The organism is Streptomyces sp. NBC_00386 (assembly GCF_036063235.1).
Lineage (GTDB): Bacteria > Actinomycetota > Actinomycetes > Streptomycetales > Streptomycetaceae > Streptomyces.
The window spans coordinates 9317071-9374741 of the sequence record NZ_CP107950.1 but is presented as its reverse complement, the minus strand read 5'-3'; the positions used below and the strand labels follow the sequence as shown (position 1 = coordinate 9374741).

Here is a 57671-nt window from a genome sequence, read left to right as displayed (position 1 = left end):
GCGGCCGCCCTCCACCCAGCTCTTGCGCCACTCAATGGCCGTACGGATCTCCGCGGCCCACAGAAGGTAGTTGGGGCTGAACCCGTCGAGGGTGGCGTGGCTGGTGCCGCCCGCCCACATGTGCAGGCGCTCCTCGTCGAGGAGGACGACCGCGGCGGCCAGAGTCTGCTCGCCTCGGTCGACGCGGACCACACGGGCGTTGTCGCCCAGGGCCAGGACGAAGTCGGTGAAGGCGCTCTCGGGATACATGCCCGCGCTGCCGTACTTGGCTGCCGTGCGCCGGGTGAGGTCGCCCACCGTGCGGAGGAAGTCGGGGCGCGGTGCCTCGACGGCGGTGGTGACGCCCGCGTCCGCCGCGCGCCGCAGATACTGGCGGATCGTGCGCCGGGTGCGGGCTCCGAGGGTCGCGAGATAGGAGTCGTACGAGTCGAAGGCGCCCCCCGCCCCACTGTGCAGCGGGAGTTGGAACCGGGTGACGATCGGTGCCACCTGCCACCCCTTGTCCCGCGCGACGTCGAGGACCGGGTCCCGCTCGGGGACACTCACGAGTCCCGCGGTCCGGGCACCGTCGGCGACCGCCAGGTCCCGTAGAACGTCCAGCACGGTTCCGAGAACGCGCGCCCGTTGTCCGGGGCCGGTCGCGCGTACGGGTACGCGGGTGTCGTAGCAGTACCAGTTGTGCCCGAGGAGCGCCGGGCCGTCCGCCCCCTCGATGCCGACGGCGCGCAGGAAGCCGTACGGGTCACCCTGCTTCTGGAGATAGCACGGCAGCACGGCAAGCATGCGTCCCGCTTCGGTCACCGTCACATAGCGGGCCGCGAGGAACGGGCTCAACGGGCTTGTCTGATAGGCGCGCAGATACGCGGGGATGTAGTGGACGGACGCGATGCTCTCCGTGGCCACCTGTTCCCACTGGACGATGTCGACGTCATCGATGCGGTCGGTGACATCGACCGTGATCCGCCGCGTGCTCAACTCGGTTCCCCTCCCTCTGACGCGTCTCCGTCCTTCTCCTTCACCCAGCCCGCTCCGGCCATCGCGGCCAGGAATCGTTCTCCGAAGCCCGGCTCCCACCGGATTCCCGCGTCGAGCTGGGCGGTCCGGACCACATCCGCCGTGCCGGACACTCCGTCGACGCTCTGCGCCAGGGCCATCGCGGAGGCGTAGAACCGGCCCCGGTCGTCGGCGAGCCGACGCTGGAACCACTGCCGGTCGGTCTCGTCCACGGCTCCCGTCAGGGCACGGAGGTTGAAGGGGCCCGGCCATGACCTGTGCAGGCTCGGGCCACCACGGGCTGCCGCAGGAACCTCGCCCCAGGCTTTCGACAGGGTGTGGTGCAGATCGGCCAGGAGGTCCGCCTGCCGTTCGAGGACGCCTCGGCCGGCGCCCAGCGGCCGCAGGGTGTCCAGTGCGTCCCGCCCGTACCGCCAACGGCGGCTCAGCAGATCGGGGGCGAGCGGGTCGTCGTCGGGCGGCAGGCAGGCGGTCATCCGACGTGCCGTCCAGCGGGTGAGGAGGTGGGCGAGCCGGTCGGCTTCCTGGGCACCGGCTGTCGCGACGACGGCGGCGGCGGACGCGGCGATCGCGGCGGATCGGCGCAGTTCCTGCGGGTCGACCTTGTCGAGGGTGTCGGCGCCGGAGTGGTTGAACCGGTCGGGCCAGTGGCCCAGTTGGACGGCTGGACAGCCGATGGCGCGGTCGGCGAGGACCGCGTGGTCGGAGGCTCCGACGAACGGGGTCGTACGCCACGCCCACACGTCACAGCCGACGGCCCCGCTGTAGGAGTGCGCGGCCGGTGGCAGGGCCCGGACACAGGCCTCGACCAGGGCGCTCGCGAAGTGGGGCAGGTACTCCGGGCTGTGTTCGACGATCAGCGGGCCCCCGCAGCGCCGCTGGTCCTGGCCGACCATGTCGAGATCGACCGCCATCGTGGGCAGCGGTCCCCGGCCCTCCTCCACGAGCCGGTGGACGTAGGCGGCGAGCCCCACGAACTCGGGTGCCCAGAGGAACCGGACGGGACGGCGCAGGCGCCGGGCCGCCAGGACCCGCCCGGCCGCGAGGGCGGCCGCGACTCCGGAGGCGTTGTCGTTGGCGCCGGGTGCGGGGTGACACAGGTGGGCGGTGATCAGGCAGGCGTCGGGCGACGACGGCGCGGCGCCGGATCCCACCGGGGTGCGGGCGACGACCACCGGCATCCGCGCGGGGGCGGTGTCGACGTCGACGTCCACACGGGCATGTTCGCCCCGGCGGTAGGCACGCAGGAGTGCGTCCATCTGACCGGGCACCACGCTGAACCCGAACAGGGCGCTGCCGCCCGGCAGTTCGACGCGGCCCGCCCCGTCCGACCGGTCGGAGCCGGTCCTCACGCAGAAACCGCTCGCCCGCTCGACCCGCATCCGGGCGAACAGCTTCCCGTCGAGGCCCGCCACCGACGGAACCAGGACCACCGCGCCCGGCGGCCACCGGTGGTCCTGCGCGTGCACGAGTGGGGCTTCACCGTGCGTGGCGGCCGAGTGGGCGGCGAGGGTGTACGGCTGGGCCGGATAGTCGACCAGTGCGGTCAGGCCGGGAAGCGACAGTCGCGCGGAGCTAGGGGTCCATGAGGAGGGCGCGGTGAATGTCCACCACGAGGTACGGCCGTCGGCGGGGAAGCTCAGGATCTCCACCCCGGCAAGCCCGGCGCGTTCGGCCTCGCCCGCCACGAAGTCGGCCGCGGCGGCGATGCCCCTCGACCCCTGGTAGCGGTCCCATTCGGTGAGCCGGGCGACCCAGCACATCGCCTCGTCGGCGTCGATGCCGTGATGGATCCCGGCGACGAGGTCGGTGAGACTACCCGGCATCGGCGAACGCGTCGTGGAAGGCGGTCAGACGGGCTCCGGAGAGAGGTACGGCGATCTTGTACAGCGAGCTGTCACGACGGCCGAAGCCGGCGACCTCACCCGGCCTCCCGCCGAACCCGGCCTCGCCCGCACCGATCTCCTTCACCCGTACCCCGTGCCTCTCCCACACCGGGTTCGCGTCCCGCTCCCCCTCGACCGTCACCCACGGCAGACAGTCGGCCCCTTCGGTGACCTTGAGGCCTGTCCGCCGCAGCGTCCTGGCCACGACCGGCTTCACCTCGGCGATCCTGGTCCGCAGCGCGCCGAAGACGTCACCCTGCGCAAGGAGACGGAGAGCGACGGCCAGACCCGCGCCCCCGGCTCCGAGGGGCGGTGCGATCTCCCGCAGCCGCTGTGTCGACTCGGGTGCGGCGAAGGCGAATCCGACCCGGAGCCCGCCGCAGCAGTACCCCTTCGACATGCTGCGCAGGACGATCAGGTTGGGGTACTCGGCGACCGCCGGGACACAGCTCGCGCCGGGCCCGGCGTAGACGGCGTACGCCTCGTCGAGGACGACGGTCGTGCCGCACGCGCGGGCGGCCTCGGCGATCTCCGCCAGCCGCTCCCTTCCGAAGAGGTCTCCGGTGATCGTGGGCCGGTCCAGTACGAGGACCGAGGGGGTGTGCCGGTCGAGGTCGGCGGTCAGGTCCTCGAACCGGGTGGTGATCGTCCTGGCGCCGAGGCGGGCGGCCCAGCGCGGCAGGTCCGGGTGGCCACCGGCCAGATGCAGTACGGGTCCGGGCAGGGCCAGCGCCGCACACGCGTGCAGCAGACCGGTGGCACCCGCCCCGGCGGTCACCGTGCCGGGTGCGAGGTCCAGCCCGAAGTGCCCGGACAGCACGGGTGCGGCCAGGTCCGCGGAGTAGGGGTCGGACAGGGGGTAGGCGCGCGAGAGTTCGGCGAGGCCGCCGTCGTCGTCGTACGCGCTCCGGAAGGCGGCGTCGACCCACGGTCGTACGAACTCGATCTCGTCCGGCGACCAGCGCAGGTCCAGCGTGGACGGGCGGGTCTCCTCCCGCGTCTCCTCCCGCTTTCCCTTCCACGCGGTGATCGCCGCCGCGGCAGTCGCCCGACTCCGGGCGACGAACTGGACGTAGCGCGTCGTCGGGGCGGGCTCCCGGCCGACGGCGAAGTCCGCGTCGACGCGCTCGACGGTGAAGCCGGCGCGGGTCAGCAGGTCGTGCACCTCGGCCGGCTGGTACATCCGGACGTCGTCGTGGATGACCACCGGCTCCGCGTCGCCCCGCCGTACCTCGATCTCGCCGGTGCTGCGGCCGGAGGCCACACGGTAGGCACGGCGGAAGTAGGCGCGCAGTCCCTCGGTCTCGAAGGTGGCTTCCGGCACGTAGTTTCCGGCGATGGCCAGCACGTTGGAGTGGTCGAGGATCAGCAGTCCGCCCGGGACGAGCACCCGGCGGACTTCCTGGAGCAGTCTCAGTTGCTGGGCGTCACTCCCCCAGCCGAACGACTGGACGCAGACGACGGCGTCGAACTCACCCATGGGCCAGGGCAGTTCGCGCAGCAGATCGAGCCGCAGCCAGTCGGCCCGGACGCCCGCCGCCTTCGCGGCGGCCTCGGCACGCTCCAGCGCCCAGCCCCCGGCGTCGGCCCCGGTGACGCTGAACTCCCTTGCGGCGAGGGCGACGGCGTGGCGGCCGGTGCCGCAGCCCAGGTCGAGGACGCGGCGGCCGGGGGCCGAGGCGTCGAGGACGGCGGCGAGGTAGTCGGTCTCCGCCGCCGTGCGTTCGGGCGTGTACTCGTGGTCCGCGACGGCCCAGAAGTCCTCCCCGAAGAAGGTGAGATACCAGGGAGGACCGTTCCGGCGGCGGGCATCGCTCATACCGCGTCCGCCCGCAACGCCTCCTGCCGGTGCAGGAATCCGCACACGTCGCACAGACCCGCGGGGTTGGCCACGCCCTCCTGAAGCACATACCGTCCGCCGCAGACGCGGCACAGGTCGTCGATCAGGGGCAGCAGTGTGCGCTGGACGTTCTCGAAGGCGTTGAAGAGGTAGTAGTCGATGCCCGGCCACAGGTCGTAGAGGTGGTCGGCCACGGCGTAGGCGAGGGAGCGTTCGTCGGAGCCGGTGGTGAACCGGCCCGGTGCCCCCTGCCGGTTGAGGCCGGGTGCGACGAGCTCCAGGTAGAGGGTGAGCTCCTTCTTGGTGATGCGGTACAGCGGGAACACGTAGCGCAGGGAGCCGAGTTCACGGACCGGGATGCCACCCATGCGGTAGCCGGTGGTGAACCAGGTGACCATGCTGGCCACCAGGTCGTCGGCGTTGAAGCCGAACGCGACGACCGGGGCACCTCTGCGTTCGGCTTCCTGTTCGAGCATGCGGCGCAGTACCTGGTGGCCTATGACCATGTTCATGTTGCGGTGTTCGCCGGCGACGACCTTGTTCATGACGTCGACGAAGGGTTCGCGCAGCTTGAACAGTTCGGCCACGTCGTCGGCGGTGACGATCACATGGTCCAGGCCGAGTCCCGCGCAGGCGTCCAGGGCGGTGCGGAAGGTGGCGGGCTCGTCCCAGTCGGGCAGCCCGGTGATGGTCACCGCGGTCATGTCGACCTCGGGCCACCGGCCGCGGGTGCGTTCGAGGAGCTTGAGGTAGGCGACGCTGTCACGTCCGCCGGACAGCCCGATGACGACCCGGTCCCCCGCCCGCATGGTGGCACCGGCGGCGACGCTCTGGACGAACGTCTCCTCCACGTACATCACGAAGGTCTCCGCGGTGAACTGTTCGGTGCGCCGCTCCAGAGTGCCGCCGTGGTCGAAGAGAACGGATTTGGTGTAGACGGGGTCCGGCGCGGCGTAGACGTACTCCTTGGGCCGGCGCAGCACGTCGAGGTCGTAGTGGCGCACCTGGCGCACCTCGATGACGTCGTCGGTGCCGACGACGGCCGTCGACTCGGGGATCACCTCCCCGTCGCGATGGGCGAGCACGGCGTTCGCCGGGATTCCGTGGAGGCGCAGCACGTCCAGGAGACGCTGTCCCGGTGTCGCGTGCAGGGTCTCCGAACCACCGGTCTTGTTGCGGAACACGACCGTGCTCACGGGTTCTCCCATCGTGTCGTGAGGTTCCGGGTGATCAGGGCAGGGCGGGTTGTGGTGCGGGGTTCCAGGCGGCCAGCGGTACCAGCGTCTCGCCGTCGGAGAGGGATCCGTGCTCCCAGGCGGCACTGGGGTCGGGGACGGGAAAGTGCGGGGAGGTGGCCAGCGCGACCACCTCGCCGATGCGCGCGCGGACGACGGGTGTGACGGACAGCAGTCCCCGTGCGTGGAGCTCGTCCGGGGTGAGGACGAGGGCATGGTCCCCCAGGGTGTCGCGCAGCGCGGCGGCCACGGTTTCCTCGCGCCCGGGGAGCGGATGGAGCCAGCGGACGCGGCCGGCGCCGCCGCCGGGCATGCGGCAGTGGGCGGGGGCGTCGAGGCGCGCCCATGCTTCGGCGAGACTCTGGCTGGGGGTCACCTCCACCTGGCCGTGGTCGGCGTGGGCGAGGACGCTCCAGTCGGCGTCGGCCCAGCGGGCGGCCGCCGTGTCGAGCAGGAGCAGTGCCTCGCGCAGCCGGGTGTCGTAGCCGGACCGGTGGATGTGGTCGTCGAGGTTCACGTACGCCCATATCAGGGGCGGGGTGTCGAAGGCGTGCGCGAGGACGGCCTCGACCTCGCGGACGGTCCGTTCGGCCACGCTCACGGGATCGGTGGTCAGGGGCGCGACGGCGGCCGGTGAGGGCACGATCCGGGCGCCGTGCAGCAACGCGTTCACCCACGGACCGGTCAGCCGCTCCAGTTCCGCGCCGATCGCGAGGGCGGGCCGGCCCGACTCGGCCGCGCGGTCGAAGAGGGTCGGTCCCGGGTGCGGCAGCGCGTTTCCGGGCGTGCGGGGCGAGCCGAAGGCGTAGGTCTCCCCGGTGACGAGATGGGTGACGCAGTCGGCTCCGGGCGCGCGGTGGACCATGCCGACGGCGCCGTGGACACCGGGGCCGGTGCCGGTGACCGCGGTGAGCCAGGCCGTCGTCGACGTGCTCGGGAAGGTGGAGCGCAGTGGCCGGATGTTCGCGTGGCGGAACGCGGACTCGGCCACTTCGAGCGACAGGCCGTCGACCGCCAGGACACACAGCCCCTTGGCTGCGGCGCTCAGGTTGCGCGCGACGACTTCGGTGACCACGCGCAGGTCGGCGGACGCTGTCGACTGTCCGCCGACGCGCGACTGGGTGCTCAGAAGTTCGGCACGCAGTCGGTGCAGGTGGTGCGGAACTTGACGATGTGCGCGGCCTGCCGGTCCGTGATCATGCGCTCGACCAGGCGGGGCAGCAGCATCACGGGCGCCGGGGTCGACGTCCGCGTCACCTCGGTGGGGAATTTCGCGATGGGAAGTGGAGCTGTTTGCATGGATTCCTCCTGCCGGGAACGGTGCCAGAGAAACGTGCCAAACAACTTGCCAATTTTGCATGCACAGGTCAGCACATCGCGGCCGCGAATGTCAACGTCGCGCCGTAAATCAACCCTCAACTCATATATTGTTTCCCGTATTTGACGGAACAATAAATTCCGTCGACCGCGGTCACCGATTCCCCCCGGCGATCAAGACACACCGTCAATTGACGAAGATCAGCTTCTCCGCCTCCACGACGATCTTTTCCGGATCGGGCGCGTTCGACAGGGTGTCCGCGTAGCGGTCCGCGTCCGGGTCGGCGACGCGGCGGGCACGTGCGACGGCGTCCTCCACGTCGTAGCGAGTGGTCCTGAGCCGGACATCGGGGCCCAGCAGCGCCCAGTAGGCGGTGCCCGGGGCACCCGTGTGGTACGGCAGCCCGACGCTGCCCGGGTTCACGCTGCGCAGACCCGCCACGGCGCGGTCGAACTGGAGGTGCGAGTGTCCGGTGACCAGAACCCGCGCGTCGATGGCCGCGGACAGTTCCGCGAACCGCTCCGGCGGTGTCCCCGGCGTGACCAGCTCGTGGTCACTGCGCGGTGAACCGTGACAGAAGTGCACGGGTCCGAGTCCGTCGATCTCGACGACGGCCCCGAACGGGAGACGGTCGAGAAAGGCGATGGCCTCGGGCGAGTGCTGTGCGGCGATCCACGCCTGACGCGGGGTGTCGGCGGTCCGCGCGGCGGTGCCGATCTGTGCGGCGTAGCGGTCGGCGTTGCCGCGTACGCACAGGGCGCGTTCGCCCAGCGCGACGATCCGTTCGTACGTCTCCTGTGGCTGCGGCCCCCACGTCAGATCGCCGCACAGGACGACGAAGTCGGCCGTGGCGACGTCCGGTTCGGCGAGCACCGCCTCGAAGGCGGGGATGTTGGCGTGCACATCGGAGAGCACGGCGACCCGGGCGGCCGGCCCGTACCGGCGTGGCGGTCCCTCCCCGTTCGCGGGACCGTGCAGTTCGACGTCGACGTCGGCCATGGGTGCCTTCCTCCTGGTGAGTGGGGGCTTCCCCGGTCGGGCGGGACCGGTGCCTTCAGCGGTCCGCCGCGGCGGCGGCCGGGGGTCCGGCGGTGCGGACCGTACGGGGATGGGTGGGGCGCGTGCCCGGAGGCGGCCCGATCAGCGGCCGGCCTTCGGATGGCAGGCCCTCCACCATCTCCGCGGCGATCACGATCCGGTCCCACAGCGGAAACCCGTCCTCGTCCGCGGCGAGCTCCTCCACCCGCGCCAGCAGCGACCGGGGGTCGGCCGGGCGGTCCGACATGCCCGAAGGCGCGGGACGGAAGGAGGCACCTGAGGACGCGGGCCGGGTGAGGGTGTGGGCCGGATGGGCTGCGTACAACTCGCGGGCCACGGCTGCCGGTTCGGCTGCGCCGCGCGGCGACACCTCGGCGGCCAGCAGGGACAGCGCCTCCGCCCGCCGTCCGGGCAGCAGGACGCCCACCTCGCGGATCAGGTCGGCCGGATCGTCGGGAGCGTGCACGAAGTTGAGGCACATCAGCTCGCAACCGAGCGCCCCGCGCAGTGAACCGCCGTCCGCCGAGCGGTTCTTGGACGACCCCTTCAGCTCGGCGAGCCGTTCCGCCGCGGTCGTCCCGGTGCGCCCGGGTCCCCGGGTGTCGCGGAGCGCGACGAAGACACAGGGCGGTCCGGACTCGAGAATCATGTCCACGGCCCGGATGACCGCCAGCGGCGCCGCGTTGATCTGGTAGCGCCACAGTTCCCGGCACACCCGCGCGTCGACCCGCACGGTCAGGGCACCGAGGGGCTCGAATCCGTGTCCGGCCAGGAAGGCGAGCGCGGGTTCGACACGGCGGCCGACGACGGCGTCCGGCTTGAACATCACGAACGTCGACAGCAACAGTGCCCGGTCGGCCCTGTCCGGTTCCCAGCCGTCCAGCAAAGCCGCCATTTCCCGGAAATAGACGTCGTCGGGATAGGTGCGGCGCCTTTCCGGATCATGCGTGAGGGGAGCCATCAACCACGCGTGGACCGTCATGCTCCTCCGGAATTCCCTTCGTCCGCCGGGCTCGATCGAGCACCCGCGCGGCACACCAAGTCAGCTGTATGCAAAGCAAGTTGCATCATTGTCATGCACCATTCGAGGGCAATACGCTGAGGCTACTTTCCATGACCGACCACATCAAGGAGGGTCCCATGAGTGTCGCCTTCAAGCAGGTCAAGGTCCGCCCGAAGCCGGGCAAGTAGTCAACCGTCGAATGCGATCGGGATCCGGATCCGGGCCTGTTCGCCCTCCAGCGGTCCTGATCGCATTCTTCCTCGGCCACCACGGAGTCCCCCGGACCAGGGGCCCCGTCCACCTTCGCGCACCGGGGCGGAGCCGGCGTTGACAGACGCACCGACCGAAACGGCGACGGACGTGACGGTGTCCGCCGCGACCGTCCTCGCCCTCCTCGACGCGGGGCCCATGGCGACGCGAGAGGCCGTGTTACGAACCGCCCGCGACAGCCGCCACAAACTCGCCGCGACGCTGCTGAGCCTGTGGGCCGAGGACGGCCGGACGCTCACCGAGGCGGAGAGGGCCGAACTGCGCCTGCACCGGGAACGCGTCGACCACTACCGCCGGATCTGGTCACGGTTGCGGACTGCGGCACCCGGCGCCTCCCTGCTCAAGGGAATGACGATCGCCGGCCTCTACCCGCCGGGAGTGCTCCGCGCCGCCGGCGATCTCGACGTCGTCTGCCCCGGCCACGAGGACCTGTGGAACTGCGCCCGGCACCTGACCGCGAACGGCTGGGACCTGGCCGCCTTCACCGTCAGCCCCGCGAGAACCGGCGACGGTGTGCCCCTGCATCTGGGAGCCGAGTTCCGCAGCCCGGCACCCGAACCGTCCCCCGACCTCTACGCCGTCGGCCTGTTCACCGCGGAGATCGTGACCGAGGTGCACGCCCCGGCCTGGCAGCTGACCCGCCCCTCCCGCTCCGCCCTGGCCGCCTGTGCTGTCGCGCTGGTGGCGGAGCGCTGGGAGCGCCCCTTCCGCAGCCGTGACCTGCTCGACCTGGCGCTGCTGCTCCAGCACCTCGACGACACGGGCGTACGGCAGTTGCGTACCGACCTCGCCAGGACCGGTCTGTGGCCGGAGTGGCGGGAAGCCCTGCGCGCCATGGCCCGGCTGGGCTGGCGGCCCGCCGTGACGCTGCCGCACACCCGGAGGGCCGCGGTACGCGCCCGGCTGCTGCGGGCGGCCCGCGCGACGGCACGCTGGAGCAGCCCGGTCCGCGCGCCCGCGCTGGTCGCCCAGTCGGGCATCGAGGGCGAGGGCGGCCGTATCGCGGAACTCGCCTCCGACCTCGCCCACCGCGGCATCGGCGCCCGGCGGCTGCTCGGCGCGGGGCTGCCGCTGTTCGGCGTATTTGTGGACGCCGAGCGGACCGACCGGCTGCGCCTGCACGACGTGGGGCGTCATCTCGTCGCACGGACCCCGCTGGGCTCGTTCCTGCTGGTGTCCGGCGCCGCCCGGCGGGAGTGGCTCGACGAGGCGGCCGCCGGTGGGCGGGCCGCCGCGGAGCCCGGCACGTGATCCTCCTGTGCCCCTCGGCGGACACAGGTCCGACGACCCCGACGCGAACGGGAGCGCGATGACGGACAGCGGAAACGGCGGGAGAAGCGGTGCCCGTCCGGGCAACGGCGAACCGGCCGTCGAGACAAGCGGGTTGCGGCGGGAGTACCGCACACGGCGCGGCCCGGCGGTCGTCGCGCTCGACGACGTGTCGGTCAGCGTGGAGCAGGGCGAGGTGCACGGACTGCTCGGGCCGAACGGCGCGGGCAAGAGCACCCTGATGAAGATCCTGTCCACGGTACTGCTGCCGACCTCGGGAACCGGCCGGGTGCTCGGCCACGACCTGGCGACCGAACACCGTCGGATCCGGCCCCTGCTCGGCATCGTCTTCGGCGGCGAGCGCGGACTCTACCCCCGCCTGACCGCACGTCAGAACCTGCGTTACTGGGCCGCTTTGTACGGTCTGACCAGCCGGGACGGCATCGCTCGTACCGACGCCCTGCTCGACGAGCTCGGGCTCGCCGACCGCGCCGACGACCGGGTGGAGACCTTCTCCGTGGGCATGCGCCAGCGTCTGCACCTCGCTCGCGGCATCATCGGCGACCCCCGCGTCCTGCTGCTCGACGAGCCGACCAACGGCCTGGACCCGCTGGCCGCACGGCAGTTGCGCGAACTGATCCGGCGGCTGGCCGGCGAGGGGCGCACCGTGCTGCTCGCCACGCACGACCTGGCCGAGGCCGAAGTGCTCTGCGACCGCGTCACCATGATCAACCACGGACGGGTGGTCGCCGCGGAGGCACCCAGGACCCTCGCCCGGCTCGTCTCACGCCGAGAACGTGTCCGTGTCCGCGCCGAGGAACCCCTGCTGGACCTGGTGCGCGCACTCCCGGGGGTCCTCGGCACGGAACCCGCCGACGACGGGACCACGCTCGTCACGGTGGAGGACAAGGAAGCCGTGGGCCGCGTGCTCGCCTTCGTCGTCGAGCGGGGTGTGACCGAGGTCCGCACCGAACTGCCCGGCCTCGAGGAGGTCTACCTGCACCTCGTGCACCGTGGCGAGACGCGCAGCGTGGTGAACCGGTGAGCCTGCTCGCGGCCGCCGGCCGGTTCCAGGGACGCCTGGTGCTCACCCACCGCGACTACCTCATCGACCTGGTGCGTACGCCGCTGCTCGCCGCGGTCTTCCTGCTCCTGATCCGGCACAACGAGCGCCCCGACCTCCTCGCCAACGGCCTCCTCGCCCCCGTACTGATGGGGGTGTGGAGCATGGCCATGCTGATCTCCGGGGAGGTCGTGGACAACGACCGCTGGCTCGGCACGCTGGAGCTCCAGATCGCCGCACCGGTCGACTTCGCCCGAGTGGTCCTCAGCCGGGTCTGGGTGACCACCGCGATCAGCCTGCTGACGGTGGGGGAGGTCGCCGCTGTCGCGATCCTCGGCTTCGGCGCCGTTCCCCGCGTACCGCATCCCGGCGTCTTCGCCGTGGGGCTCCTGGCCACCGCCGTCGCCACCGCGGGCACCGCCACGCTGATGGCGGCCCTGTTCGTCGCGACCCGGACGGCCCGCACCTTCCAGAACTCCCTGAGTTACCCCGTTCTGTTGCTCGGCGGGGTGTTCACCCCCCTCGACCGGCTGCCGGAGTGGACGCACCCCGTCGGCCGCCTCATCTATCTGTCCTGGAGCTCCGACCTGCTGCGCGACGCACTCGCCCCGGCCGCGGTCACCTCCGTCCCGTGGCGCACCGGCGCCATCCTCGGTCTCGGCCTCCTGACCGGGGCCGGCGGACGGCTCCTGCTCGGCAGGGTCGTACGGCTCGTCCGCGAGAACGGGACGGTGGGACTGCGTTGAGCCGCACCGCCGACGACACCCGGACGGGCCGCCGCACGCGGGTCCTGGGCTGGGCGGCACGCGCCGGGGCCGCCGACTACGGCACCGTGTTCACCTGGAAGACCTGGCTGCTCGGCTGGTTCGTCCGCATGCTCGCCCAGGTCCTCTTCTTCGCCACCATCGGCAACCTGCTCGGGCCGGGGCAGGCCCGCTATCTCCTGATCGGCAACGCGGTGGCACTCGTCGCGCTGCACGGCGTGTTCGCGACCGCCTCCACCACCTGGGAGCTCCAGAACGGCACCCTTCCCCTGCTGGTCGCCTCACCCAGCAGCCCCGCACTGGTCCTGGTCGGGCGGAGCCTCTTCTGGCTGCCGGACGGGGTGGCCTGCGGGCTGGGCGCCGTGCTCATCCTCGGCCCGGTGGCCGGACTGCGTCCGAGCGTGGCGTCGGTGGCTCTGCTCGCCGCCCTGCTGGTCCTCGTCGCGGTGACGAGTTACTGCCTCGGCCTCTTCCTCGGGTCCCTGGTGCTGACCGCCGTCGACCTGCGCAACGTCGTGTCCAACGCGGCGTTCACGGTGATGCTGATCGTCTGCGGGCCGGAGGTACCGGCGGACGCCGTCGGCCCCGTCCTCGCCGGGTTCGGCCACGTGCTGCCCCTCACCCACGGACTGCTGGCGGTCCGGGAGGTGCTGGCGGGCGCGGCGAGCGCGCACACCGCCGGACTGGCCGGATGGGAGACGCTGATCGGTGCGTGCTGGCTGGCCGCGGCGCTCGCCGTGCTCGCTCTGCGGGCCCGGAGAAGCAGGCGGGACGGGGCGGCCCTCTTCCTGACGTGACGGATGTTACGGATGTGACGGACGTGGCGCTCCCATGACCGGAAGCACTCGGTCCTCGCACGTGCTCCGATAGCGTGCCCGGCCATGGGTGAACTGATAGTGATCAGACACGGTCAGACCGAGTGGAGCCTGTCGGGCAGGCACGCCGGCCGCACCGACGTTCCGCTGACCGACGTGGGCGAGACCACGGCGAAGGCACTCGCCCCGAGGCTGGCCCGGCACCCTCTGGCCGCCGTCTTCAGCAGCCCGCTGAGCCGCGCCACGCGGACCGCCGAACTGGCGGGCCTGACGGGCGTCCGGTCCGATCCCGATCTCCTGGAGTGGGACTACGGCGGCTACGAAGGCCTGACCGCGGCGCAGATCCGGGAGAGGAGGCCGGGTTGGGACCTGTGGCGGGACGGCGTCGTTCCCGGCGACGGCGACCATCCCGGTGAGCGGATCCAGCAGGTGGCCGCGCGTACGGACGCGGTGCTCGACCGGATCCGGCCGCTGCTGTACGACGGCGACGTGGCCGTCGTAGCCCACGGTCATCTGGCCCGCGTGCTCGCCGTGCGCTGGCTCGGCCTCGACGCATCCGCCGGCCGCCTGCTCGGCCATCCGCACCCAGGCACGCTCAGCTTCCTGGCCGGCGAGGACGAACAGCCGTTCATCGCCGCCTGGAACGTCCCGTAGCGGCGGCCCGCCGCCCTCACACCTGACGTGAGAGGCGCCGGAAGCGCGTGAGCGCCGCGGCACTCACGGCGAGGGGCGGGAGAAGTATCCGCTTCGGGGGCGGTACGGCGTGCAGGGCGTGCAGGGCGTGCAGGGCGTGCAGGGCGTGCAGGGCGACGGTACGGGGTGCGGCGCGGAGTGTCTCGTACCGGCCCCGGCGGCCACGACGCGCGCGGAAGGGCTCCTTCCCTGCGTTGGGCGGGGCGGCTGCTTAGCGTGACCCCATGACCACCCTCCAAGCCCCGCCCACCCCCGACCACCGGCGGTGGAAGGCGCTCGCCGTCTGTCTGACGGCGGGCTTCATCTCGCTCCTCGACACCTCGATCGTGAACGTGGCACTGCCCTCGATGGAGCACGGGCTGGCCGCCTCGGAGGCCGCCCAGTCCTGGGTGGTCTCCGGGTACGCCCTGACCTTCGGGCTGGTGCTCGTCCCGGCGGGCCGGCTGGGCGACATGCGGGGGCGGCGCCAGTCCTTCCTGGTGGGGCTGGCCCTGTTCACGCTCGCCTCGGGGGCGTGCGGCCTGGCTCCCAGTGCCTCCTGGCTCGTGCTGTTCCGGCTGATCCAGGGCGCGGCGGCAGGCATGGTCGCCCCGCAGACCTCAGGCCTGATCCAGCAGATGTTCCAGGGCGCCGAGCGGGCCAAGGCGTTCGGGCTGCTGGGCAGTGTCATCGGGATCTCGACGGCGGCCGGCCCACTGGTGGGCGGTGTGCTGATCGACTCCGTGGGCACCGACGACGGGTGGCGCTGGGTGTTCTTCGTCAACCTGCCCATCGGTGTGGCCGCGTTGGCCGCGGGACTGCGGCTGCTGCCGCGCTTCCCGGCGTCGACGGGCAAGCGGGAGGAGTTCGACCCGTTCGGCGTGCTGCTCCTCGGCGCCGCCGTGCTCGCGCTCATGCTGCCGCTGGTTCAGGAGCAGCAGTGGACCGGGCGGCTGAAGTGGGCCCTGCTGCCGGTGGCCGCGCTGCTGCTGCTCGCGTTCTGGGAGTGGGAACGGCGCCAGAAGCGTCGGGGGCGGGCTCCGCTGGTCGATCTGGACCTGTTCTCCTTGCGTTCCTTCACACTCGGCTCCCTGATCAGCCTGACCTACTTCGCGGGTTTCACCACCGTCTTCTTCGTCTACTCCCTGTTCCTGCAGAACACGGCCGGATACAGCGCGCTGGCGGCGGGCGTCTCGGTGCTGCCCTTCGCGGCCGCGTCCGCGGTCGGCGCGGCCATCGGGGGCCGGCTGGTGATGCGGCACGGGCGCAAGCTGGTCGTCTTCGGCCTTCTCGCCGTGGTGGTGGGGCTGCTCGGGGTGGTCGTGGCGGTGCAGTTGGTGCCGTTGCAGAGTGTCGGATGGGCCACGGCCCTGCCCATGGTCGTCGGCGGGATCGGTTCGGGCCTCACGGTCTCCCCCAACACGACACTCACCCTCACCCGCGTCCCCGTTCAGCGTGCCGGCGCGGCCGGCGGGGTGCTCCAGACGGGGCAGCGCATCGGCTCGGCGGCCGGGATCGCCGTGGTGGGGGCGGTGTACTTCGCGCATCAGGTCGACCACGGCCGCTCCGTGACGGCCATCCAGCTCGGGCTGCTCACCGCCGTCGGGATGAGCGTGATCGCGCTGCTGCTGGCCGTCGCCGACCTGCGTGTGCGCCAGGCGCACCCCGAGCCGGAACGGGCCGCGCCGACCGCGCCGCGTGGATTCGAGGAGGGCGACGCGGAGGAAGTGGTCCGGCGCGGCTGAACGGTCTTCCCGGGGCTTCTCGGGTGTGCCTTCGGCGCGGGTGCGTTGTTGGGCGGATGCACGGGACAGCCGCCGCACGGGCGTCCGCGCGGTGGCCCTTCGCCGAGTCCCGGGAAACCGACTGGCTGCGGGATCTGACCGCCGACGACGGACTCACCGGGTTCATGCCGCCGGCGTCGCCCGACGCGGCCTGGGTGCTCCACTCCATGTATGAGCACGAGCTCGGGCCGAGCGGCATGTCGCTCGGCGAGGACCACCGGGCCACGCCGGCGGGCGAGCGCGACATCGTCCCGGGTCCCGACCCCGCCGACGTGCTCGACGGCTTCCCACTCGTCGAGGCGCTCCTCGGCGACACGGAGACCGGGGCCGTACCACTGCCCTGGGCCAACTGACCACCACCCGGCCACGCCGCCAACCGGTGACGCCGACGGCCGACGGCTCGTGGCGACCGCTCACAGCTTCCCGGCCGTCGCCCGTCTCGCGCCGGCCCGGCCCAGCAGCCAGGTGCCGAGCGCGGCCAGGACAGCGGCGGCCAGGGCGTACACCGGCAGCCAGAGCGTCGTCGTGGATGCCAGGCAGTCGTCCACGACGTGCCGGCTCCGGTCGTCCTGGGTATAGGCCAGCGCGGCCCCGTCCTGACCGGCCAGGTCGTGCAGGGCGGCCTGGGCCCGCAGTGCCGCGTAATCGCCCAGGTGGGCACACTTCGTGCGGGTGCCCGGCATCGGGAAGAACCACTTCCAGCGCTGCATGGCGGGCGCCGCCGCGAGGGCCACGCACAGGCCGACGACCAGGGAGTAGGCGGTCAGGCTACGCGCGTACGCGGACCGCGCGCCGGGTGTGGGAACCGGCGGCCGGGTGCAGGCGAGGATCAGCGCGAGCAGGGTGGCGCCGAGATAGGTGGAGAACCACTGCCAGGAGCCGGAGGAGAGCGCGAAGGCCAGTACACCGGCGAGGGCGGTGCTCAGCACCCCGGCCCGGTTGGCGACTCCCCCGTCCGTGACGGCGGTCACCGATCCCTGGGAACCCGCGCTGCTGCGGTCGTCCATGCGCTCTCCTGCTCAAACCTGACACCGGGCCACCAGTCTCCGGCCGCCGTCCTGTTCAGGCCCTCGCACCATGCCATTCCGCCCGCCGCCTCGCCCGGTTGGCGGGCGGGCGCGGGGCCGAGATCCGGCGCGGCGTGGGATCCGGGACCGTGAAGCACCCGTGGAAACTCGGTGGCAACGGTGTCAGTAGGTCCGTTTATGCTGCACCGAACGATCATGAGGGACCAGGGGAGGGCGCAGCATGTGGGGCAGGCTGTTCGGCAGGGAGGCGGAGCGACCGGCGGCGGATCCGTACGCGCTCCCGGTGGTGCGCAGGGGCAAGAACGGGACGCACACGCTGCTCGCGCTCGGGGACGTACGGGTGCTCGCGCTGGTCCAGGCGGCCGAGGCGGGTGAATGGGAGGCCGTCAGGGCCAGGCTGGCGCCGTTCGATCTCGGCCGCGACCACCGCGTCCTCGCCGAACTGGCCGAGCTGGACGGTGTTCAGGACTGGATCGGGCGGGCCGTCGAGGAGGACAAGGAACACCGGGCGACGGCCCTGCTGATATCCGGGACGCGTCACATCAGCTGGGGCTGGGAGGCGCGCACCAGCGCGCTCGCCGTGGACGTCAAGCAGGAGCAGTGGCGTGTCTTCCGCGAGCGGCTGCTCATCGGCGAGGAACACCTGCTGGAGGCCGCCGAGCTGCGGCCGGAGTGGATCACCCCGTGGCGCCGCCTGCTCACCTCCGCCCGGGGTATGTCGCTGGCCTCGTCCGTGAAGGAGGCCCGGCTCGACGCCGCTCTGCGCCGTGACCCGCTGGATCTGGAGACCCACATCGAGTGGGTGTCGCAGTTGCAGCCCCGTTGGGGCGGCGATCCCGGCCAGGCACTGGCGTTCGCCCGCGAGGCGATCGGCCGGGCCCCGCAGGGGCACCGGCTCGGCTGCGCGATCGCCATGGCGCACATCGAGGACTGGGTCGAGTCGGAACGGGCGGACTGTCTCGAAACCCCGGAGATCCAGGCCGAGTTGCGCAAGGTGGCCGACCATAGCATCCTGCACCCCGACTACGTGCGGCACCCGGGCTGGCAGCACGACTTCAACATCTTCGCCATGGCGCTGTCGCTGGCCGGTGAGGGTCACACGGTCCGGCGTGTCTTCCAGGCACTCGACGGCGCGTACACGAGCTGGCCCTGGACGTACTTCTCGGAGCCCCAGAAGCAGTTCGCCCGCCACCACCGCCGCGCCTGAGCGCACGCCGATCCCGCCACCCGTCTCCTCTCCCCTCCGGACGTCCCGATGACACTGCCCGACACCGCCGCGATCCCGGCGGGCGACGACCGCACCTTCCAAGTGGATCTGCGTGGCCTCGTCGACCTCCTGTCCCACCACCTCTACTCCAGCCCCCGCGTCTATCTGCGTGAACTCCTGCAGAACGCGGTGGACGCGCTGACCGCCCGGCACTCCCTCGAACCGGGCGCCTCGACCGACGCGTTCGGCATCCGCCTGTACGCCGACGGTTCGGTGGTACGCGTCGAGGACGACGGTGTCGGTCTCACCGAGGCCGACGTGCACACCTTCCTCGCCACGATCGGCCGCAGCAGCAAGCGCGCGGAACGCATCGCCGAGCAACGCGCCGACTTCATCGGCCAGTTCGGCATCGGGCTGCTGTCCTGCTTCCTGGTCGCGGACGAGATCCACGTCCTGAGCCGCTCCGCCCGCACCCCCGACGCGCCCACCGTGGAGTGGCGGGGGCGCGGCGACGGCAGCTACACCGTCCGCACCCTGCCCGCGTCCGCCCGCCCCCGGCCCGGCACCACCGTCACCCTGACACCGCGCGCCGACGCCGGTGAGTGGACCCGGCCGGTCCAGGTCCAAGCGCTGGCCCGGCACTTCGGCTCCCTGCTGCGCCACCCGGTGACCTTCGCCGACGGTACGGGCGGCACGCCCGCGCCGGTCAACCCCGAGCCCGCGCCCTGGACGGGTACGTACCCCACGCCCGGAGCCCGTTCGCGCGCCCTGGCCGCGTACGGCGAGGAGGTCCTCGGGTTCAAGCCGCTGGACACGATCGAGCTGGACCTGCCGGCCGTGGGCCTCAAGGGCATCGCCTGCGTGCTGCCCGAGACGGTGCCGGCCGGGCGCCGCCACGGCCACCGCGTGCACGTCAAGGGCATGCTGCTGTCCGAGCAGGCCGAGGAGATCCTGCCGGAGTGGGCGTTCTTCGTCCGCTGCGTCATCGACGCCGAGAGCCTTCGCCCGACGGCGTCCCGCGAGTCCCTGTACGAGGACGACACTCTCGCAGCCGTCCGCGACGCCCTCGCCGAACGGCTGCGGGAGTGGATCGCCCGAGCCGCCGCCAGCGACCCCGACCTGCTCGCGCGCTTCCTCCAGGCGCACCATCTGGCCGTCAAGTCGCTCGCGGTGCACGACGACGAGATCCTGCGGATGCTGCTGCCCTGGCTGCCGTTCGAGACGACCGACGGGCACGCGACGCTCGACGAGTTCGCGCGCACCCACCGCACGGTACTCGTGACATCGAGCGTGGAGGAGTTCCGCCAGGTCGCCGCGATCGCCTCGGCCGCCGGGCTCGGCGTCGTCAACGGCGGGTACACGTACGACCGTGAACTCGTCCACCGGCTGCCGGAGATCAGGCCCGAGGCAAGCGTCGCGGACCTCGACCCGGCGACCCTGACCGCCCACCTCGACCCCGTCGACCGGGAGACGGAACTGGCCGCCGCGGCGTACCTGGCGCAGGCCCGCGACGCCCTGGCCGTCTTCGACTGCGATGTCGCCCTGCGTGCCTTCCAGCCCGCCTCCGCCCCCGCCCTCCTCGTCGACAGCCGCGAGGCACGGCACGAGCGCACCCGCTCCCAGCTCGCCCGTGAGCAGGAAGGCGGCATGTGGGGCGACATTCTCGGTGCCCTGCGCCAAGAGGCTCCGCGGGCGCAGCTGATCCTCAACCAGCTCAATCCGCTGGTCCGTACGGCCGTCACCATCACCGAGCCCGAGCTGGCCCGCACCAGCGCCGAAGCCCTCTACGGTCAGGCCGCGATGCTGTCACGGCGTCCGCTCAGGCCCGCCGAGTCGAGCCTCATCAACCGGTCCTTCCTCGACCTTCTCGCCCACGCCCTCCGCAAGGACAGCTGACGATGCCGATCGCACCCCAGACCACCGACGAGCTGCTCCAGGCGCTCCAGGAGAACGACCGGCGCCCCTACGGCCGCACCCGCACCGTCACCGCCGAGGAACTCGTCGAGGCGGCCGAGCAGTTCGAGGAGCCCGTCCCGCTCATTCACGCTCTCCTCGAACTTCAGGAGGCGTACACCTACGGCTCCGAGCCCCGGAAGTCGCCCGTCGTCTTCGCCCGCCTGCTCACCCTGTTCGACGAACAGCCCGACGTCTTCGACGAGCGCCTACGGCACACTCTGTTCTGGCGGTTCAAGTGGGTGGCCAACGCCCTGCTCGCGCTGCCCGAGATACCGCTGACCAGCCTGCGCCAGTGGCAGACGGAGATGCGCGACCGGTACGAGAAGGCCGGCCTCGGCCTCCAGCCCTACTACGGGCAGGCGTACCAACTCGCCGCCCACATCGGTGAGGACACCGCCCTCGCCTTCGAGCTGTGGGCGGGCCGCCCCCGCACCCGGCTCAGCGACTGCGAGGCCTGCGAGATCTGCGAGCGGGCCCTGTACCACCTCGCGACGGGCGACGACGAGCGGGCCCTGCGCGTCTGGGAGCCCGTCCTGGCCGGGAAGGACTCCTGTCAGGAGGAGCCGGCCCGTTCCATCTCTCACGCGCTGCTCCCCCTGTTGCGCACCGGCGCCGTCGAGCGGGCCGTCGAACTGCACCTCGCCGGCTACCGCGCCTGCCGCCGCAACCCCTCGATGGCCGGGGAGGTCGGCCGTCACCTGGAGTTCTGCGCGCTGACCGGCAACGAGGCACGCGGTCTTGAACTGCTCGCCGAGAACCGGGGGTTGTTCGACGAGGTTGACTCACCGCGCGACATGCTCGCCTTCCTCACCGGTGTGGAGGTTCTGCTGCGGCGCGTCGAGCAGCTCGGCCACGGCGAACTGCCCGCGGCCGGATTCGCGGGCCGCGCCTGGACGGTGGCCGGGCTGCGCGCCGAAGTGGGAGACCGTGCCGACGACCTCGCCGCGCGTTTCGACACCCGCAACGGAACCGGCACCCACGGCGACCGTCGCAGGACCCGCGTCGAACGTACCCCGCTCCTGGACGCGCTGGAGCTGACCCTGCGCCCCCGCAGCCTCGACGACCTGGCCACCGCCGCCGTCCCGGTTGCCGCACCCCCCACCCGTACCACCACCGCCGTGCCCGAGTCGATCGCCGAAATGATCCTCCAGGCAAGGGCGTTGGACGACCAGGGACACCCCGACTCACCGGCCTGCTGGGCACGCCTCCGCACGCTCGCCGCCGCCGGCGACTACGCCCACCCCGACGACCCGGAGGTGGGCCCGCTCGTACGGCTGCGCGCGGACCTGCTGGACGACGAGGCGAACCGGGCGGGCGACAAGGACGACTTCGCCGTCGCCCAGGCCCTGTACGAGGAAGCCGCGGGCCTGTACGAAGACGCCGCGGCGCCGGGTCAGGCGGCACTCGCCCGCGCCTGCGCGCTGCTCGCCGCCGCGGAGGGCGTCGGCGACGAGGCCGAGGCGAGGGCCGCCGCGCTGACCGCCGCCCACGCGTCCATCGTCGCCCTGCACGAGGGGACTTCCGGCCTCGCGCCGGTGCACGAGGCCCGTCTGCTGCGGCTGCGGGCGACCACCCTCGGCCTGCGCCTGCAGAAGTCGGGGAACGAGGAGGACGTCGCTCCGGTCTTCGCCGAGGTGGACCTGCTTCTCGACTTCGCCACCCGGCACGACGTCGTCGGGCAGATCTCCGGCGGGCTGCTGCTGCGGGCCGGCACGCACGCCCTCTCCGGGGACCTCCCCGCCGCGGTCACCGGGGTCGACGATCTCCTCGACCGGCTGAAGGCCCACGGCCCCGCCTGGCACATGCCTCGCGCACTCGGGCTCCGGGGCCGGCTCCAGCTCGGCCTCCGGGACCCGGAAGCCGCGCACGCGAGCCTGGCCGAGGGCCTGCGACTGGCCGCCGCCTGGCCGGCCGCGGCGGTCGACACCGGCCGCCTCCACGGTGACCTGGCCGAGGTCTGCATGCACCTGGGCAGGCCCGACGAGGCACTGCGCCACCTGACGCGCTCGGCGGAGCTCGACCTGCGTCACGGCAGCCGCACGGAGGCGTTCTGCACCTACAGCAACGCGGCCCAGCTCAGCCTCGACATGGGCCGCGTCGAGGACTGCATCGCCCTGCTCGACTCCCTGATGGCCGAACCGGACGTCACGACGGGAGAGTTGGACGACCGGCTCCTGGCTCAGCTGCGACTGACCCGGGCCCGGGCGCTGCACGCGGGAGAGGACCTCAAGGCCGCCACGGCAGAACTCGTCGCCCTCGCCGCCGAGTCGGCCGGCTGGGACGACGACCCGGGAAGCCACGCCATGATCGCCGCCGAGGCGGCCGTCCTCCTCGGCGAGTCCGGCGAGTTCGACCGGGCCCGCGAAGCGGTGGCCCAGGCGCTCGCCGCCCACGGGCAGGCACCGCGTTACGAGCAGCTCAGCAGCTGCCTGCGCGAACTCGCCCGCCAGCGGACCCAGCAGCAGGGCGAGGACGGCCTGGCCGACGCGCTCGCCTTCCTCGCCGACGCCGGCAGGATCGCCGAGGAGGCCCGCGAGGCCGAGTACGAGGCGCAGGGCCGCTCCCTGGAATCGGCCCTGGCCTACGAACACGGGCGGGTCAACGCCTACGCCGGTGCGTACGAGGACGCCCTGGCCGCGCTGGAGAAGGCCCTCGCCCTGCTCGGCGAGCCGGGACCGGAGGACGACCGGGCCGGCGAGTGGGCCGAGTGCGTGCGCTTCGCGGGTGCCGTGGAGGGCATCTACCTGGAGCGTGTCTCCCCCGCCCTCACCCGCCTCGGCGCGGCGGTGTCCCTCCTGTCCGCCCTGGGCCGCACGGCGGAAGCCGAACCGCTGACCGCCTTGGCCTCCCGGCTGCGCGACGAGGAGTGACACCCCGGCCGCGGTGCCGGGACGCCCCTTTCCCGGCACCGCGGCCGCGGCACGACGAGCCGCTCCAGCGGGAGGATCACGATCTACGGGTGGAGTAGCACTAGGCTGCCGGGCGGTACCGGTGCCTCAACCCAGGAGTGGATGCCATGGTCGCCCCCGTCGGAAAGCACCCGTACCCCGATGCGCTCGGATCGGACGAGGCGCCCGCGCCGCACGCGCTGCTCACGCCGGTGATCGGACTCCTCGGCACCTGGGCCGGACAGGGCCGCGGAACGTATCCGACGCTCGACGAGGAGTTCGTCTACGCGCAGGAGGTCACGTTCAGCCACGACGGCCGGCCCTTCCTCCACTACGAGGCGCGTGCCTGGCTGCTGGACGCGGACGGCGCTCCGCTGCGCCCCTCGGCCCGGGAGAGCGGCTGGTGGCGGATGCAGGGCGACGGACGTGTGGAGGCGTTGATCACGCAGCCGACCGGCATCGCGGAAATCCTGGTCGGCCGAGCGGCGGACGGCACGGTGGATCTGGCCACCGAGCAGGTGGCTCTCACCCCCACGGCCAAGGAGGTGGTCGCCACCCGCCGTCGCTACACGTTCGCGGACGCCGGCACGCTGGACTTCCTCCATGACCTGGCGGCGGTCGGTCAGCCCCTGCAACACCATCTCTCCGCGCGGCTCCGACGCCCGGACGGGAGCTGAGGCGCACAGCCGGCCGGGCGGCGGGGCGGGCCGGAGAGCGGCGCGGTGCCCGCCGGCCCGTACAGGGTGTCGTCGTGTCCGTACCCTGGGGGCATGCGCATGCGCCCCACTCTGAGCTGGATACCCTCCGGGGATCTACCGCCGGGCACCACGGATCTGGAGCCGGTCGCCGCCGCACTGAGCACGGGCGGTGTGCTGGTGCTCAGCGGGGCGGGCATCTCGACGGAGTCGGGCATCCCCGACTACCGCGGCGAGGGCGGGAGCCTGCGTCGGCACACCCCGATGACCTACCAGGACTTCACCGCGACCGCTCAGGCCCGGCGGCGGTACTGGGCACGCAGCCACCTCGGCTGGCGGACCTTCGGCCGTGCTCGCCCCAACGACGGACACCGGGCCGTGGCCGCGTTCGGGCGGCACGGTCTGCTCTCGGGAGTGATCACACAGAATGTCGACGGGCTGCACCAGGCCGTCGGCAGTCAGGGTGTCGTGGAACTCCACGGCAGCCTGGAGCGGGTCGTCTGTCTCTCCTGCGGTGCCCGCACCCCGCGCCGCGAACTGGCCCGGCTGCTGGAGGAGGCCAATCCCGGCTTCGATCCGGTGGCCGCCGCCGTGAACCCGGACGGTGACGCCGATCTCACCGATGAGCAGGTCGGGGACTTTCATGTGGTCCCGTGCACGGTCTGCGGCGGCATCCTCAAGCCGGACGTGGTCTTCTTCGGCGAGTCCGTTCCGCCGCCACGGGTCGAGCACTGTCGTCGGCTGGTCCGTGAGGCGACTTCGCTGCTGGTCCTGGGCTCCTCCCTGACGGTCATGTCCGGTCTGCGGTTCGTCCGTCAGGCGGCCGATGCCGAGAAGCCGGTGGTGATCGTCAACCGGGACGCGACCCGGGGCGACCAGCACGCCCTCACCCGGGTCGCGCTCCCCCTGGGCACGGCCCTCGCCACCGTGGCCGGCCGGCTCGGCATCCCCCTGGACGAGGCCGCGGCCTGAGCCGGACCAGGAGTCGGTCCGGCTCCGGTTCGTGGAAGACGCCCGAGACCTCGGCCGTACCGCCGGAGGGGACGGCGTGGCTCAGCGCTCGCCCCGGAGGCGACCGGCCCAGCGACGAAGAGTCCTTCGCGGACGACGCATGCGCGAGGGGGCCGGTCGTCGGCGCTCCCGGGGGCTCACCGGGTTTCTCGCTCCGGAACCGCGCTCCCCGTGGTCGTCGGGCGACAGGACCGGTGCCTTGCGTTCCTTCTGCGCCTGGATCTCGACGTGGGCCGCGTGTGAGGTCGCGCGAAACGCCTCTTCGTACGAAGCGAGGGCCGCGTTCACGGCTCCACCCGCAAGGCCTCTGGCACGGACGCGGGCGGCGAGCCAGACGAAGGACCCCAGGACCGCGGCCAGGCCGCCGAACATGACGACGAAGGGCACGAGCGCATCCATGGGGTGAGGCTACCGGCCGGCTCCGCGGCTCTGATCGGCGGACGGCCGCACAGTCCGCCGACAGCCGCAGGGGACGGACACCGCAGACGGACAGAGCGCATCAGCAGACGACAGGGCAGGGCGCCCGTCGCGACCGATCGAGTCGCCCGCTCGCTTGAACAGCCGGATACTGACTGTATGGCCCAGAAGACCGCGAAGGCGCACGGGCCGTCCACGGTGACGGTCAAGGGGCGGGACTACCGGATACGCAGCATCGGATTCTTCGTGCTGGCGGCCCTGACGATCTGGTTCATCGCAGCCAACACCAGCTCCGTGACCATCCGGCTCTGGATCCCCGAGGTCACCCTCCCCCTCTGGATCGTGCTGACGGTCACCCTCCTCGTCGGCATCCTCCTGGGGCTGCTGATCGCCTACCGCCGGGCGCGCCGGTAGTCCGCGCTCCGAACTCGGCCGGGGCCTGCCCGGCGGATCATGCCGGACAGGCCCACACCGGTACCGAGCAGGGCTCAGCGCTTGAGCGTGAAGGTGAAGTCGCCGGACACCTTGCCGCTCAGCCGGACCGTCGAGACGACCTTCCCCTCCGCTGTCAGTCTCTCGACCTCGGCCCGCGAGAGACCGCAGCCTTCGGCGATCAGGCGCACCGGCCGGACAGGTATCCGCGCCGCGAAGCGGACCGAGACGTCGATCACCTCACGGTCGAGGTGATCCGACCCGCCGGTGTCGAGGCGCCAGGCGCCGTCCCAGTCGAGGGCGATGCGACTGCGGCGCCGCACCACCGGGTCCTGGAGCAACTCCGCTGCCAGGCCTGGGTCGTTGTCGTGCATCCGGTCCAGCAGCTCGGGTCGGACCGAGCGCACATGGGTCCGCTCCAGGATCGTGAGTTTGCCCGTGTCCCCGCACCCGGCGCACAGGACGAGGAGCCAGGCGTCGAGGAGCTTGTGGTTCGCGTTGACGCGAAACTTTCCGTCGGCCCGGAAACGCTCGGACGCGCAGGCGTGGCATCGGCGGAGAACGGTCGGCAGGCAGGTGGGCATGACCACCCAGCTATTGAGCACAGAAGTACACCGGTTTCAGTGAGAAGTCCGCAGCAGGAAGCAGCGCGGCGCACAGGTGCGACGCGCGACAGATCAGCACTCGGGAGGTCTCACAGGGTGTACAACGGCACGTCCTTGCCTGGGCGATGGGGCTCGGCAGCACGGTAGAGGCCCGCGGCGGTGCTGTTCCACCGGTTTTCCGGCCCGGCGGTCCTCGGCCGCTTCGACTCCCAGGAGGCCGATAACCGACGTATGGGACATGGTCACACGTCGGCTGGGCAGGCTCCTCAGATGCTGACGTCCGACCGATGGCGGTTACCGGCCCGGAGGTGGGTGCCGACACCCGGGTATGTCTTCTCTCTGATGCTCAGTCACGGCCGCGAGCCCAGGGCACGGAACCGGCACACGCGGGGAGGCGTGGTGTGAAGAGGTTCTTCGGGAAGGTCCGGCTCGCCGAGCCCGAGGTGTCCGACGCGGAGCGTGAGTTGTTCGGCGGCCCGTTGCGCTACGACATGGGCTGGTCCCAACACGAGCACGCACAGCTCGACTTGACCATGCTGTCCGCACTCCGGTCGATGCCGACCCTGGTCGGAGCGACCCTGCGCATGGCGTGGAGCACGGATCGACGGGCACTCATCGCCGTCGGGGCCGGCGAGATCGGGCAGGGCGTCGCCGCCGCCGTCGCGCTCCTCGCCGTCAACGCGGTCATGCACGCACTGCTCGGTGTCGGCACCGCGGTGGAGCGGCTGCACGCTCTGATGCCGGGTCTGCTCGCCACCGCCGCGATCGCCGTCGTCAACTCCGCGCTGGCGGGCTGGTCCACTTCCCGGGCGGGCCGACTGGAACCGCTCGTGGAGCGGATCGCCACCACGCAGTACCTGGCCGCCGCGGCCTCCGTGGAACTGGAGGCCATCGACGACCCGGACTTCCGGCGGCTGATCGACGTCGCGCAGTACGGCCCCGCTTCCGCCCGCCGCATGATCAGCGCCTGTGTGGCCGCGCTGAACAGCACGATCTCCCTGGTGGCCACGGCGGGCGTACTGACCGTGCTGCACCCGGCGCTGCTGCCGATGCTCATCCTCATCGCCGCCCCGCGCGGCTGGGGCGCGATGCGGGTGGCCCAGGAACGCTATGTGTCGGTGATGAGCTGGATCGAGCACCTGCGGGCCAGCCGGCTGATCGGCAACCTCCTCACCGAACGTACCGCCGCCCAGGAGGTACGTATTCACGGGGTCGGTCCCTTCCTGCTCAGCCGGTACAAACGCATGGCGCGCAGCGCGGAGGCCGAGCAGGAACGGCTGGCCTCCAGCAAGGCGATCACCGAGTGGGTGGCCTCCGCGCTGTCCGGCCTGGCCATGGCCGCCACGTACGGAACCATGATCTGGCTGGTCTTGAGCGGACACATGAGCCTGGCGGTGGCCGGCACGGCGGTGATCGCCGTCCGGTCGGGATCGGCGAGCCTGGGCGCGCTCGTGATGAACGTCAACACCCTGCACGAGGAGTCCCTGTACGTCCGCGACCATGGGCGCTTCCTGACCGAGGCCGCCGAACGCGCCATCCCCACGACGGGCGGTCCGGTTCCGGAGCATGTCAAGCAGGTCACGCTCGACGAGGTCACGTACCGATACCCCGACCGCGACGATCCGGCGCTGGACCGGGTCACGCTCACCATCCCCATGGGCTCGGTCACGGCCGTCGTCGGTGAGAACGGCTCCGGCAAGAGCACGCTGATGAAGGTCCTCTCCGGTCTGCTGCTCCCTCAGGGAGGAACGGTGCGATGGGGCGACCTGGACGTCACCGGGCTGGAACGCTCCCAGGTCTTCGAGCGCGTCGCGCTGCTCACGCAGGATTTCGAGCGCTGGCCCGTGACGGCCGCGATGAACATCCGGATCGGCCGCCCCGAACACGAGGCCTCGCCCGAACAGCTGCGGACATCCGTCGACTACGCGGGAGCGGGCCCGGTCATCGCCAAACTCCCCGACGGGCTCCACAGTCTGCTGGCCCGCTTCTTCCGCGGAGCCATCGAGCTGTCCGGCGGCGAGTGGCAGAAGGTCGGTCTGGCCCGCACGCACTGGCGCAGCTCCACCTCGCGGGCGGACAGTGTCCTCATCGTGGACGAACCCACCTCCGCCCTCGACCCGGAGGCCGAGATCGAGGCGTTCGACCGCATCCGCGGGCTCGCCTCCCCGCACCGCGCCGTCGTTCTCGTCACCCACCGCATGTCCGGTGTCCGCCACTCCGACCGCATCTACGTCCTGCATCAGGGACGGCTGGTCGAGGAGGGCCGTCACGACGAACTCGTGGCGGCCCGGGGTTGCTACGCGGCGATGTTCGCGGCCCAGGCAGCCCAGTACGCGCCCACCGGCATCGTCCTCCCCCACCCCACCTCACCCGGCTCGCCCGGCTCACCGACCGTCGCGGACCCCGCATGACGCCGTAGCCCGCGCCGTCGATGACGCCGTCGTCGTGAACGGCAGGACGACCACGCGGCCCGTCGCCGAACACCGGCCGACGCGGTGGGCCGTCCGCGCTTTCGCGAGAGGCCGCCGGAGCGGGTCCTGGCCTGGGGAATGCAGGTGACCTGCGAGGCCAGCGCCGCTTACCATCGGGCGCTCCCGTTCCGTGTCCTCTGTCCCTGATCGGTCGTCTCGTGAAGTCTTTGGTTCCTGGTGTGCTGCGTGATGAGCCGCAGTTCGCCCGCCTGTTCATCGGGCAGTCGCTGTCGGTGGTGGGCGACCGTGTGTCGTTCATAGCCGTGCCTTTCGCCGTGCTCTCGGTGGGCGGGTCCGCCTCCGACGTGGGGCTGCTGGCGGCCGCGGGGCTCCTGCCCATGCTGCTGTTCGCCCTGGTGGGCGGGGTGTGGGCGGACCGTTTTCAGCGGCACCGCATCATGCTGGTGTCGGACGTGGTGCGGTTCGTCGTGCAGGGGCTCGCGGCGACACTGCTGCTGACCGGCGTCGCCGAGGTCCGGCATCTTGTACTGCTGATGATCGTGTTCGGAACGGCCGACGCGTTCTTCATGCCGGCGGCCACAGGGCTGACGCCCCTGCTCGTCGGGGCCGACCGGCTGCGGGAGGCGAACGCCCTGCGCGGGTTCGTCCAGTCGGCGGGGCTCGTGGTCGGTCCGGTCCTCGCCGGAGGCCTGGTGGCGTTGGCGGGCCCCGGCGGCGCCTTGGCGGTGGACGCGCTCACCTTCGCGGTCAGTGCCGCGTTCCTGTCCCGGCTGACACCTCGCGACATGACACCCGAGACGACCCGGCCCGCTCCAGGAGGAAGGTTCCTCGGGGAGCTGCGCGCCGGCTGGGCGCAGGTACGCAGCCGGACCTGGGTGTGGTCCGGCATGGCGGCCATCTCCGTCTACCACGTCGTCGTGCTGCCGTCGGTGTTCGTGCTGGGACCTGTCCTGGCCCAGGACGAGTGGGGCGGCGCTGCCGCCTGGTCGGTCGTGACGGCGGGCTTCGGCATCGGGTCCATCGTCGGAGACGTCTGCGCCTACCGGCTCAAGGTCAGACATCCGATGGCACTCGCCGCAGCGGCGCTCGCCGTCGGCTCCTGCCAGGCGGTCATCATCGGGTCCGGCGCACCGGTTGCCGTGATCGCCGTCCTCGAAGCGGTCACCGGCGTCGCGGTCTCCCTCTTCTTCGTCACCTGGGAAACCGCACTGCAGACACACATCCCCGAGGCCGCCCTGTCCCGGGTGAGTTCCTACGACTACCTGCTGTCGACGGGACTCATGCCGCTGGGCCTCGCGCTCACCGGCCCGGTGTCCGATTCCCTCGGCGTTCGACCCACGTTGTACGCGATGACGGTCATCGCCGTCCCCGCCGCGCTCGCGCTCCTCTGCGTCCCCGCCGTACGGCGTCTTCCGGCACACGCCCCGGCCACGACCAGTGACAGTGACAGTGACAACGTCCATGCCGGTCCGGGGTCAGCGTTCCTTGAAGCGTGAAGCTCGGTAGCCGCCGACCGCGCCACGCCCACGAACAGCGCATCCGAGCACGTTCGATGAACCCGGCGCCCTCGGACCATCGCTCCCCGGCCCGTCGGCCTTCGTCGCCGATGGGCCGGCAAGCGGTGCGCGGCGTCCCCGCAATACGACTGCGGCCGTACCCCCTTGGCCCGTTCGGGGATGAAACCCGTTAGCCCATCCGCTTCCTGTGGCGCACGTCCGCCGCCGCGCTCCCGCTTCGGGGACCTGCGCAAACGCTCCCGCGGGAGCGGTCACCGCGGCCGCCCGGGTGATGCCCGTGCCGATGCCTCCTGTTGCGGACCTGACGGAGCGTCGGTTTTCTCGTCGGTGGAGACCACAGGAGCGCCGAGCGGACAGGTCGGCCACTGCATCGTCGGAGGATTCCCTTGCGAAACACACATGTTGGCGTCGGTGTCGGACTGCTCCTCGGCGTCATGGCTCTGCAGAGCCCGGCCGCTGTGGCCGCCGATGACACGGAGCTCCGTATCTACCCGGGCAACGCCTTGCCGGGCTCCACGGTCACGGTCACCACGACGGCCTGCGGCCCGGACGTGACGTACGGCAAGGGCGAGTCGGCGGCGGGAGGTCAGTTCCATCTCTTCGAGGGCAGCCGCAAGGGCGTGCTCGCGGGAGAATTCCAGATCCCGGCCGAGGGGGCGTCCGGCACCGACACCGTCACCGTGAAGTGCCCGCCACGGATCAAGCTCACGGACACGTACGAGATCGCGGACCGGCAGCCGAACGGTGCCATCCAGGCCGGCTTCGGGGACGCCCAGGACACCGACACACAGGTCGCCGTGGGCGGTGCGCTGATCACCGCGGCCGCGGCCGGGGCGCTGTTCAGGATGCGCCGACGCTCGCACGGCGCCGGGTCCTGACCTTCCACTCCGGCCACCTCGGCCCCCAGCCTCGTTCCCGGCACCGCGGGGACGAACTCCACCCGGCTCCCTCCAGGCAAGAGGCCCGACGTTGAAGGAATCCAGGAACGAGGCCGGCACTCCCCCGCGCACGTTCGTCCCACCGGTCACGTATCTGGTCCTGGCACTGGTGGCGGGCTGCCTGCTGGTGCTCGGCACGATGGTCGACAGGCGGCCCCCGCAGCCTTCGGCCGACCAGGCCTTCTCCACCCCCTCGGCGGGCCTTGCCGCCCCGCCGAGGCACCCCGCCGTCCCGCCGCTGCCCCGCGCCGAGCCCGTCCGGCTTCGGATCCCGGCGATCGGTGTGAACACTCGGCTGGCGCGGCTGGGCCTCGACAGGGCGGGGGCTCTGGAGCCCCCGCCCGACGACGAAGCCGGTCTCGCCGGCTGGTACGCCGGAGGCACGGCTCCGGGGTCACGAGGCACGGCCGTGACCACCGGGCATGTGGACACCCGCGCCGGCAGCCGCGGAGTCTTCTACAGGCTCGGCGCGCTCACCAAGGGCGAAACGATCGAGATCAGCCGGGCGGACGGTCGTACCGCCGTCTTCACCGTGGATGCCGTGGAGGTCTACGACAAGGAGCGCTTCCCCGACAAGAAGGTCTACGGCACCTCGGACCGGCCCGAACTGCGCGTGATCACCTGCGGCGGACCGGCCGGGGGCACCGGATACCGCGGCAATGTCGTGGTGTACGCGACCCTCACCGCGGTGCGGCAGCCCCAGGGCCACGCCCTGGCGGGGCAGCGCGCCGCCGAACGCGCTCGAACCGACTCGGGTGATCCATCTCTCTGAATGTCCCGGACCGAGCTTCCACCCGCCGTAGCCGGGCATGCGGGCAAGGACGGGGGCAAGCAGACAATCCGTATCGGAGACCGGACCGCGGAGGAAACGGTGACTGGGGGCGACGAGGTGGACTCGACCTCTTCGACGTCGTTGGAGGCATGCGCCACGGCGCGCGTGAGGGAGCTGGAGGGGGAGAACATCCAGCTTCAGGAGGCACTGCGGTCGCACGCCGTGGTGGACCAGGCGATCGGCGTCGTGCTGGCGCTCGGAGGGCTGACGCCGCATGAGGGGTGGCACGTCCTCAGGGCGATCTCGCAGCGGACGAACGTCAAACTGAGGAACGTGGCGGAACTGGTCATCGAATGGGCCCGGACCGAGGAGCTGCCGCCCGACATCCGCAACGAGTTGGAACAGCAGCTCGCACGGATCCCCGAACACCGGCAGGCGGACATGTGACGCCGCCGGGCTTGCGCCCGCCGTCGGCCCACGATCGCAGACACACGCCGATTCGACGGGTCGGTCGCAGGCTTCAGGCCTCGCCGGCCTTCAGGAGCAGTACGGCGATGTCGTCGGTCGGAAGGCCGTGGGGCCAGGAGTGGTGGATGAGCTCGTCGACGAGCCGGTCCAGCCGTGATCCGCCCGCGAGGAGCTGTGCGAGACCGCTCGTCATCCGGTCGAGGTCGGTGCCGGGCACTTCGACCAGCCCGTCGGTGTACAGGGCGAGGATCGTTCCCGGGGGCATCGGGACCGTGGTGACCGGGTACGGGAGCTCCACACCGATGCCGAGCAACGGACCTGGTTCGATCTCCAGCACGCCGGGACGTTCCCCGGGACGGTGCAGCAGTGGTGGTACGTGGCCCGCGCTGGCCAGGCTCAGCCGGCCGCGAGCGAGGTCGATGTGCGCGTACAGACAGGAGACGAGGAGGTCGGGTTCCAGGTCGGCGAGGACGCGGTTGGTGCGGGCGAGCACTTCGTCGGGCCGCGCGCCCGCGGTGGCGTGGACGGCGGTACGGACCTGTCCCATGAGCGCGGCGGCCGCCACGTTGTGACCCTGGACGTCGCCGATGACGGCCGCCGCCGTCGCGTGGTCGAGCCGGATGAGGTCGTAGAAGTCACCTCCCACGTCCATGCCGTGACCGGCGGGGAGGTACCGCGCCGCCACGTCCAGCCCACTGAGGGTGGGCAGGCTCCGCGGGAGGAGTGCCTGCTGGAGCGTGTGGGCCAGGGCCTGCTTGGCGTCGTAGAGGCGCGCCCGGTCGAGGGCCTGGGCGACGAGGCCGCCCAGCGACGTGAGGACGGCCCGTTCGTCGGCCGTGAACGCGTGGGGGCGGGCGTAGGTGAGAATGCAGCAGCCGACGGGGCGGCCGTCGCTGATGAGCGGGAGAAAGGCCCAGGCCTGCTTTCCGCTGATCCTGGGTGCGGCGGGATAGTCACGGGCGAGTTCGTCGGGGTCGGAGAAGAACAGGGGGATCCCGCCGATCAGTGCCTCGCCCGCGGGCGTCAGGCTGGTGGCCACGGGAAGGCCGTCGAGGCGTTCGATGGTCTGCGGGTCGTAGCCGTGGTGGCCCATGATCTTCAGGCGTCCGGCGTCGGCCGCGGACAGGACCATGCCGTCGGCCCCGAACGCGGGAAGGATCTGGGCGGCGATCAGGTCGACCACATCCTGCACGCCAACCACGTCCGTCAGGGCCGCCGCCAGGTGCACCAGCTGGTACAGACGGCCGACGGAGGCCTCGGGCGCGGCGGGAGAAGCCGTGCCGGGCCGGTCACGGGGCTCTGAACGGCGAGGGCTGACGCGGACGCTGATGCCGCTGGAATCGGGATGGAGATCGATGTCCAGCCAGGTGTCCGGCGGCCGCAGAACGGTGAAACCGACGGGCTCGCGGCTCATGACCGCGGTGCGGTAGTGGTCTTCGACGAGGACCTGGTCCATCCAGGGCAGGGACTGCCAGGGCCGGGTTCCCAGGAGCCGGCTGACGTGGCGGCCGAGGAGGGACGCCGCCCGGGTGGTGAGAAAGGTGATCCTGCCCTCCAGGTCGAGGGCCAGGAAGCCTTCCGGCAGGCGTTCCAGGAGATCGGCGGGTGCGTGGGCGGACAGGACGAAGTTCTCGGAAGCGCCGTCCACGGGGATCATGTGTGGCTCGTCGGGCGGGACGAGCGCTCTGCCCGCGTCCTCCAGCACCCGGGCGACCCGTCGGCCGAGGGCGGCGAAATTCGCCCTTTCCCTGGGCGAGGCCCGACCGGAGTGGCTGGCCGGCCAGATCAGGAACAGCACACCCCGGCAGCCGCTGCGGCCGGAGAGCGGTGCGGCGGCGAGGGCGTAGCGGTAGGGCAGCGCCGCCGCGGTCTGCGGATAGGAGCGGGCCATCTCCTCCTGCGAGCCGACCCACACCACACGGTCTTCACGGAACGCGTCGCAGACCGGGACGGACGCCGTCACGGGCACCTGCCGCCAGGACACCGCGATGTCGCGGGGCAGCCCGCACCCGATCTTCAGTTCCAGCAGCCGGCTGGTCTCGTCCACGAGGTAGATGCCGCCGCCTGACGCCCCGCTGCGACGGACGGCCACGACGAGTGACTCCACCAGCGGCTCGACACCACTCGGCTTCCCGGCACCACGCGGCTTCTCGACACCACGCGGCTCCGCGACGCGGCCCGGCCTTCCGGGGCCGCTCGAATCCTCGACGTGGCCCGGCCTCCCGGCACCACTGAGCGTGTCGGCGCGGATCGACCGCTCAGCGCGGCCCGGACTCGCCCTTCTCGGGTTGGTCGACACAACGGCGAGCCTCCTCCCGCGGCCGGACTCGGCGGTCCGGTTCACGTGCCCCGGCAGCCCCGGCATGCTCCTGAAGCGGCCCCGTGCGCCTGCCGGACTACCCGTCCGGCCACCACGTTCGCGCGATGTCTTTGCGGACCTCGGGGCGCGGACGCTGTTCCGTCTCCCCGGGCATCTCCTCGGGCGCGCGACCATGGGGCTCGGACTTCTTTTCGTGCTTCTTCTGCACCAACTCTCGACGCATCTCCCTGCTCCTCTCCCAAGTTTCGCGATATGCCCGCTTTAGGCATGTTTCAACCACATTACCGAGATGCGGTCCTCCACCGCCCCGCAAGGGCCCGTCCACCCTCCGGCCCGCCACCGGGGCGGTCCGATTCGCCGGGCACCTCACGCCTCCACGGAATCCTGGCCGCCCTGCGCTTGCGCCTGCGTCCGGGCCCACACGGTCGCCCAGTCGTCGAGTGGGCGGAGTGCGTCACCGAGGGCTGCTCCCAGGCGGGTGAGCCCGTAGCCGTCGGGCGAGCCGGCGACGATCCCGCTCGACGTGAGTTCACGGAGCCGCTGGTAGAGGACGCTGGACGACAGGCCCTCACACCGCGCCAGCAGCGCGCGGGCACCGAGCGGCCCCTCACGCAGCTCCCAGAGGATGCGCAGTGCCCAGCGACGGCCGAACAGGTCCATCGCGGCCATGATCGGGCGGCCGGTCGCGGAGCCGCGAACCGGCGCTCCTGGGCGCGGTGTCGACATGACCCTCCTTGCGTTTCGTTATTCGAAACACTAGCATCGGCGACCGCGCGTTTCTGATTTCGAAACAACGTCTACCGGGAGAGCCGATGCCGCGGATAACCCCGCTGGAGCCGCCGTACACCGACCAGGCCGACGCGCTGTTCGCGCGGATGATGCCCGGCGGAGATCCGCCGATCGGGCTGTTCCGGATGTTCGCCAGAAACCTCCCGATGACCGGCGCCATGCACGGCTGGGGCCGCTACGAGCTGGGCCGGCAGCTGACCCTCACCCTGCGGGAACGCGAGATCGTCATCGACCGGACGTGCGCGCGGTGCGGCTGCGCCTACGAATGGGGCGTGCACGTGATGACGTACGCCGAGCGGGCCGGCCTCACCCACGAGCAGACGGCGTCGCTGGTTCACGGCGGTCCCTCCGACGCGTGCTGGACGTCCGAGCGGGAACGGCTGCTCATCCTGGCCGTCGACGCTCTGCACGAGCGCTCCGACATCCACGACGCGCTGTGGGCACGGCTCGCATCGGCGTTCGACGACCTCCAGTTGCTGGACCTGCTCCTGCTGTGCGGCTGGTACCACGCCGTCAGCTTCGCCGCGCGAGCCGCGCGCCTGCCGCACGAGCCCGGCGCACCGGAGTTCGCCGACTTCCTCCCCCGCTCGCGATGAGTCGTCGCCCGTCCTGGTCGTCCGCGGTCCGGACGGCCTTGCCGTCACGCTCGTGCGGGCATGCCTGCGCGAGGGCCGTGGCGGCAGCCCGACGGCGGTCGTGGACGAGGGGCTCTCCGTCCGGGCCGGCAGCCCCTCGACCGACGACGAGCGACGCCGCGTGCCCGCGCCGGCCGGCACCTCTCACGCGGTCTTCCTGTCGGACGACCGCTCTCCGCCGGACGGTCGGGCGCACGAACAACCTGTGGTCTCGGCGCGCTTCTTCACCAGGGAGGGGGAACTGCCCGCGTGCGGCCACGGGACCGTGGCGGCGCCGGCCTTCCTTGCGGCACATGCGGGCCGCAAGGAGTGCCGGGTCGATGTGCGGGTGTCCGGACGAGTCGTCAAGGGGCGTGCGGTCCGCGGGACCTCGTCGTCCGTCCATGTCATCTTCGAGGCCGGGCCGATCGACCTGCGTGAGCCCACGCCACGGGAACTCGCGCTCCTTCTCCCCGTTCTGGGGCTCCCCGCGGCGGTGTCCTCAGGGGCCTGCGTCGCCACGCTGGGACGTCCGCGACTGCTGATCCCCGTCACCGACCGATCCGCTCTCGCAGCCGTGTCCCCCGCTCCCGACCGGCTCGCCGCCGCGTGTGACCGTCTGGGCCTGCCGGGCTGCTTCGCCCACTCCCCCGTGTCGGCCACGGCCCGGGTCGAGGCCCGCATGTTCGCTCCATCGATCGGCGTGCCCGAGGACATCGCCAACGTGAACAGCCCGGCCTGCCTGGCCGCCCACCTGTTCGCCCGTCACGGCACCACCCGTGTCGACGTCGACACGGGCGACGCGCTGGGCTTTCCCTCCACGGTCACCACCGGCACAGGCCAGAGTTCCCACGGTTCGCCGAGTCCGCCGGTCGACATCACCGGTGCCGCACGGATCGGGCAGGTGCTCCACCTGTCCAGGTAATCGGGTGCCTCGCGCCAAGGCCGTCCCACCCGCAGGCAGCGGGTCATGGGACAGTCTCTAGGGTGAGCGAATGGCCGAAAGCAGTGCATGGACGACGCAGGCGGTGTCGCCCGCCTACGCGATCGAGGTCGGGACCGAGCCGCTGGACCGGCCGACGCGGAATTCAGTGGGCGGCCGGCCCTTCCTCGACGACGCCGACGGCTGGCCCGAGTGCTTCTGCGGCGAGCGGATGGCTCTGTTCTTCCAACTCGACCTGCCCGTGGACATTCGGCACTTCGGTGGAGACCACCTGCTGGTCTTCCACTGCCGTGCCCACAACGACGCGTCCGACCCGGAGTTGGCCGACGGCCGGCTCGTGCCCCGGTACTGGGACGCTCCGCAGCCGCCCTACCCGAGTCCGTTCTGGCGCGTACTGCTCCAGCGCCACGCGGCGCTGCCGACGCCGGAGGCCGAACCGTCCCTGCGCGCAATGCCGCTGACGCTGCGGCCCTTCGTGGACACCCCCGGCCCGCACGGGCTCGGGGCCCAGTCGTTCAAGGTCGGTGGCACGCCGTCCTGGGCACAGGACCCCGAGTACTACAGGTGCGCGTGCGGATCCGACCTGGTGTATCTCTGCCAGGTGCCGGAGAGCATGGAGTTCGCCGTTCACCCCGGCCTGCCCGAGCAGCCGTACAGTGTCGGTGCCGACACCTACAGCCTGTTCCTGGGCAACGAGGTCTACCTGCTGGCGTGTCCGGACCACTGCGACCCGGCGGCGGTCTGGCCGGTGAACCAGAACTGACCCCCGGCCTCACCGGCCGCACAACCCCGCGGCCCACGACTCGAACGGTGCGGCGGTCAGGTCCTCTTCGCGGTTCCAGGCGGCCGGCAGGCCGCCGAAGGCGTCGGTGGGGGCCGTCCGGAAGAAGGAGTGCCGCTGGTCCGGCAGGTGCCGAGGACGTGCTGACGTCAACAGTGGCACCACGATGGAGTTGTGGCTCGGTGAACGTCACCCGTCCGCCGGGGCCGCTGCCCCGGTGGCGGTGCGTCCCGCCCGCACAGACGGATCCCGCGCCCCTCACTCGTGGAGTGAAAGACGCGGGATCTGTGATGGGCTCCCGACGGCTCGGGAGCACCGCCCGGGTCAGGTGGTCGGCCGGACCAGGGCGCCGCCCGCCAAGCCGCGCACGGCCTCGACCGCTTCCCAGTCCTCGGTGCCCAGGTTGGCCAGCGCGGCCGGGAAGACGCCGTCCTGTTCCTTGAGGATGTGATCGCGCAGCATCGCCATCGCCTCCGTCAGACGGTCCGGCCAGGTCGGGTCAGGGGATACGGCCCCGTCGGCGGCCTCCGCCAGCACGGACTCGATGCGACGGTGTTCCGCCTCCAGGGCGGCGATCTGCTCGGGGAAGTCCTCGGCCAGGGCGGGGAACAGACCCCGTTCCTCCACCTGGGTGTGCGGGCCGAGCACGGTCGCGATCTCCCGGGCCACCTGCGCCATCGCCGCCGCGCCACCCTCCTGGTGAGCGGGGCGGAGGTGGCTGATCAGGCGGACGACCTCGTCGTGTTCGCGGGTCAGCTCGTCGATCGTCGCCAGGGACTGGCAGCCGCAGTACTCACACACCGTTCTTCTCCCTGTCCTTCGTTGCCGTCGGTCTCGTCCGTTCGCCGTCAGGCCGGGTGGCCGACGGTGCGGTGCTCGCCCGCGCCTGTGGTGCCCGGCGTGCTCCCGCGGGCTTCTACGGCGGCGCGAACACCGGTCAGCGTGTAGATCAGCGCCACGGCGGCCACGACCGCGAGCAGGGCGAGACCGGCCGCGTACGTGCCGTACGCGCCGTACAGCGAACCCATCAGCAGGGGCGGCAGGAAGCCGCCGAGGCCGCCCGCGGCACCGACCACACCGGTGACCGAGCCGACCTGGTCGGCCGGGGTCAGCAACGCCACCAGGGCGAAGACCGCTCCGCTGGCCGCACCGAGCGCGGCCGCCATGGCGAGGAAGGCGACGGTCCCCAGCGGCGCCAGCGCCGGTGTGGCCGACTGCACGAGCGCTCCCGCCACCACCACGGCCAGCGAGCCGGCCACCACCCGAACCGGGCCGATACGGTCCGACAGCCAGCCACCCATCGGGCGCATCGCCACCGCGAGGAGCACGAACCCGGCCATGCGGTTCGCGGCGTCCGCCTGGGTCAGGCCGTAGCCGGTCTTGAGGTAGGTGGGCAGGTAGACGGAGAAGGCGACATAGCCGCCGAAGGCCACGGCGTAGAGCGCGGACGCCTGCCACGTGATGCTCAAACGGGCGGTGGCGGCCAGCCGGCGGCCCAGGGGCTCGGTCGGGACGGTACGGCCGGGTGCGTCGCGCAGCAGCAGCGCGGCGAGGACGGCGTAGACGGCCAGGACCGCGGCGGTGATCAGGAACGGTGTGGTCGTACCGTGCGCGTCGACCAGCTTCACGGTGGTCAGGGCGCTGATGGCGGTGCCGCCCATACCGGCGCCGAAGATGCCGATGGCCAGACCTCGCCGCTCGGGCGGGAACCAGGCGTTCACCAGGGGCACGCCGACGGCGAAGGTGGTGCCACCGACGCCGAGGAAGAACCCGCCGGTCAGCAGCGCGGTGAGGGAAGAGTGTCCGGCCAGGCCGAGGTAGAGCACCGGCAGGATGGTGACGGCCGACACGGTCGGGAACATGATGCGACCGCCGTACCGGTCGGTCAGCGCGCCCACCGGGACACGGCCCAGGGAGCCGACCACGACGGGCACCGCCACCAGCAGCGACTGCTGGAACGACGACAGTTCGAGTGTGTCCTTGAACCGGGGACCGAGCGGGCTGACCAGGGCCCAGGCCCAGAAGTTCACGGCAAAGCCGACGGTGGCCAGAGCCAGCATCAGCCACGCCTGCCGGGACACCGGGGCCTCCGACGGCGAGCTGCCGCCCTTCGACTTCAATGGCTGGACCATGCTGTCCATCCCCTCCCTCTCACGGTGGTGCCGCAGCACCGGGATTCCCCAGGCACCGCAGGCCTCTCGCCGGCGGGCCGGAACCCCACCGACCACCATGGGCCCGCGTCCCTCCCCGTACATGGGGCCATGAGTCCCTGCCTCCCGGTCGGACGGTCCCTGATGATGACCCGGCCGTTCCGCCACAAGGCCCCCTTCGCCTGCCCCGGACCAGGGCCGCCCGGCCCTACACGGTCCTGGGCAGACGGAGAGACGATGCTTCGATGTCCCAGGACGACGCCTTGCACGAACTCGACCGGCAGGAGTGCCTTCGCCTCCTGGCGAAGGTCCCGGTCGGCCGCGTGGTGTACACCCGGCAGGCACTGCCCGCGGTCCTTCCCGTCAACTTCCGCCTGGACACGGACAGCTCTGTCCTGCTGCGCACCTCGTCGGACTCGGAACTCATCCGCGCGATCGAGGGCGCAGTGGTCGCGTTCGAGGCGGACGCGTTCGATGCGGAGACCCGGTCCGGCTGGAGCGTGGTCGTCACCGGACGGGCCACCGTCGTGACCGACCCCGCCGAGCACGAACGGCTGTCGCAGGTCGGCCCGACATCTTGGACGCCCTTGCGGAACGACGTATTCGTCCGGATCGAATCCGAGATGGCCACCGGCCGCGACCTCAGGGGAGCAATCGGAGCGGAGTGACGGCACCCGTCGGCGCAGGCCACCGGGCGCAGTCAGTACGTCCGCCCGGTCCACGTATCGGTCCGGATGTCAGTATCGATGCGAGCGATCTTCCGGATCCGGCCTCGTGTCAGAACCCGGTACGAGGTCTGCGCAGGCACGCGGTGTGGGGCCCCCGTCGGTGCCGTACCCGAAGCGGATGAGCACCTGCGGGCCGCACCGCCGCTTCGCTCCGGCCATAGCCGCCCGCAGGTCCGGCCACTCCATCGCCTGGTGCAGCACCGAGGTACGCACCCCGCGCCGGGTCGCCGCGAGCAGCACCCGCTCCAGGGCCTGCCCTGCTCTCAGCCAGTCCTCCCGCCAGTCGTAGGGCGTCCACAGCAGGGCCACCTGGGCGTGGCGTTCGAAACGCAGGGCCGGCAGCCGCGGCACGGACAGGCCGCCGGTGAAGTCACGCACCGGCATCCGGCCGGACACGTCCCGCGCGCCCAGGGCTGTGATCGGAACGCCGTACGTCGCGTCGCCTCCCGGCACGGTGATCCAGGTGCGCTCCTCGTCCGCGCGAGCCGGGTCGGCGGCGTTACGGGCCTCGGCCGCCTGCGTCAGGCGCAGCAGACGCCGGGTGCCGATGATGTCGGGAACCTCCAGGTGCGCGCCCTCGGCCCGAGCCGAACTCGTCATCTCGAACACGATCGGCTCCGGCACCGGGCGACCGGTGAAGGGCATCCTGCTCGTGTGTCGACGCTCGATCTGCTCGTACAGATCACGCAAGGGCAACTGCGCGTCAGCGACAGGCCGAGCCAGCCGCACGGTGGCCAGCAGGTCCGGATCGTCCGGGGCCGGACAGAGCCGGACGACCGGATCCCAGCCGAGATGCTCAGCCGCCACCCGGAGGTTGAAGACGGCCGCGCCCACGGACAGGTGCTGGGCGCGCAGCCGGGGATCCGCCCTGGGCAGCGGTCGGCGTCGGTCAAGACGGACCTGGATCAGTCCGGTGTCCGGGTCCAGGCCGAACCGCCAGGGTTGCGTGTTGTGTATCGACGGCGCCGCCACCGCCGCGGCCAGCAGGGCATGAACCGTTGCGGCGTCGGATTTCCGGGTCTGCATCGAGGCTCCTTCGCAGCGTATTCCTCCGTTGCGTCAACCCTCCGACGTCGACCCCTTCAAGAGGAGGGTTGAACGGCCCCACACTGCGGGCCATGCGGCCTCGATCGGCGAGGAGGACGGCGCGGCGAGAGTTCTCGACGGCCACGACGGTCGCGGTGATCACCGGCATCACCGCCGCGTCGCCGCTGCTCACCCTGCCGGACGAGCCCCCGGCAGCGAATAAGGTGTCGTCCATGACCAGCCGACAGGGCGTCCCGCGGAACGAGTTCGTCATCGCTGACGGCCTGAGTCCGGCCGACGTCCAGCGCGTTCACCGCGAGGCGCTCCGTGTCCTGCGCTCCGACATCGACTCGGCCGACCTCGACGCCTACAGCGACGAAGCCTGGCCGCCCGCCGTACTGACCTCCTATGAAAGCGCGTTGTCTCTCGCCCGTGAGGAGGTCACCGACGGCACCCGCTCCCGGCGGAACGACCTCGGCATGGCGATCGGCATCGACGTGCGCGACGACGAGCAGTTCGGCCTGCTCCTGGACCTGGCTCCCTACACGATCAACGCGGAAGGACGGCAGGGCGACCGCTCGATATTCAGCGCGGCCGACACGGGCACCTCCCTGTGCGTCGCCGTCACTCAAGAGCAGGAGACAGCGCTCCTTTCCCGACTGGCCGCACTGGGGGTCCCCTCGCCGGCCCTCGTTCCCCTCCCACCCCGAAAGCGGCGCTGGAATCCCTTCAGGGGTCGGCCGCGCGGGGCCGAACAGTCAGCGACCGCATAGAGCCACACGTTCGGTGAGTCGCTTCGGCCGTCCCCCGCACAGCGGATGGGCCGGGTCGGTTCAGGTAGTGGGCAGGGCGGTGGCGAGCAGGACGACGCCGAGCGAGCCGACGAGGGAGACGACCGCCAGGGAACGGGCCAGATCCGGGCGGCCCCTGGCCTGGGCGATGCCGTGGCCCGCCGCGGCGATCATCACCACGGCGAACAGGGCGAGTTTGGCCGACAGGGTGCGGCCGTAGCCGGGCTCGGCGAGCGAGGACCAGGTGACGCCCCGGTGCCAGGCCATGGCCCAGCCCGTGCACAGCTGCACCGGAAGGAACACCGCGCCGGTCAGCATCCCGAACCGGCGCCCCGCCGCGGAGGTGAAGCGGTCCTTGGCCTCCGGAGGGAGCAGACGGCGGGCCAGCGGCAGGATCACCAGGGACAGGGCCAGTTGCCCGCCGACCCACAGGACGGCGCCGGTCACATGCGCGAAGCGCACCAGGGACCACCAGCCGACGGTGTCCATCAGCCGCTCACCTCCACCATGCCGTGTGCGCCGGCCTCGGCGTGGCGCATGTCGTGGTCGACGAAGGCGTAGTGGCCGGCCTCGGGGAACGTCGTCTCGACGAAGCCGCCCTGCGCCGTGCCCAGGTCGAGCACTTGGGAGCCGCCCGGCTGGTCCGGCCGGAGCAGGTAGGCGCCCTCCTTGTACACGGTGTCGAAGACGGTGCCGACGATGTGGAAGGCGATGCCGTCGCTCGGCCCGGCGGCGACCACCCAGAAGCGCGCCCGTTCACCGGCCCTTGCTTTCAGGGGCCGCTGGGTGTACTGGTCGGCAACGCCGTTGAACACCCAGGCGTCCGGGGTGTCCTGGCGCATCTTCGTCACCTGGGCGGTGCTGCCCGGCGTACCGAGGTAGAGCTCGGAGGAGACCAGTACGTATTCTTGACATCCTCCCCCTCTTGAAAGAGGGGGATTCCGACCCGTACGGGTTGGGGTTCACGGGTGTTCGAATGGCCGGTGGCCGTTGTCACCCCTCCGGCACCGGCTGTTCGCCGGGGGCGGGGGATCCCGCCCTGTCCTGCCGCGACGTTGGCTGCTGCGTTGGTGTCGGCGTTGCAGGTAAAGCCGCAGGAGGAGCAGACGAACTCGGCTTGGCTCTTGCGCGAGTTCTTGTCGATCCAACCGCAGGCACTGCAGCGCAGACTGGTGTAGGGGGCGGGGACGTCCTCGATGCGGCCGGGGGCCTTGGGTCCGGTGCGTTGCCGGAGCAGGCCCCAGCCCTGGGCCAGGATCGCCTGGTTCAGGCCGGTCTTCTGGGCGACCTTCTTGCCGGGTTCTGCCACGGTGCCCTTGGCCGAGCGGGTCATGTTCTTGATGTTCAGTTTCTCGAACCGCACCAGGGCGTAGCTGCGGGCCAACATCGTGCTGGTCTTCTCGCACCAGTCCTTGCGCCGGTTTGCTTCGCGGGCCTTGAGCCTGGCGGCCTTCGCGTGCTCGGCGGCCTTGCGCTCACTACCCTTGGGGGCGCGGGCGGCCCGGCGCTGGTGTTTACGGACCTGCGCGCGTTCCTTCACGGTGAGCTGCGGGCAGTTCAACTTCCGCCCGTCGGAGAGGGCAGCGGTGATCCTCACGCCTCGGTCGATGCCGATGATCTCGCCCGTGCCGGGCGCCTCGACGGGTGCGGGGACGACGGCGAACGCGATATGCCACCGGCCGTTGCGGCAGGTGACACGGAACGTCTTCGCCTTCGGCAGTTCAGAGCCCTTGCCGTTGCGGCTGAGCCGGAAGCGGACCCAGCCACAGCCGGGCACCTTCACCCGCGCCCACCGCCGACTGAGCTTCTGCATCACCACCGAGCGGCCCATGACCTGCCTGCCCCTGGCGTTCAGCTTCGGTGAACCATCCGCCTCGAACTCCCCGATACGGTCCGTGCCGATCACGCGGAAACCCTCGTGCACGTGCTTCCTGCGCCAGGTCGGCTCACCAAATCCGGAGGCGAACATGGCGTTCTTGGCTTTGGCGAAGTCCTTCAGTGCCTGCTGCTGCACATCGGCATTGCCCGCGGCAGCCATGCGTTGTCACGCCGGGCCTCGGTGAGCTGACGGCACTGCTCGGCGAAGCCGGGCGCCGCCCCGCGGCCTTTGTACCAGTGCGCGTGCTGCTCGACAGCAAGGTTCCAGACGTACCGGGCGTGCGCACAGTGGCCGAGCATGACGCCCGCCTGCTCACTCGTCGGGCACATCCGAAACCGTGCCATGACCGTGAACCTAGCCAACGCGTTCCCCGACCGCCCACACCATCGACCGACATCACCCGTGCGAGTGACCACCCCGGCCACCGACCTGCCCGACCACCGATCGTCAGCCACCGTCAAGCGACCACCGTCGACTCCGAGTTGCCGCACCTGCTCAAGATCCGTCTCGCCGCCGTCTCGCCCGAGACGCCGAATCGCCCTGCCGGCGATTCGGCTTCCCCCCGACCCGCTCCGAGGGAACGGGCATTCACCCCGCCCCTGAAGGACCGGGCACCCTGCCCGAAAGCAAGGTGGAACAGCCAGGCTCCGGCCCTCTCGGCGCGGAAGCGGTAGACCAGGCGCTCGCCGGGCTGGATCGTGCGCATGGACGTGTCGGGTGCGAGAGAGCCGGAGTGGAAGTCGATGCCGTGGCCCATGCCGGTGTCGTCGTTGACGAGGGTGACCTCGAAGACGTCGCCGACCTTGCCGTGCAGGGTGGGGCCCGGCGCGGTGCCGCCGAAGGTCCACATCCGCTGCTTCACGCCCGGGGCCACCTCGATCTCGGTGTGAGCGGCGTGCAGCTCGGCCCTGTGCACCGTACCGCCCGGCGCGGCGGCCAGGTCGGCGGTGCGTGGCTGCCAGCCGGTGGAGAAGTCGGCGGAGAGGTCCAGGCCGTCGGTGGTGACGGCCGGCATGTGCCCATCGTGTCCGGTTGGCATGTGTCCCGTCTGTCCGGTGCCGGCCGCCGCCGACCGGACCCGGCACAGGGGCCGTTCGGCCCTGTTGCGGCCGTCCGGAGTGGGCCGGAAAGCGGTCCGGCAGGGACCGCCGGACCCAGGTGCGCCGAGGTCCGTGGCACCTAGCGTCCCAGCCATGGAGAACGATCAGAACGTACGAGGGCAGGCGTCGCGCGCCGGTGAGAGCTGGCCGCTGGCCGCCCGGCGGCTGCTCACCCGCCGCGAGGTGTCGGCCGACGGCCGCGCCGTGTTCGGCGAGGGCGACCCGAAGTGGGAGGGTTTCTACCGCGACCGGTGGGCGCACGACAAGGTCGTACGGTCCACGCACGGCGTCAACTGCACCGGGTCCTGCTCGTGGATGGTGTACGTCAAGGACGGCATCATCACCTGGGAGCACCAGGCCACCGACTACCCGTCGATCGGCACGGACTGCCCCGAGTACGAGCCGCGCGGCTGCCCGCGCGGAGCGTCGTTCTCCTGGTACACCTACTCCCCCAGCCGGGTCCGCTACCCGTATGTGCGCGGCACGCTGCTGAAGATGTGGCGCGAGGCACGCAAGCGGCTCGGCGACCCGGTCGCCGCCTGGGCGGAGATCACCTCCGACCCGGCGAAGGCGCGGGCGTACAAGCGGGCCCGCGGCAAGGGCGGTCTGGTGCGCGCCGACTGGGACGAGGTGAGCGAGCTGGTCGCCGCCGCCCACGTCCACACGGTCAAGGCCTACGGTCCGGACCGGGTGGCGGGCTTCTCCCCGATCCCGGCGATGTCGATGGCGTCGTTCGCGGCCGGCACCCGGTTCATGTCGCTGATCGGCGGCACGCTGCTGTCGTTCTACGACTGGTACGCCGACCTGCCGGTCGCCTCCCCGCAGGTCTTCGGCGACCAGACCGACGTCCCCGAGGCCGCCGACTGGTGGAACGCCGGCTACCTGGTGATGTGGGGCTCCAACATCCCCGTCACCCGCACGCCCGACGCGCACTTCCTCACCGAGACCCGCTACAACGGCACGAAGGTCGTCGCGGTCAGCCCCGACTACGCCGACAACGTCAAGCACGCCGACGAATGGCTCTCCCCGCATCCTGGAACGGACGGGGCGCTGGCGATGGCGATGGGCCAAGTGATCCTGCGCGAGTTCCTGGTCGACCGTGAAGTGCCGTACTTCCAGGAGTACTTGAGGACGTTCACAGACGCTCCGTTCCTGGTGACCCTGCGCGAGCACGAGCTGGGGCTGGTGCCGGACGGGTTCCTGACCGCCGCCGACCTCGGGCACGACGAGGGGACCGAGGAGAACGCGGGGTCCAAGACCGTTCTCCTGGACAGCGTGACCGGTGAACCCGTCGTGCCGAACGGTTCGCTCGGCTTCCGGTGGGGAGAGACGGGCGCGGGCCGTTGGAACCTCGAACTGGGCGATGTCGTACCCGAGTTGAGTCTGCTGGAGCGGGCCGAGGACACCGTCGCCGTCGCGCTGCCCCGGTTCGACGAGGGCGCCACCGAGGGTGGCTCGACGATGGTGCGCGGGGTTCCCGTCCGCAGGATCGGCGGGCGGCTCGTGACCACGGTGTTCGATCTGATGCTGGCCCAGTACGGCGTGGCCCGCCCCGGCCTGCCGGGCTCATGGCCCTCGTCGTACGAGGACGCGTCCGAGCCGTACACACCGGCCTGGCAGGAGACGATCACCTCGGTCCCGGCCGAGCAGGCGGCCCGGATCGCCCGGGAGTTCGCCCGCAACGCCGAGCGCACAGGCGGCCGTTCGATGATCGCGATGGGCGCGGGCACCAACCACTGGTTCCACTCCGACACCATCTACCGGGCCTTTCTCGCGCTGACCACCATGACCGGCTGCCAGGGCGTCAACGGCGGCGGCTGGGCGCATTACGTCGGGCAGGAGAAGGTCCGCCCGGTCACAGGTCAGCAGCACCTGTCGTTCGCCTTCGACTGGCAGCGGCCCACGCGGCACATGGCCGGCACCTCGTACTGGTACCTCAACACCGACCAGTGGCGCTACGAGGCCATCGGGCCGGACGAGTTGGCGTCGCCGCTGGGCGAGGGCCGCTTCGCGGGCAAGTCCACCGCCGACTGTCTGGCCCAGGCGATCCGGATGGGCTGGACCCCCGGTCACCCCGGCTTCAACCGCAACCCGCTCGACCTCACCGACGAGGCGGCCGCCGCCGGGCGCCCGGTCGCCGAGCACATCGTCGACGAACTCAAGTCCGGGCGGCTGCGGTTCGCCGCCGAGGACCCCGACGACCCGGCCAACTTTCCCCGCGTACTGACGGTGTGGCGGGCCAACCTGCTGGGCTCCTCCGGCAAGGGCAACGAGTACTTCCTGCGCCATCTGCTGGGCACGGACGCGGCGGTCCGCTCCGAGGAGACCCCGCCCGAGGCACGCCCGCAGGACGTGGTGTGGCGGGAGGAGGCCCCCGAGGGCAAGCTCGACCTGCTGGTCACCATGGACTTCCGGATGACCTCGACCAGCCTGCTCTCCGACGTCGTCCTGCCGGCCGCCACCTGGTACGAGAAGGACGACCTGTCCAGCACGGACATGCACCCCTTCGTGCACGCCTTCACCCCGGCCATCGCCCCGCCCTGGCAGGCCCGCACCGACTACGACACGTTCCTGACCATCGCCGACAGGTTCAGCGAACTGGCCGGTGAGCACCTCGGCACCCGCACCGACGTCCTGGCCGTACCGCTGCTGCACGACACCCCGGACGAACTCGCCCAGCCCGGCGGGGTGGTACGGGACTGGAAGGCCGGTGAGTGCGAGCCGATCCCCGGCCGGACCATGCCGAAACTGGTGGTCATCGAGCGGGACTACGCGGCGGTGGCGCAGAAGATGCGCGCCGTCGGCCCGCTCCTCGACACCCTGGGCACCACCACCAAGGGCGTCACCGTCCACCCGAACCAGGAGATCGAGGAACTGCGCCACCGCAACGGCACCGTCCGGGACGGAGTCGCCGCCGGGCGTCCCTCGCTGGCCACCGCCTCCGACATGTGCGAGGCGATCCTCGCCCTGTCCGGCACCACCAACGGGCGCCTGGCCACCGAGGGCTTCCGCGAACTGGAACGGCAGACGGGCAGCAAAGGCCTCGTGGAACTCGCCGCCGAACGGGAGGGCGAGCGCATCACGTTCGCCGACACCCGCACCCAGCCCCGCGCGGTGATGACGTCGTACGAGTGGTCGGGCAGCGAGGCCGGCGGGCGGCGCTACTCCGCGTTCGTCATCAACACCGAGCACAAGAAGCCCTGGCACACCCTGACCGGACGGCAGCACTTCTTCGTCCAGCACGACTGGATGGCCGAGTTCGGCGAACAACTCCCGGTCTACCGGCCCCCGTTGAACACGCCCAAGCACTACGGAGACGATCAGCTGCACGAGGACGGCCGGGCGGAGGTCACGGTCCGCTATCTGACCCCGCACTCGAAGTGGTCCATCCACTCCAACTACCAGGACAACGCGCACATGCTGGCGCTGTCACGGGGCGGCCCGGTCATCTGGATGTCCACCGCCGACGCCGAGAAGATCGGCGTCAAGGACAACGAGTGGATCGAGGCGTACAACCGCAACGGTGTGGTCGCCGCCCGCTCCGTGGTCAGCCACCGCATGCCCGAGGGCACGGTGTACATGTACCACGCCCAGGACCGCAACGTGAACGTGCCGAAGACCGAGGTCAGCGGCAAGCGCGGCGGCATCCACAACTCCCTGACCCGCCTGCTGATCAAGCCCACGCATCTGGCGGGCGGCTACGCCCAGTTCACGTACGCCTTCAACTACTACGGCCCGACCGGCAACCAGCGCGACGAGGTCACGGTCATCCGCCGTCGCAGCCAGCAAGTGGAGTACTGACATGCCCCGTGGCGAAGCCACCATCGGACGCGTCATGGCCCAGATCGCCATGGTGATGAACCTCGACAAGTGCATCGGCTGCCACACCTGCTCGGTCACCTGCAAGCAGACGTGGACCAACCGCGCCGGCGTCGAGTACGCGTGGTTCAACAACGTCGAGACCAAGCCCGGCGTCGGCTACCCCCGCCGTTACGAGGACCAGGAGCACTGGAAGGGCGGCTGGATGCTCGACAAGCGCGGACGGCTCGTCCTGCGCTCCGGGGGCCGCCTGAAGCGACTGCTGTCGTTGTTCTCCAACCCCGACCTGCCGTCCATCGAGGACTACTACGAGCCGGTCACCTACGACTACGACAACCTGGTCAGCGCCCCGGCGGGCCCGGACATGCCGGTGGCCCGCCCCCGTTCGGTCCTCACCGGCAAGCCCACCGCCATCACCTGGGGCGCCAACTGGGAGGACGGCCTCGGCGGCGCGGGCGAGAACGCCGGCGCCGACCCCAACCTCAGCGGGGAATGGGCCGAGAAGGTCAAGTTCGAGTTCGAGCAGACGTTCCTCTTCCATCTCCCGCGCCTGTGCGAGCACTGCCTCAACCCGGCCTGTGTGTCGGCGTGTCCGTCCGGCGCGATGTACAAGCGGGTCGAGGACGGCATCGTCCTGGTCGACCAGGACCGCTGCCGCGGCTGGCGGATGTGCGTGACGGCGTGCCCGTACAAGAAGGTGTACGTCAACCACGCCACCGGCAAGGCCGAGAAGTGCACCTTCTGCTTCCCGCGCATCGAGGCCGGCCAGCCCACCGTCTGCTCCGAGACCTGTGTCGGCCGACTGCGCTACCTCGGACTGCTCCTCTACGACGCCGACCGGGTCGGCGAGGCCGCGGCCACCCCTGACGAGAAGGACCTGCTGGACGCCCAGCGCGGCGTCTTCCTCGACCCGCGCGACCCCGAAGTCATCGCGGCCGCACGGGAGTCCGGCATCCCCGAGGACTGGCTGGACGCGGCCCGCCGCTCCCCGGTGTACGACCTGGTCATGCGGTACAAGGTGGCACTGCCGCTGCACCCGGAGTACCGCACCCTGCCGATGGTCTGGTACGTGCCCCCGCTGTCGCCCGTGCTGGACGCCGTAAACGCGGCGGGCGGGAACCAGGACGACCCCGACCATGTCTTCGCCGCCGTCACCCGGCTGCGCATCCCGCTGGAGTACCTGGCGGAGCTGTTCACGGCCGGGGACGCCGACGTGGTGGGCGGAGTGCTGATGAAGCTCACCGCGCTGCGCTCCTTCATGCGCGAGCGCACCCTGGGCGAGGAGGGCGACGAGGCGGTGCTCAAGGCCGTGGGCCTCACCGCCCGGGACGCGGAGGACATGCACCGCCTGCTCGCTATCGCGAAGTACGCCGACCGCTATGTCGTCCCCGCCGCGCACAAGGAGGACGCCGCCGCCCTCACCGCCATGGAGAACCGCTGCCCGGTCGAATCGTCCGGCGCCCCGGAGGACACCGGTGGTGGACGGGTGATGCTCGGAATCCCCACCCTGCGCCGCAAGAACACCGGAGACCGACCGTGAGCCCCCTGCCCGCAAGCATCCCGGCCCTGGTCCGCACCCGTGTCCGGGCGGCCGTACGCCGCCCGGCACGGCTCACGCCGGAGGAGGCCGAGGCTCGCACGCTGCTGCTGCGGCTGTGCTCGCTGCTTCTCCAGTACCCGGACGCCGAACTCACCACCGCCCGGCCGGTCCTGACGGCAGCCGTCGAGTCTCTGCCCCCCTCACCCGCCGCCGAGGATCTGGCCTCCTTCACGGCCTGGCTCGCCTCGGAGGAACCGGACGCGCTGGAGCGCCACTACGTCGAGATGTTCGACCTGCGGCGCAAGAGCAGCCTCTACCTCACCTACTACCTGCACGGCGACACCCGCCGCCGCGGCATGGCCCTGCTCACCCTGAACCAGCGGTACAAGGCCGCCGGCTGGGACACCGACGGGGGTGAACTGCCCGACCACCTCCCGGTCGTGCTGGAGTTCGCCGCCCTCACCGGCACCGGCGCGGGCGAGGCACCGCTGCGTCAGCACCGGCGCGGACTGGAGCTGATCCACCGGGCGCTGAACGACGCCGACTCGCCCTACCGGCACGTACTGGGGGCACTGCTCACCCTGCTCCCGCCGCCCACCGAGGCGGACCGGGCCGCGGTGGCCCAGCTGATCGCCGAGGGGCCGCCCGACGAGGAGGTCGGACTCGACCCCTACGGGACCTACGGGGAGGGGGAGTTCGCTCCTCCCGGCACATTCGTGCCCCCGATACCCGCCCCGCCGACCCGTGTGCCGGCCCACCCGACCAGCCGTACGGAAGGCCCCCGATGAACGCCCCGCTCCTCCCCGTGGCCGCCGCCCCCGTGAGCGGCGCCGATCTGCTCCTGTGGGTCGCCGTCCCGTACATCTGTCTCGCGGTGTTCGTGGTCGGGCACATCTGGCGTTACCGGCAGGACCAGTTCGGGTGGACCTCCCGCACCAGCCAGCTCTTCGAACACCGCTGGCTGCGCTGGGCAAGCCCGCTGTTCCACCTGGGTGCCTTCATGGTGATCGGCGGACATGTCGTGGGGCTCGCCGTCCCCGATTCGTGGACCGAGGCCGCGGGCATCTCCGAGCACGCGTACCACACCACGGCCGTCTGGGCGGGCTCCGTGGCGGGCGTCGCCATGGTCGCGGGGCTCGGCATGCTGTGCGCCCGACGGCTGCTGACCCGACGGATCCGGCTGGGCACCGACCGCAGCGACAAGGTCCTCTTCCCGCTGCTGTCCGCCACCGTGCTGCTGGGCATCACCGCCACCGCCACGCACAACGTCTTCGGCCCCGGTTACGACTACCGCTCCACCGTCTCCGTATGGTTCCGCGGCCTGTTCACTCTCCAGCCGCAGCCGGAGGCGATCTCCGGGGCCCCGCTGCTGTTCCAGCTGCACGCACTGAGCGCCTGTCTGCTCTTCGCCGCCTGGCCGTTCACCCGCCTCGTGCACGTGTGGAGCGCGCCGATCGGATACCTCGCCCGGCCGTACCTGGTCTACCGCAGGCGGACCGCGCCGGCGACGGCCCCGACGGCCGCGGGCCGGACCCTGCGGACCTCCCACTCCGGGCGAACCCAATGAGCCACGGTCCGGCGCTCTCGGCACAGTCCACGACCGCCGCGAGCACCCGCACAGCGGGCGCCGGCCGCCGGACGGGCCTGGTGATGCTCCTCACCGGGATCATCGGCTGGCTCGCCTCCTTCCAGCTCACCGTGGACGACTGGCGACTGCTCCGCGACCCCACCTACCAACCACCGTGCAACATCAGCCCGGTCGTGAGCTGCGGCAGTGTCATGTCCAGCTCGCAGGGCAGCCTGTTCGGCTTCCCCAACATGCTGCTCGGGCTGGGCGCCTTCGCCGCCGTGGCCGCCCTGGGCCTGGCCGTCCTCACCGGCGCCCGACTGCACCGCGGGCTCTGGCTCGCGCTGGACGCCGGGGCTCTGCTGGGAGTGGTGTTCGTCCACTGGCTCATCGCGCAGTCGCTCTACGAACTCAACAAGATCTGCCCCTACTGCGCCGGTGTGTGGATCACCACCATCGCTCTGTTCTGGTACCTCACCGTGCACTGCCTGGAACGCGGAATCCTGCCCGCTCCACGCCGTGTGCTGGTGATCGTCCGGGACACGCACTGGATGCTGCTCGGCGCCTGGTACGGGGTGATCGCGCTGCTCGTCCTCACCCGCTTCTGGCCGTACTGGAGCAGCTTGCTGTGACCCGGCCCACCGCACCGCCGACCTCGCGCAGCGCTCCTCGGGCTGGTCCGGGCCGAGGAATCAGGCGGCGCGGGCCCGCGCCGCACCGTGTGCGGCGGCGACCTTCCGCACCAGGTCCGCACCGGCCGCCAAGCAGTCGGGCCCGCTCCCGTACACATGGACCTTGGTTCGATCTCGACCCCGTCTCCTGCCAGTGGCGCGCGAGATCGCACAGCTCCAGCAGCTCGGGCGTACTGTAACGCCCCCGGCTCCTGTGATCCAGGAGCACCTCGGCCAAGGCGGGCGAGCCGAACTCGGACGCGCCTCCGTATGCCCGCACGCGTGGCCGGGCATACGGAGGCTGTGCGCCGGGGGTGTCGGGGTGGCCGGTGGCTCAGCTCGGGAGTTTCCAGTTCTGGGCGGCCGTGCCGTTGCAGGTGTAGAGCTGGAGTTGGGTGCCGGTCGTCGTCGTGGAGCCGGGGTCGTCCAGGCACAGCTTGGACTGGGGGTTGATCAGCGATCCGTTGGCACCCGCGGTCCATTGCTGGGCGCCGGTGCCGTTGCACGTCCACAGCTGGATCAGGGTCCCGTTCGTGGTGCCGCTGTGGTCGACGTCCAGGCATTTGCCGAGGGTCCGGACCGTTCCGTCGCCGGCGACGATCCAGTCCTGGGCGTAGGTGTTGTTGCAGGTCCAGATCTGGACGTGGTTGCCGTCGGTGGTCGAGGAACTGGCGTCGTCGACGCACAGGTTCGAGGCCACCGCGGAGGTGACGGGGCCGATCCGCGGCGAGGCCGGGGCCGGGGTGTCACCCGCGTAGGAGGGCGGAGCGGCGGACGCGGCCGTCGCCCAGGAGGTGTTGGCGCCGGTCCCGAGGGTGTAGTTCAGCGTGCCGCCGGCGGTGATCGCCGAGGTGGGGGCGTAGGCGTTGTTCCAGGCGGAGCCGTTCCACGTCGCGGACTGGACGTAGGGGGCGTTGTCGGCGGCGCCGTTTCCGTTGATCGTCAGTGTGTTGCCCGAGGGGAGTGTGATCACGGCTTGGGTGAACAAGGGGGAGCCCAGGGCGAGGTCGGAGGTGCCGGGCGTCTCGGGGAACATGCCGAGTGCGGACCACACGTACCACGCGCTCATCGCGCCGAGGTCGTCGTTGCCGTCGGCCAGCCCGCCGGGGGTGTTCGCCCAGATCTGCTGCTGGATCGCCCGGACGGTGCCCTGGGTCTTGTAGGGCTGCCCGATGTAGTCGTACTCCCACGGCAGTTCGATGCTGGGTTCGTTGCCGACCCACGCATAGCCCTTGTCGCCGGTGTAGCTGCGCAGCACGGTGTCCAGGTAGTGGCCCATCGCCGTGTTGCCGCCCTTGGCGCGCGCCAGGCCGGTGATGTTGAACGGGATCATCCCGGTGTAGATCCAGGAGTCGGCCTCGACCATGTCGGTGCCGCTGGTGGGGTCGAAGCCGCCGGTCCAGGAGCCGCTCGCGTTGCGCGGCTCGACGAAGCCGGAGGCCGGGTTGAGTACGTTGCGCCAGTTCTGGGCACGGTTGGCGTACGTCTTCTGGTTGTTGGTGTCGCCGAGCGCTCCGGCCAGTGCGGAGATGGCGAAGTCGGCGGTGTTGTACTCCAGCGTCGTGGCCACGGGGCCGTAGAAGTTGCAGCAGCCGTAGCTGCCGTCGTGCGGCATGTATCCGGGTGAGTTCAGGTAGTTGAGGCCCGGCCGGTCGTTGTTGGTCGTGCTCGCCTGTCTGACCATGTCGGCCAGAGCGGTCGCGGTGTCGAAGTCCCTGGCGCCGAAGGCGTAGTAGTCGGCGAGGATGGCGTCCGCCGGGTCACCGACCATCACGTAGGACTCGCCGTTGTTCTCCGACCACTTGGGGAAGATCCCGGTCTGGGCGTAGTCGTCGACCATCGACTGTGCCGTGTCCGAGGCGACCTGGGGGGCGACCAGCGCTTCCAGTTGGGCCTGCGAACGGTAGATGTCCCAGCCGGAGTAGTTGGCGTAGGCGGCCTTGTGGCCGGCGTCCACGGTGTGGGTCCTGCCGTCAAATCCGTAGTACTGGCCGTTGGTGTCGCTGATGACGTTCGGGTGCAGCAGCGAGTGGTAGAGCGCGGTGTAGAAGCTCTGTTGCTGTGCCGCCGTTCCGCCGGCGATCTGTATCTTGCCCAGTGCGCTGTTCCAGGCGTTCTGCGCGGCCGTGCGGGTCGCGGTGAAGTCCCACCCCGTGTTCTCCGCGGCCCGGTTGGCCGTCGCGTTGGCCACCGAGACGTAGGAGATGCCGACCTTGGCCTGCACCACCGGATTGCTCGTGGTGTTGAAGGTGACGTAGCCGTTCGAGGCGGCGGCGTTCGGAGAGGCGCTGTCCTCGGCGGTCTTCGGGGCGGTGGGGGCGGGGATCTTGCCGTGGAGCACGGGCTTGTTGGGCTTCTCGGCCGCGTTCTTGGACGCGGTGCCCGGCTTCGCCGGGGTGGCGGCCGGCGTCTTGGCGACCGAGCTGCCCTGCGAGGCGAACGGCTGGTCGAAGACCATGTCGAAGTACACGGTGTACGTGTTCCCCGCACCGCAGAAGCGACCGCTGGTGACCTGACCGCTCACCTCGGTGTTCGAGACTTTGGTGAACTGCGTCGCACTGGCGCCGTTCTGACTGCCCGTGAGTTTGAAGATCAGGTTGGCCTGGGTGGTCGAGGGGAAGGTGAAGCGCGCCATCCCGCTGCGTGTCGTGGTGGTCAGTTCGGTGGTCACCTGGTTGTTGAGCGCGACCTTGTACGAACCGGCGGACGCCGACTCGTTGGCGTGCGAGAACGCGTCCGTCGCTCCGGTGTTCACGGTGCCGACCGTGGGCAGCACGGGTATGTCGCCGGCCGCGCCGCAGCCGGGCCCGGCGATGTGGGTGAGGCTGAAGCCGGTGATGGACGAGTCGTTGTACTCGTATCCGCCACCGGGGGGCCGCGACGGCGTGTCCGGGCTCCACTGCACCATGCCGAACGGCACGTCGGCGCCGGGGAAGTCGTTGGCCTCGTTCGACGTTCCGATGAACGGGTTGACCACGGTGGCCGGAGACGCGACGAGCGCGGCCTTTCCGGCCGCCCACACGGGTGCGCACAGCCCGGCCATGGCCAGTGCCGCGGCCGCGAATAAACCGATCGCGGCCGTTCCGGGGGGTCTCGACAGTCGTGTCACGGGTTTCTCCTCTACTCGGGAGCGGGAGCTGAAGACTGACAACGTTGTCTTCCTGCGAGGCGTGACACTTGGACGGCAGTCGAGTTGGACAACGTTGTCGCATCGTCGAGATGGGGCGCCTGGCGATGCGAACGCACGGACGGGACCCCTGGGCCGCGAGCACCTGGGGGCGCGGACGAGAACTGTTCGTGAAGCTAGCTACAGGGCAGGGTCATGTCAACGATTCGCGCAGGGGCCGCTACGAGGTCCGCGTCGGAGATGCGGCGCCCACTCATCGGACGGACCGTTGATATATGACACATCCACTCGTACCCCCAGGCGAGACCCCTCCCGTCGAGGGCTCCATCGCCGAAGCGCATCAGGAACAGCCCGACGGCGGTATATGGGAACACCCTTACGTCTGGCTCAGCTTCATTATCGTGGGCTCGGTGATCGTCGCCGGATACTTCGTGGCCCGGATCAGCGGGTACTGAGCCGACCGCCCTGGTTCCGGGCCGCAGCGGAGTCGCCTCCGCAAAGACCGCGCAGTCCACGGTCTGGAGCAGGCATTGCTCCCGCCCCGGACGGAGGGCGAACGCACGACGACGTACCGACGGCCAGGCGGAGACGATCCACCCCGGTGTCTTCGAACGGCGCCCTCGCAAGCGGAGGATGAGGAAACGGAAGGCAGGGACCGGCAGAACGCCTGAAGCAGGCATACGCGTTGAGAGGTGGCAGACCGGCACCGAGCGCGGAAGGGGATGTCAGAGCCCTGTGACAGGGTGAGTCCCGGACGGAAGATTCGTCCGGGACGGATCCCGAAGACCCAGGGAGCAGCACGTGACCAGCCCCGACACCGCCCCGCCCGGGCAGCGTACGACGCGGCGACGCTCGGACCTCGGCACGATCAAGGCCTGGTGGCGGGAGCTCGAGGGGGACGGGTTCTTCGTGCTGCCGCCGCCGAACCGGGCCCGCTACACCCAGTCCGACGGCCATGGTGACGCGGCGGAACTCCTCGCGGCGAGGGGGCTCAGTGGCCCCGCCTCCTTCGCGTACTGGCACTGGCAGTCCCACCGGCATGCCTTCGACCGCTCCGGCTCCCTGACGGGCGAGCTGCTGTTGCACTGGGGCGGCGATCACGCCGCCGTCGCCGCCGGACTCGGCGAGGGGCCGACCGGTTTCCGGGTCGTCGACGGCGGGCCGAAGAGCGCCTTCCGGCTGGACCGGATCACCCCCCGGGACGAGGCGGGCCTGCCCGACCCCGAAGACCCCGACGGTGTACGCCAGTTCCTCGCGGTACTCGGCGAACCGGTGGACCGCAGCGCTCCCTCCCTCCGGTACCGGCCGCTGTCACCGGCCGAGGCCGCGTGGCTCCACGAACGGCTGCGCGACCCCCTGGACCTCTCCGCCGCGACGCGGTTCGTGGTCTCGCTGGAGCGGCGCGACGAACTCACACCCGACGAGACGGATCGGCTGCTGACCGCCTGGCGGCTGGAGCGTGAAGGGCCGCTGACGGAGTGGGGTGCCT

The 57671-nt window shown here is 71.3% G+C and carries 54 protein-coding genes (2 of these 54 only partly in view); 30 read left to right on the top strand and 24 right to left on the bottom strand.

Translation table 11 applies throughout. The features are described from left to right. The 8 genes from OG780_RS41020 to OG780_RS40985 form a co-directional block, all read right to left on the bottom strand. Positions 1-975, bottom strand: the 5' portion of a protein-coding gene (locus tag OG780_RS41020) for a GNAT family N-acetyltransferase (RefSeq protein WP_328457020.1). The gene continues 78 nt to the left of window position 1, outside the view; the window shows 975 of its 1053 coding nt (coding positions 1-975); its start codon is at positions 973-975; the stop codon falls past the left edge of the window. Next, on the bottom strand, positions 972-2840 hold the full coding sequence (locus OG780_RS41015) for a DUF4910 domain-containing protein (RefSeq protein WP_328457018.1): 1869 nt from the start codon (positions 2838-2840) through the stop codon (positions 972-974). Before OG780_RS41015 ends, OG780_RS41020 begins: the two co-directional genes overlap by 4 nt. Next, positions 2830-4719: an aminotransferase class I/II-fold pyridoxal phosphate-dependent enzyme gene (locus OG780_RS41010; RefSeq protein WP_328457016.1), complete on the bottom strand. Its 1890-nt coding sequence runs from the start codon at positions 4717-4719 to the stop codon at positions 2830-2832. The genes OG780_RS41015 and OG780_RS41010 overlap by 11 nt, the downstream gene beginning before the upstream one ends. Continuing rightward, the gene (locus OG780_RS41005; protein WP_328457014.1) at positions 4716-5936 is read right to left on the bottom strand and encodes a hypothetical protein; all 1221 of its coding nucleotides are present in this window, start codon (positions 5934-5936) and stop codon (positions 4716-4718) included. The genes OG780_RS41010 and OG780_RS41005 overlap by 4 nt, the downstream gene beginning before the upstream one ends. Positions 5937-5970: 34 nt before the next feature. Beyond that, entirely contained in the window at positions 5971-7050 is a 1080-nt protein-coding gene (locus OG780_RS41000; RefSeq protein ID WP_328457012.1) for an alkaline phosphatase family protein, read from the bottom strand. Positions 7051-7100: 50 nt separating this feature from the next. Continuing rightward, positions 7101-7274: a hypothetical protein gene (locus OG780_RS40995; protein WP_328457010.1), complete on the bottom strand. Its 174-nt coding sequence runs from the start codon at positions 7272-7274 to the stop codon at positions 7101-7103. A 205-nt stretch (positions 7275-7479) separates the two neighbouring features. Beyond that, complete coding sequence (locus OG780_RS40990; RefSeq protein WP_328457008.1) at positions 7480-8292, bottom strand: metallophosphoesterase family protein; 813 nt, start codon at positions 8290-8292, stop codon at positions 7480-7482. 55 nt (positions 8293-8347) lie between these two features. After that, a complete protein-coding gene (locus OG780_RS40985) occupies positions 8348-9313 on the bottom strand; it encodes a nucleoside-diphosphate kinase (protein ID WP_328457006.1) in 966 nt (321 codons plus the stop codon). A 348-nt stretch (positions 9314-9661) separates the two neighbouring features. On the opposite strand from OG780_RS40985, the gene OG780_RS40980 reads away from it, so the two are divergent. The 7 genes from OG780_RS40980 (at position 9662) to OG780_RS40950 (ending at position 16324) form a co-directional block, all read left to right on the top strand. Beyond that, the gene (locus OG780_RS40980) at positions 9662-10855 is read left to right on the top strand and encodes a nucleotidyltransferase family protein (RefSeq protein WP_328457004.1); all 1194 of its coding nucleotides are present in this window, start codon (positions 9662-9664) and stop codon (positions 10853-10855) included. A gap of 58 nt (positions 10856-10913) precedes the next feature. Further along, entirely contained in the window at positions 10914-11918 is a 1005-nt protein-coding gene (locus OG780_RS40975) for an ABC transporter ATP-binding protein (protein ID WP_328457002.1), read from the top strand. Beyond that, positions 11915-12682, top strand: a complete 768-nt coding sequence (locus OG780_RS40970; protein WP_328457000.1) for an ABC transporter permease — start codon at positions 11915-11917, stop codon at positions 12680-12682. Before OG780_RS40975 ends, OG780_RS40970 begins: the two co-directional genes overlap by 4 nt. Further along, positions 12679-13497: an ABC transporter permease gene (locus tag OG780_RS40965; protein WP_328456998.1), complete on the top strand. Its 819-nt coding sequence runs from the start codon at positions 12679-12681 to the stop codon at positions 13495-13497. Before OG780_RS40970 ends, OG780_RS40965 begins: the two co-directional genes overlap by 4 nt. An 84-nt stretch (positions 13498-13581) precedes the next feature. After that, positions 13582-14169 carry a histidine phosphatase family protein gene (locus OG780_RS40960; RefSeq protein WP_328456996.1) on the top strand — a complete coding sequence of 196 codons (588 nt, stop codon included), beginning with the start codon at positions 13582-13584 and terminating at the stop codon, positions 14167-14169. A gap of 263 nt (positions 14170-14432) precedes the next feature. Beyond that, positions 14433-15932: an MFS transporter gene (locus OG780_RS40955; RefSeq protein ID WP_328456994.1), complete on the top strand. Its 1500-nt coding sequence runs from the start codon at positions 14433-14435 to the stop codon at positions 15930-15932. 56 nt (positions 15933-15988) lie between these two features. Further along, positions 15989-16324, top strand: coding sequence for a hypothetical protein (locus OG780_RS40950; RefSeq protein ID WP_328456992.1), 336 nt, complete (start codon positions 15989-15991; stop codon positions 16322-16324). A gap of 60 nt (positions 16325-16384) precedes the next feature. On the opposite strand, the gene OG780_RS40945 is transcribed toward OG780_RS40950, so the two are convergent. Then, a complete protein-coding gene (locus OG780_RS40945) occupies positions 16385-16978 on the bottom strand; it encodes a hypothetical protein (protein WP_328456990.1) in 594 nt (197 codons plus the stop codon). A gap of 241 nt (positions 16979-17219) precedes the next feature. Here OG780_RS40945 and OG780_RS40940 point away from each other — a divergent pair, with 241 nt between their 5' ends. From OG780_RS40940 to OG780_RS40920, 5 genes are all read left to right on the top strand, one after another. Continuing rightward, the gene (locus tag OG780_RS40940; RefSeq protein WP_328456988.1) at positions 17220-18206 is read left to right on the top strand and encodes a hypothetical protein; all 987 of its coding nucleotides are present in this window, start codon (positions 17220-17222) and stop codon (positions 18204-18206) included. Between the two features lie 48 nt (positions 18207-18254). After that, complete coding sequence (locus OG780_RS40935) at positions 18255-20102, top strand: HSP90 family protein (RefSeq protein WP_328456986.1); 1848 nt, start codon at positions 18255-18257, stop codon at positions 20100-20102. A 2-nt stretch (positions 20103-20104) separates the two neighbouring features. After that, positions 20105-23032, top strand: coding sequence for a hypothetical protein (locus tag OG780_RS40930; RefSeq protein ID WP_328456984.1), 2928 nt, complete (start codon positions 20105-20107; stop codon positions 23030-23032). Positions 23033-23178: 146 nt separating this feature from the next. After that, positions 23179-23727, top strand: a complete 549-nt coding sequence (locus tag OG780_RS40925) for an FABP family protein (protein WP_328456982.1) — start codon at positions 23179-23181, stop codon at positions 23725-23727. Between the two features lie 93 nt (positions 23728-23820). Further along, positions 23821-24717 (top strand): NAD-dependent protein deacetylase, encoded by an 897-nt coding sequence (locus tag OG780_RS40920; RefSeq protein WP_328456980.1) that lies wholly within the window; start codon positions 23821-23823, stop codon positions 24715-24717. 81 nt (positions 24718-24798) lie between these two features. Here OG780_RS40920 and OG780_RS40915 read toward each other — a convergent pair whose 3' ends face one another. Next, positions 24799-25155: a hypothetical protein gene (locus OG780_RS40915; RefSeq protein WP_328456978.1), complete on the bottom strand. Its 357-nt coding sequence runs from the start codon at positions 25153-25155 to the stop codon at positions 24799-24801. A gap of 177 nt (positions 25156-25332) precedes the next feature. Here OG780_RS40915 and OG780_RS40910 point away from each other — a divergent pair, with 177 nt between their 5' ends. Next, positions 25333-25587 (top strand): lipopolysaccharide assembly protein LapA domain-containing protein, encoded by a 255-nt coding sequence (locus OG780_RS40910; RefSeq protein WP_326790110.1) that lies wholly within the window; start codon positions 25333-25335, stop codon positions 25585-25587. A gap of 74 nt (positions 25588-25661) precedes the next feature. Here OG780_RS40910 and OG780_RS40905 read toward each other — a convergent pair whose 3' ends face one another. After that, positions 25662-26210: a DUF1062 domain-containing protein gene (locus OG780_RS40905; RefSeq protein WP_328456974.1), complete on the bottom strand. Its 549-nt coding sequence runs from the start codon at positions 26208-26210 to the stop codon at positions 25662-25664. A gap of 401 nt (positions 26211-26611) precedes the next feature. On the opposite strand from OG780_RS40905, the gene OG780_RS40900 reads away from it, so the two are divergent. The 5 genes from OG780_RS40900 (at position 26612) to OG780_RS40880 (ending at position 32316) form a co-directional block, all read left to right on the top strand. Then, positions 26612-28621, top strand: coding sequence for an ABC transporter ATP-binding protein (locus tag OG780_RS40900; protein ID WP_328456972.1), 2010 nt, complete (start codon positions 26612-26614; stop codon positions 28619-28621). 239 nt (positions 28622-28860) lie between these two features. Continuing rightward, a complete protein-coding gene (locus OG780_RS40895; protein ID WP_328456970.1) occupies positions 28861-30138 on the top strand; it encodes an MFS transporter in 1278 nt (425 codons plus the stop codon). 407 nt (positions 30139-30545) lie between these two features. Further along, complete coding sequence (locus OG780_RS40890) at positions 30546-31037, top strand: sortase (protein ID WP_328456968.1); 492 nt, start codon at positions 30546-30548, stop codon at positions 31035-31037. 199 nt (positions 31038-31236) lie between these two features. Continuing rightward, positions 31237-31869: a class F sortase gene (locus OG780_RS40885; protein WP_328458725.1), complete on the top strand. Its 633-nt coding sequence runs from the start codon at positions 31237-31239 to the stop codon at positions 31867-31869. A gap of 141 nt (positions 31870-32010) precedes the next feature. Next, positions 32011-32316 carry an ANTAR domain-containing protein gene (locus OG780_RS40880; protein WP_443062353.1) on the top strand — a complete coding sequence of 102 codons (306 nt, stop codon included), beginning with the start codon at positions 32011-32013 and terminating at the stop codon, positions 32314-32316. 73 nt (positions 32317-32389) lie between these two features. On the opposite strand, the gene OG780_RS40875 is transcribed toward OG780_RS40880, so the two are convergent. From OG780_RS40875 to OG780_RS40865, 3 genes are all read right to left on the bottom strand, one after another. After that, entirely contained in the window at positions 32390-34429 is a 2040-nt protein-coding gene (locus OG780_RS40875; protein ID WP_328456964.1) for a SpoIIE family protein phosphatase, read from the bottom strand. 304 nt (positions 34430-34733) lie between these two features. After that, a complete protein-coding gene (locus OG780_RS40870; RefSeq protein ID WP_328456962.1) occupies positions 34734-34880 on the bottom strand; it encodes a hypothetical protein in 147 nt (48 codons plus the stop codon). Positions 34881-35023: 143 nt separating this feature from the next. Then, positions 35024-35326, bottom strand: coding sequence for a winged helix-turn-helix transcriptional regulator (locus OG780_RS40865; protein ID WP_328458723.1), 303 nt, complete (start codon positions 35324-35326; stop codon positions 35024-35026). Positions 35327-35469: 143 nt separating this feature from the next. Here OG780_RS40865 and OG780_RS40860 point away from each other — a divergent pair, with 143 nt between their 5' ends. The 3 genes from OG780_RS40860 (at position 35470) to OG780_RS40850 (ending at position 37766) form a co-directional block, all read left to right on the top strand. After that, positions 35470-36042, top strand: coding sequence for a carboxymuconolactone decarboxylase family protein (locus tag OG780_RS40860; RefSeq protein ID WP_328456960.1), 573 nt, complete (start codon positions 35470-35472; stop codon positions 36040-36042). A gap of 52 nt (positions 36043-36094) precedes the next feature. Continuing rightward, positions 36095-36985, top strand: coding sequence for a PhzF family phenazine biosynthesis protein (locus OG780_RS40855; protein ID WP_328456958.1), 891 nt, complete (start codon positions 36095-36097; stop codon positions 36983-36985). 70 nt (positions 36986-37055) lie between these two features. After that, positions 37056-37766, top strand: a complete 711-nt coding sequence (locus OG780_RS40850) for a hypothetical protein (protein WP_328456956.1) — start codon at positions 37056-37058, stop codon at positions 37764-37766. A 9-nt stretch (positions 37767-37775) separates the two neighbouring features. Here OG780_RS40850 and OG780_RS40845 read toward each other — a convergent pair whose 3' ends face one another. From OG780_RS40845 to OG780_RS40835, 3 genes are all read right to left on the bottom strand, one after another. Next, complete coding sequence (locus OG780_RS40845; RefSeq protein WP_328456954.1) at positions 37776-37937, bottom strand: hypothetical protein; 162 nt, start codon at positions 37935-37937, stop codon at positions 37776-37778. Between the two features lie 171 nt (positions 37938-38108). Then, positions 38109-38585, bottom strand: a complete 477-nt coding sequence (locus OG780_RS40840; RefSeq protein ID WP_328456952.1) for a hemerythrin domain-containing protein — start codon at positions 38583-38585, stop codon at positions 38109-38111. A 47-nt stretch (positions 38586-38632) separates the two neighbouring features. Further along, complete coding sequence (locus tag OG780_RS40835; RefSeq protein ID WP_443062274.1) at positions 38633-39916, bottom strand: nitrate/nitrite transporter; 1284 nt, start codon at positions 39914-39916, stop codon at positions 38633-38635. 263 nt (positions 39917-40179) lie between these two features. Between OG780_RS40835 and OG780_RS40830 the strand changes: the two genes are divergently transcribed. After that, complete coding sequence (locus tag OG780_RS40830) at positions 40180-40602, top strand: pyridoxamine 5'-phosphate oxidase family protein (RefSeq protein WP_328456950.1); 423 nt, start codon at positions 40180-40182, stop codon at positions 40600-40602. Positions 40603-40671: 69 nt separating this feature from the next. On the opposite strand, the gene OG780_RS40825 is transcribed toward OG780_RS40830, so the two are convergent. Beyond that, complete coding sequence (locus tag OG780_RS40825) at positions 40672-41688, bottom strand: Acg family FMN-binding oxidoreductase (protein ID WP_328456949.1); 1017 nt, start codon at positions 41686-41688, stop codon at positions 40672-40674. Positions 41689-41780: 92 nt separating this feature from the next. Between OG780_RS40825 and OG780_RS40820 the strand changes: the two genes are divergently transcribed. Next, on the top strand, positions 41781-42461 hold the full coding sequence (locus tag OG780_RS40820; RefSeq protein WP_328456947.1) for a hypothetical protein: 681 nt from the start codon (positions 41781-41783) through the stop codon (positions 42459-42461). A 60-nt stretch (positions 42462-42521) separates the two neighbouring features. Here the strand turns inward: OG780_RS40820 and OG780_RS40815 are convergent, their stop codons facing one another. The 5 genes from OG780_RS40815 to OG780_RS40795 form a co-directional block, all read right to left on the bottom strand. Beyond that, positions 42522-42968, bottom strand: coding sequence for a hypothetical protein (locus tag OG780_RS40815; protein WP_328456945.1), 447 nt, complete (start codon positions 42966-42968; stop codon positions 42522-42524). Next, a complete protein-coding gene (locus OG780_RS40810) occupies positions 42968-43321 on the bottom strand; it encodes a hypothetical protein (RefSeq protein ID WP_328456943.1) in 354 nt (117 codons plus the stop codon). Before OG780_RS40810 ends, OG780_RS40815 begins: the two co-directional genes overlap by 1 nt. A 5-nt stretch (positions 43322-43326) precedes the next feature. Then, positions 43327-44493: an RNA-guided endonuclease InsQ/TnpB family protein gene (locus OG780_RS40805; protein ID WP_328456941.1), complete on the bottom strand. Its 1167-nt coding sequence runs from the start codon at positions 44491-44493 to the stop codon at positions 43327-43329. Continuing rightward, the gene (locus tag OG780_RS40800; RefSeq protein WP_328456939.1) at positions 44475-44702 is read right to left on the bottom strand and encodes a helix-turn-helix domain-containing protein; all 228 of its coding nucleotides are present in this window, start codon (positions 44700-44702) and stop codon (positions 44475-44477) included. The genes OG780_RS40805 and OG780_RS40800 overlap by 19 nt, the downstream gene beginning before the upstream one ends. Positions 44703-44815: 113 nt before the next feature. Further along, positions 44816-45373: a multicopper oxidase domain-containing protein gene (locus OG780_RS40795; RefSeq protein ID WP_328456937.1), complete on the bottom strand. Its 558-nt coding sequence runs from the start codon at positions 45371-45373 to the stop codon at positions 44816-44818. Positions 45374-45551: 178 nt separating this feature from the next. Here OG780_RS40795 and OG780_RS40790 point away from each other — a divergent pair, with 178 nt between their 5' ends. Genes OG780_RS40790 through OG780_RS40770 form a run of 5 tightly spaced genes read left to right on the top strand, consistent with a single transcriptional unit; the run spans position 45552 to position 53016 of the window. After that, positions 45552-49259 carry a nitrate reductase subunit alpha gene (locus OG780_RS40790; protein WP_328456935.1) on the top strand — a complete coding sequence of 1236 codons (3708 nt, stop codon included), beginning with the start codon at positions 45552-45554 and terminating at the stop codon, positions 49257-49259. A 1-nt stretch (position 49260) separates the two neighbouring features. Further along, complete coding sequence (narH, locus tag OG780_RS40785; RefSeq protein ID WP_328456933.1) at positions 49261-50817, top strand: nitrate reductase subunit beta; 1557 nt, start codon at positions 49261-49263, stop codon at positions 50815-50817. Beyond that, positions 50814-51605, top strand: coding sequence for a nitrate reductase molybdenum cofactor assembly chaperone (gene narJ, locus OG780_RS40780; protein ID WP_328456931.1), 792 nt, complete (start codon positions 50814-50816; stop codon positions 51603-51605). The genes narH and narJ overlap by 4 nt, the downstream gene beginning before the upstream one ends. Further along, on the top strand, positions 51602-52384 hold the full coding sequence (gene narI / locus OG780_RS40775; protein ID WP_328456929.1) for a respiratory nitrate reductase subunit gamma: 783 nt from the start codon (positions 51602-51604) through the stop codon (positions 52382-52384). The genes narJ and narI overlap by 4 nt, the downstream gene beginning before the upstream one ends. Continuing rightward, on the top strand, positions 52381-53016 hold the full coding sequence (locus OG780_RS40770) for a vitamin K epoxide reductase family protein (protein WP_328456927.1): 636 nt from the start codon (positions 52381-52383) through the stop codon (positions 53014-53016). Before narI ends, OG780_RS40770 begins: the two co-directional genes overlap by 4 nt. Before the next feature lie 373 nt (positions 53017-53389). Here OG780_RS40770 and OG780_RS40765 read toward each other — a convergent pair whose 3' ends face one another. After that, positions 53390-56098: a lectin gene (locus tag OG780_RS40765; RefSeq protein WP_328456925.1), complete on the bottom strand. Its 2709-nt coding sequence runs from the start codon at positions 56096-56098 to the stop codon at positions 53390-53392. 359 nt (positions 56099-56457) lie between these two features. On the opposite strand from OG780_RS40765, the gene OG780_RS40760 reads away from it, so the two are divergent. After that, positions 56458-56637: a DUF6480 family protein gene (locus OG780_RS40760; protein ID WP_328456923.1), complete on the top strand. Its 180-nt coding sequence runs from the start codon at positions 56458-56460 to the stop codon at positions 56635-56637. Between the two features lie 346 nt (positions 56638-56983). After that, positions 56984-57671 carry the 5' end (the start) of a hypothetical protein gene (locus OG780_RS40755; protein WP_328456921.1) on the top strand. The gene runs 1406 nt beyond the window's last position, so 688 of the gene's 2094 nt are visible here — the first part of the coding sequence; it begins with the start codon at positions 56984-56986; the stop codon falls past the right edge of the window.

Coding starts and splice junctions, on each gene's coding strand:
- OG780_RS41015 (WP_328457018.1), bottom strand. CDS start 2,840: ATGCCGGGTAGTCTCACCGACCTCGTCGCCGGGATCCATCACGGCATC.
- OG780_RS41010 (WP_328457016.1), bottom strand. CDS start 4,719: ATGAGCGATGCCCGCCGCCGGAACGGTCCTCCCTGGTATCTCACCTTC.
- OG780_RS40995 (WP_328457010.1), bottom strand. CDS start 7,274: ATGCAAACAGCTCCACTTCCCATCGCGAAATTCCCCACCGAGGTGACG.
- OG780_RS40990 (WP_328457008.1), bottom strand. CDS start 8,292: ATGGCCGACGTCGACGTCGAACTGCACGGTCCCGCGAACGGGGAGGGA.
- OG780_RS40985 (WP_328457006.1), bottom strand. CDS start 9,313: ATGACGGTCCACGCGTGGTTGATGGCTCCCCTCACGCATGATCCGGAA.
- OG780_RS40975 (WP_328457002.1), top strand. CDS start 10,914: ATGACGGACAGCGGAAACGGCGGGAGAAGCGGTGCCCGTCCGGGCAAC.
- OG780_RS40960 (WP_328456996.1), top strand. CDS start 13,582: ATGGGTGAACTGATAGTGATCAGACACGGTCAGACCGAGTGGAGCCTG.
- OG780_RS40955 (WP_328456994.1), top strand. CDS start 14,433: ATGACCACCCTCCAAGCCCCGCCCACCCCCGACCACCGGCGGTGGAAG.
- OG780_RS40950 (WP_328456992.1), top strand. CDS start 15,989: ATGCACGGGACAGCCGCCGCACGGGCGTCCGCGCGGTGGCCCTTCGCC.
- OG780_RS40945 (WP_328456990.1), bottom strand. CDS start 16,978: ATGGACGACCGCAGCAGCGCGGGTTCCCAGGGATCGGTGACCGCCGTC.
- OG780_RS40940 (WP_328456988.1), top strand. CDS start 17,220: ATGTGGGGCAGGCTGTTCGGCAGGGAGGCGGAGCGACCGGCGGCGGAT.
- OG780_RS40935 (WP_328456986.1), top strand. CDS start 18,255: ATGACACTGCCCGACACCGCCGCGATCCCGGCGGGCGACGACCGCACC.
- OG780_RS40930 (WP_328456984.1), top strand. CDS start 20,105: ATGCCGATCGCACCCCAGACCACCGACGAGCTGCTCCAGGCGCTCCAG.
- OG780_RS40925 (WP_328456982.1), top strand. CDS start 23,179: ATGGTCGCCCCCGTCGGAAAGCACCCGTACCCCGATGCGCTCGGATCG.
- OG780_RS40920 (WP_328456980.1), top strand. CDS start 23,821: ATGCGCATGCGCCCCACTCTGAGCTGGATACCCTCCGGGGATCTACCG.
- OG780_RS40915 (WP_328456978.1), bottom strand. CDS start 25,155: ATGGATGCGCTCGTGCCCTTCGTCGTCATGTTCGGCGGCCTGGCCGCG.
- OG780_RS40910 (WP_326790110.1), top strand. CDS start 25,333: ATGGCCCAGAAGACCGCGAAGGCGCACGGGCCGTCCACGGTGACGGTC.
- OG780_RS40885 (WP_328458725.1), top strand. CDS start 31,237: ATGGTCGACAGGCGGCCCCCGCAGCCTTCGGCCGACCAGGCCTTCTCC.
- OG780_RS40870 (WP_328456962.1), bottom strand. CDS start 34,880: ATGCGTCGAGAGTTGGTGCAGAAGAAGCACGAAAAGAAGTCCGAGCCC.
- OG780_RS40865 (WP_328458723.1), bottom strand. CDS start 35,326: ATGGCCGCGATGGACCTGTTCGGCCGTCGCTGGGCACTGCGCATCCTC.
- OG780_RS40860 (WP_328456960.1), top strand. CDS start 35,470: ATGCCGCGGATAACCCCGCTGGAGCCGCCGTACACCGACCAGGCCGAC.
- OG780_RS40850 (WP_328456956.1), top strand. CDS start 37,056: ATGGCCGAAAGCAGTGCATGGACGACGCAGGCGGTGTCGCCCGCCTAC.
- OG780_RS40835 (WP_443062274.1), bottom strand. CDS start 39,916: ATGGTCCAGCCATTGAAGTCGAAGGGCGGCAGCTCGCCGTCGGAGGCC.
- OG780_RS40830 (WP_328456950.1), top strand. CDS start 40,180: ATGTCCCAGGACGACGCCTTGCACGAACTCGACCGGCAGGAGTGCCTT.
- OG780_RS40825 (WP_328456949.1), bottom strand. CDS start 41,688: ATGCAGACCCGGAAATCCGACGCCGCAACGGTTCATGCCCTGCTGGCC.
- OG780_RS40820 (WP_328456947.1), top strand. CDS start 41,781: ATGCGGCCTCGATCGGCGAGGAGGACGGCGCGGCGAGAGTTCTCGACG.
- OG780_RS40815 (WP_328456945.1), bottom strand. CDS start 42,968: ATGGACACCGTCGGCTGGTGGTCCCTGGTGCGCTTCGCGCATGTGACC.
- OG780_RS40810 (WP_328456943.1), bottom strand. CDS start 43,321: ATGCGCCAGGACACCCCGGACGCCTGGGTGTTCAACGGCGTTGCCGAC.
- OG780_RS40800 (WP_328456939.1), bottom strand. CDS start 44,702: ATGGCACGGTTTCGGATGTGCCCGACGAGTGAGCAGGCGGGCGTCATG.
- OG780_RS40795 (WP_328456937.1), bottom strand. CDS start 45,373: ATGCCGGCCGTCACCACCGACGGCCTGGACCTCTCCGCCGACTTCTCC.
- OG780_RS40790 (WP_328456935.1), top strand. CDS start 45,552: ATGGAGAACGATCAGAACGTACGAGGGCAGGCGTCGCGCGCCGGTGAG.
- narH (WP_328456933.1), top strand. CDS start 49,261: ATGCCCCGTGGCGAAGCCACCATCGGACGCGTCATGGCCCAGATCGCC.
- narI (WP_328456929.1), top strand. CDS start 51,602: ATGAACGCCCCGCTCCTCCCCGTGGCCGCCGCCCCCGTGAGCGGCGCC.
- OG780_RS40770 (WP_328456927.1), top strand. CDS start 52,381: ATGAGCCACGGTCCGGCGCTCTCGGCACAGTCCACGACCGCCGCGAGC.
- OG780_RS40765 (WP_328456925.1), bottom strand. CDS start 56,098: ATGGCCGGGCTGTGCGCACCCGTGTGGGCGGCCGGAAAGGCCGCGCTC.
- OG780_RS40760 (WP_328456923.1), top strand. CDS start 56,458: ATGACACATCCACTCGTACCCCCAGGCGAGACCCCTCCCGTCGAGGGC.